We start from the raw sequence: 57,671 nt of genomic DNA, 5'->3' as shown, positions 1-57,671 counted from the left end.
GCGACTGGTGGCGTACGGCACGACGACGAGCCGGCCGCCGTGGAGCAGCGCGCCCCACAGCTCCCAGACGGAGAAGTCGAAGGCGATGGAGTGGAAGAGGGTCCACACGTCGTCCGCGCCGAAGCCGAACCAGTGGTCGGTGGCGGAGAACAGCCGGGTGATGTTGCGGTGGGGCACGAGGGTGCCCTTGGGCCGGCCGGTGGAGCCCGAGGTGTAGATGGTGTACGCGAGGTCGTCCGGGGTGACCCCGCTGTCGGGCTCGGTCTCGGGGAGGCCGGTGAGGACCGCGGCGTCGGCGTCGAGGTCCACGGTGCTCAGGCCGGCGCCGTCCCACAGGCCGCGGGTCTCGGCGGTGCCGACGAGGTGGGCGAGTCCGGCGTCCCCGATGATGCCGCGGATCCGCTCCGGGGGGTTGCCGGGGTCGAGCGGGAGGTAGGCGGCGCCCGCCTTGAGGATGCCGAGGAGGGCGGCGGGAAGGTCGGCGGAACGGGGGACGCAGAGGCCGACGAGGGTGCCGGGGCCGGCGCCGAGGGCCCGCAGGCGGTGGGCGATCCGGTTGGCGGTGCGGTCGAGTTCGGCGTAGGTGACGTGCCGGCCGCCGTCGGTCACGGCCATGGCGTCGGGGGTGCGCCGGGCGTGTCCGGCGAAGATCTCGTGGGCACAGCGGTCCGGGTCGGGGGCGGTGGCGCGGACCTCGGCCGGCGGCGGCGAGGTGAGGGGCCGCTGCTCGGCGGGCGTGAGCATCGGCAGGTCGCCGACGCGCAGGCCGGGCCGTGCCGTGGCGGCGTCGAGGAGGGCGGAGAAGTGGCGGGCGAAGCGTTCGACGGTGGCGTGGTCGTACAGGTCGGCGCGGTACTCCAGCCGGCAGTGCACGGCGCCGCCGGAGCGGACCACGTCGAAGGTGAGGTCGAACTTGGCGGTGGCCGCGGGGGGTTCGACCAGGCGGACGCGGCCGGGCAGGTCCTCGGTGAGGGCGTCCTCGTCGTGGAAGCCGGCGAAGACGGAGAACAGGGGCGAGCCGTCGTCGGAGCGGGCCGGCCGGACGTGTTCCACGATCCGCTCGAAGGGGAGGTCCTGGTGGTCCTGGGCGTCGAGGAGGGTGTCGCGGGTCCGGACGAGGTGGTCGCGGAAGGAGGGGTTGCCGCCGAGGCCGGCACGGACCGGGACGGTGTTGACGAACAGGCCGACGGTGTCCTCGAACTCCTTGCGGTCTCGGTTCGCCACGGCGGTGCCGACGAGCACGTCGTCGGTGCCGGTGTGGCGGGCCAGGGCCACCTGGAGGACGGCGAGGCAGGTGGCGAACAGGGTGCTCGACGTGTCCCGGCCGAGCCGTACGGCGCGCCGGACGACCTCCTCGGACAAGGTGAACCCGTACAGTCCCGCGGTGCGGTGGCCGGGCCCCGGTGCCGGGGCGGGCCTGCGGTCGTACGGCAGCCGGGTGTCGGGCAGTTCCCCCGCCAGCTGCCCGGCCCAGTGGGCGAGCCGCCCGGCGGTGGCGGGGCCGGCGAGGAGTTCCTCCTGCCAGGCGGAGTAGTCCCCGTACTGGAAGGCGGGTTCCGGGAGGGGGCCGCCGGGCCCGTCGGCGTCCCGGTCCGCGAGGAGCTCGCGCACCAGGACGCGGACGGACCAGCCGTCGCCGGCGATGTGGTGCAGGGCGAGGACGAGGAGGGCACCGTCCGGGGTGTGCAGCAGGGCCGCGCGGAAGAGCGGGCCGGTGTGCAGGTCGAAGGGGCGCCGGTACTCGGCGTCCTGCCAGGCCGCGATCTCCTCCGCGGTGTCGGCCTTGTCCTCCGTCCACTCCAGGCGGGCCGTGTCGTCGACGACCTGGAGCAGTACGCCGTCCTCCAGGCGGAAGCTGGTCCGCAGCGCCTCGTGACGGTCCAGCAGGGCCTGGGCGCGGTCGTGCAGCAGTGCCGCGTCCACCCGTTCCCCGAAGGCGAGGAACACCGGCATGTGGTAGGTCGGGCGGCCCTCCTCCGTCTCCTGGAGGAAGTACATGCGCCGCTGGGCGGCCGACGCCGGGAACGCGTTCCCGTCGGCACGGTCGTGACTGGCCAAGACAACTCCCTCGGCGGCCCTGCCATCCCTGGCGCGTGCCGCTCCGACTTCCGATCTCTGTGCGATCACGCTAGGACCGGCAGGGGTGTCCGGATAAGTCACCAATGCCCGGTCCCGGATCCACGTGACACGTGATCGGGGGAACGCACGAGGGCCCGCTCGGGGCGGGCGCGCGGGCCGGCGGGCCCTGCGCGGACCGGGGTGGGGAGGGAGGTGGGGAGGGAGATGGGGAGGGATGTGGGGACGGGGGTGCGGCAGGACGCGGACCCGGGTGCGGACGGGGGTTGAGGGCCCCGCCCGGGTGGAACGTTGGAAGTGATGAGGGTGGGGAGGCCGGCATGGGGGGAACTGCCCGTCGCTGGGCGGTCGGGATCGGGGCCGCGTTCGTCGTGTTCTGGCTGTGCCTGTGGCTGGCCCGGGCCGTGTCCTTCGGCTGGCTGCCCGAGGCGGAAGCGGACCGCTGGGCGGTGGCGGGCGCCTTCGCGGGGGCCATGGCCGCGGCCGTGGGCGGACTGACGGCGTGGTGGGCCGGGCGCGGGGCCCAGGGCGGAGCCGGCGGCCGGGACGAGTCCGTGGTGCGGCAGGCGGCCCGCGCGGACGGGGTTGCCGAGGTGGAGCAGGTCGCGGGCTCGCGGGGCCCGGCGGGCACGCGGAGCCGGCGCCCGGCCCGGAAGAAGGTGTCGCAGAAGGCGAAGGCCACGGGTGAGTCGAAGATCGGACAGGTGGGCGGCGATCGGACTCCGTAGACGCGACGGGGACGCCGAACGGCAGCCGGCCGGCCGGCAGGCCCCCGACCGGCAGGGCGGACCGACGGCCTCGACGCAGAAGGTGCCACCGCAGGTGTTGCCGGAGGTGCCACCACCGGTGCCGCCGCAGGTCTCGCAGAAGATCTCGCAGAAGGCCGAGGCGTCCGGCGGCAGTTCGGTGTACCAGGCGGCGGGCGACCTCTACGTGGTCGGTGAGGCACCCCGGCCCGCTCCGCAGGCCCTGGCCTCCCTGCCGCCCGCGCCGGCCGCGCTGGTGGGACGGGACGGCGAGACCGGGGAGCTGCTGGGCCTCCTGGACCCCCGGGGCGCCGGCCCGTCGGTGGCCGTCATCACCGGCACGGCGGGCGTGGGCAAGACGGCCCTGGCCCTGCACGCCGCACACGAGGCCACCGCCCGGGGCTGGTTCCCGGGCGGGGCGCTGTTCGCTCCGCTGCACGGCTACGACGGCGAGGGCGAGCCGTCCGTCGAACAGGTGCTGGCCGCACTGCTCCGGGCCGTGGGCGTGCCGGGCGAGGACGTGCCGGCCGGGTTCGCGGAACGGCTCGGCCTGTTCCGTTCGGAGCTGAGCCGCCGAGCCGCCGAGCACGGGCCGGTGCTGGTGCTGGCGGACGACGCCGGAAGCTCCGGCCCGGTCGGGGCACTCGTACCGGCACAGCCCGGCCACCGGCTGCTGGTGACCTCCCGCCGGACGCTGGCGGACCTCCCGGCGCGGGCCGTGGCCCTCGGGGAGCTCGACGCCGCGTCGGGCGCCGGGCTGGTCACCGGGACGCTCCGGCTGGTCCGGCCCGGCGATCCCCGGCCGGCCGCCGAACCGGAGGCCGTGGACGCGCTCGTGGCGGCGTGCGGGCGGCTGCCGCTGGCACTGCGGGTGTCCGCGGCGCTGCTCGCCTCCGATCCGGGGCTGCCGGTGGCCGCCCTGGTCGCGGACCTCGCCGACGCCCGCGGCCGGCTGTCTCAGCTCGTCTACGACGACGGCGACGGCGGGGAGGACGGGAGCGACGGGAACGGTCCGGGCGGACCACTGGCCGTACGGGCGGCCTTCGAACTCTCCTACCGGCGGCTGCGTCCCGAACTCGCCCGTACGTTCCGGCTGCTCGCGGTCGACCCCGGCTCCGACCTCTCCACCGCGGCGGCCGCCGCCCTGACCGGTGGCACGCTCCGCGGGGCCCGCCGCTCCCTGGCCGGGCTTGCCGCCCACAGCCTGCTGGCGGAACAGCCCGTGGGCGGCGACCGCTGGCGGATGCACGACCTGATCCGCCTGTACGGCGCGGAGCTCTCGGCGGCCGAGCCGGAGGAGCGTCAAGCGGCCCTCGCCCGGCTGCTGGGGCACTACGGCGCGACAGCGGCCGCCGCCGGCTCCCACATACGCCGCGCCAGGAGCGGCGAGAACCCGGCCGACGACGACGAGGGAAGGTTCCGGGGGCGGGAGGACGCCCTGGCCTGGTTCGACGAGGAGCGGGTCAACCTGGTCGCCTCGGTGCCGCTGGCCCTGTCGGCCGGGCTGCTCCGCGACGCGACGGGGCTGGGCAGCTGCGTCACGGAGTACCTGCACGAGCGGCACCACGACGAGGAGGCGGTCGTCACCGCGCGGGCGGTACTGGAGGCGGCCCGGCTGCTGGAGGACCGGGACGCCGAGGTGTCCGCCCTGTGCAACCTGGCAGTGAGCCTGAGGGCGGTCCACCGCCTAGAGGACGCCGTGCGCACCTACCGGGACGCCCTGGAGATCCACCGGGAACTCCGGAACGGTGTGAAGCAGACGACGGCGTCGAACAACCTCGGGCTGGTCCTGCTGGACCTGCACCGCTTCGACGAGGCCGTCGAGGTACTGACCGGGGCCGTGGAACTCTGCTCGGACGACCCCCGCATGAGGGCCGTGGTGCTGAACAGCCTCGGCCGGGTGCTGGCCGCCGCGGACCGCACCGGCGACGCCATCCTCGCCTACGAAGAGGCCGTCGGTCTGCACCGCGAAGCGGGCAACCGGCCCCGCGAGGCGGACGTCCTGAACAACCTCGGCCGGCTGTGCCGGAACAACCGGTGGTTCGACCAGGCGGTCCAACTGCACACCCGCGCCCTGGAGATCTACCGGGAGGTCGGCGACCAGGTCGGCGAGGGGTACGCGCTGAGCAGCCTCGGTCTGGTGCTCACCCTGACCGAGCGGCACGAGGAAGCCATCGAGGCCCACACCCTGGACGTGGAGCTGTGCCGGGAGCAACACCACCGCCACGGGGAGGCCCAAGCCCTGTCGAATCTGGCGCAGGCCCTGGTGGGAGCCGGGCGCCACTTGGAGGCGGTCGGCCACGCGGAGCGTGCCGTCGCCCTGTTCCGGGCGCTCGGGTACCGGCGGGGGGAGGGGGTGGCGCTGAGCCACCTCGGCACGGCCCTGGTCTTCTCCGGCCGCCTGGCCGAGGGCATCGAGGCGCACGAGACGGATCTGCGGCTCGCCACCGAGGACGACGACCGGAAGGGCCGGGCATCGGCGTGGCAATCCCTGGGCACGGCCTACCGGATCGCGGGCCGCCATGCCGAGTCCATCCGGGCGTACCGGCTGGCCTTTGAGCTGTTCGGGGAGGCCGGCGACATCCATTCGACCGCGGGCGCCCTGGTCAACCTCGGGCATGTGCTGACCAAAGCCGGACGGCCCGCGAGCGCCGTCGAGTTCCACGCCCGGGCCGCGGAGCTGTTCCACGCCCTCGGGGATCCGGAGTCCGCTGCGCGGGCCGAAGCCGGCCGGGCCGCCGCACAGGCCGCCACCGCGGAGCAGGGTGGCACGGACCCGGAGGACGCGGCCGCTCCGGACGGCGCCCCGGACGCGGAGGGCGCCCCGGACGGCTGAGCCCGGCCGCCACACCCGTCCCACGGCGCGGGGGTCAGGCGAGCCCGGGAAGGATCTCGCGCGCGACGCGGTGACCGGATTCGGCGGCCCCGTCGATGTAGCCCGCCCATCCGGCGGCGGTCTCGGTGCCCGCCCAGTGCAGGGGGCCGACGGGCGCGCGCAGGGCGGGACCGAAGCGGGTGAGGGTGCCGGGCGGGGCGAACGCCCCGTAGCACCCGCGGCTGTACTCCTCTTCCGCCCAGTCGCGTTCGATGTAGGCGAGGGGGCGTCGGGCCCGGGGGCCGAAGTAGCCGGCGAGGTCGTCGATCACCCGGGCACGGCGTTCGCCGGGGTCCATGCGCGAGCCGGCGTCGGCGTGCCGCCCTTCGAGGAAACCGACGAGCACACCGGGAGCGCTGCCGTGGGGGGTATCGCCGTCGGGCGTGCCGGCGTAGGGCGTGTTGTCGAAGACGGTGCCCAGGGCGCGGTGGGTGCTGTTCGCCTGGCCGCTCAGGCCCGCGCGGCGCCAGAACGGCTCCTCGTAGGCGACGTTGACCTTGATGACCCGTCCCATCGGCATCCGCTGGACGAGCTGGTCGCGGTCGCCGGGCAGGCCCGGGGTGAAGCGGATGCGCGCGGCGAGCGGCGGCGGCACCGCGACCACGGCCCGCCGGGCGCGCACGGTCGGGCCGCCGCGCGTGGTGACGCGGACGCCAGGGGCCCCCGGAGGCTGCCACTCGATGTCGGTCACCGGCGCGTCGAGGACGACCCGGTCGCCGAGCTGCTCCGCCAGCCGCAGCGCAATGCACTGCGTTCCGCCGATCACCCGGTCCTGCTGCGCCCCGCCGACGACGTCGATGAGCCGGTCGAGACCTCCGGCGGCGCCGACGTAGAAGGCGGCCCAGAGCGCCGACATGTCCTCGGGTCCGGCGGAGAACACCGCCTCGGTCACCAGCCGGAAGAAGGCCCGGCCGGACGCGGTGCGCACGGTCCCGCGCAGCCAGGTGTCGAACGTCCGGGCGTCCAGCGCCTCGGCCCCGGGCGCCCGCCACGGGTCGGTCCCGGCGACCCGGCGGGCGATCCGGTCCAGTCGGTACTGGGCCTGGCCGATGTCGGCCAGCACCAGCGGGTTCAGCCGGGGGATCCGGCCCGTGTACTGCGAGCGGGACGGCCCGAACTCGGCGATGTGCTCACCGTCGGCGTGGGTGGGGTGGGTGCGCAGGCCCAGTTCCCCGATCAGCCGCAGTACGCGGTCCTGGCCGGGTCCGACCCACTGTCCGCCGAGCTCGACGGGCGCGCCGCCGGGCAGCTCGGCGTTCAGGAGCCGGCCGCCGACCCGGTCGCGCGCCTCCAGCACGAGCACGTCCGCCCCGCCCCGCGCCAGGTCGCGGGCGGCCACCAGGCCCGCCACTCCGGCGCCGACGACCACGACGTCCGCGGACCTCTCCGTCACGACCACCATGCAGACAGAGTGCATCCGCGGGGAAGCGCTGCGCGAGGGGCGTGCGGTGAACATCCCTCCAGCCGGTACGACTTCCGAGCCCGTCAGCACACCTTCCGGTAAGGCGTACCGGGGATGTACGTGCGCCATTCCTCGGGGGTGATGTCGCGGCCCACCCGTTTGCAGACGGCGGCGGCCGCGTGTTCGGGCACCAGGTCGAAGGCCGCCGTGTGGTCGCCGCCCAGCGCGCGCAGGACCCCGTCCGGGCCGAAGGCCAGCACGTCCAGGCGGCGGCCGCCGGTCGGCAGCGGGCTGCCCAGGGCGAGCCGTTCGCCGGTGTCCCACATCTGCAGCCGGTCGCCGTCCGCGACGACGGCCAGCAGCGTCCCGTCCTGCGAGAACACCGGCTCGTCCGCGTCGTCGACGGTCCGGCTCCCGGCACGCGGGGCACTGCCCGAGACGTGTGCGATCCGGGTGCGGCCGGCCCCGTCCCACAGCTCGACGGAGCCGGTGTCGCGGACCAGGGCCAGCAGGCGTCCGTCGGGGGAGAAGGCCAGGGCGACGGCGGCGCCGGGCCCCCACGCCCCGTCCCGGACGGCACCGGAGGCGAGGTCGAGCACCTGGCCCGTCGTCGTGGCGAACAGCTTCCCGTCCGGGCTGAACCGCCCGTACCCGGTGGTGTGCGGGAAGCGGCGGATCTCCTTGCGCTGCCCGGCGTCCCAGACCTGGATCGTGCCGCCCGAGCCGTCGCGTATGCCGCCGGGGACCACGTACGCGGAGACGTACCGCCCGTCGGGAGAGAGGGTGAGGCGGCGGACGGTGTCGTCACCGGGGGCGAAGCGGTGGACCTCCCGGTTCCGCACGGTGTCCCACAGGACGATGTGCTGCGCTCCGTCCGGGGTGTAGTCGGTGAAGGCGAGGACCGTGCCGTCGTGACTGAGGGCGTTGTAGACGTGCCGGGTCGGCAGTTCGCGCCACCGCTGGGGGACCGTCAGCAGGGTCTTGCCCGTCCGCAGGTCGACGAGGCGCTGTTGCATGTCGGTGAAGCCTTCGCGGACGACCGCCTTCGTCCCGTCGCCGGACGCGGCGGCCGCCACCGTCTCGCGGCCGGGTGCCGGCAGGTCCAGTACCGCCGAGAGGTCCACCCGGCGGACGAGGCTGTCGGAAGAGGAGAGGAGGACCAGGGTCCTGGTGGTCTCGTCCAGGGCGGCGCGGTCCCACGATCCGCGCTCCTGCCGCTGCGAGAAGGGCGGGAGGGACGCCAGGAGGCGGTTGCCGTCGGTGCGCCATATCTCCAGGTCGCCCCTCGGGGAGTAGCCGAAGAGGAAGTTCCCCTTCGAACTCAGGTGGACGTCGGTGAGGTCGAGGGACATGCTCGCGGCGGTCCGGTTGCCCTTCGTGTCCCAGATGTCCGCGTAGGTGTAGCGGTCCGGCCACGGGACGCCCATGGTGTTGGCGCCCCTGGGGGTGCCGTTGGCCAGGCGGGCGAACCTGCTCCCGTCGGGGCTGAAGACCGTGTCGCGTTCGCATCCGCCGTTGGTCGCGGTGCCGAGGCGGATCACCCCCGATCCGTCGAGCCGCGACAGTGCCGCGCCCGCGGAGTCGCACGTCACCTGGTGGATCCCGTCGGGGGACACGGCTCCCGGAGTGGTGGTGACCGGCCTCCCGGACGGGTCCAGGACGCGCCCCGCGCTGCCGGTGTCGGGATCCCTGTCCACGACCTGCCCGCGGTTGGTGAGGCGGAGGGCCATCGGGTTGTCCGGTTCGAACGGGAAGGACGCGCCCAGTGCCTTTCCGGTCGCGAGCTCGACGACCTCGGCGCGGCCGCTGCCGGCCTTGCGGAGGACGAGGCGGCCGTCAGGGCTCATCGCGGTTCCTCCGGCCTCGCCCCACAGGAGCTCGCCGGACAGGGGCTTGGCTGTCCGTCCGCCGGCGGCCGGGGAGGTGAGGTCGGTGAAGGTGACCGTGACCGGGGTGTAGACGACCACGCCACTGCCCGTCTCGGTCAGTTCCGTCCCCGACTGCTGCCCCCCGTCCAGCCGCGGCAGGGCCACCGTCTCGGACTCCAGCTGGGTCAGCGAGGCGTACAGCGCCGCCCGGGATTCCGGGACGGGTGCGATGCGGTAGGCGGCGAGGCCCAGCAGCCTTGCCGTGTCCGGTTCCTGGCCGCGCAGGCTGTCCGCCGTCTGGGCCACCGTACGGGCCTTGGCCTCGGCCTGGCGGCGGTCCGCCTCGGCGGCGCGCAGACCGGCTTCACGGTTCTGCAGGTAGGCGACCGCGCCCGCGAGGAGGGCGAGCACGGTGGCCGCGGCCAGGCCGGCCCGCAGCCGGCGACGGCGGCGGACACCGCGTACGGCCTCGGCACGGGCGGCCGTCAGGAACTCCAGCTCGGCGGGATTGGGACTGAGGTACGCCGGCGCCGTGGAGAACGACTCCAGCAGGACGCGGAGTTCGGATCCGGTGAGCAGGTCCTCGGGGCGCCTGCCGTGGGCGGCCCACCGGTGGGTGGTGGCGGTGAGGCGCTGCCGGTGCGTGATGAGGGTGCGGTCGGCGGCCGTCCAGGCGCGGAGCCGCTGCCAGGCGGGCAGGAGGGCCGTGCTGACCGGACGCAGCGCACCGTCGGGTTCGACGAGGAGGACCCCGGCGGCGGCCAGGGCGTGGGCGGCGCGGGTGACCGCGCGCTGTTCCGCTTCCGTCCGGCCGGCGAGGAGTTCGGTCCGCGTGGCGGTACGGACGGTGTCCTGTGAGCCGTCGAGCGCACCGCCGGGCACGGTGAGGCGCAACAGGAGCTCGCGGGCCGCGAGTTGCGCGTCGGGGGCGAGGGCGGCCCAGGCGGCTTCGGCCCGGTCGCCGAGCGGCGGCACCACCTCGGAGGTGCGCACGAGGGGAGCCTCTTCGGCCTGGAGGACACCGGCCCGGAGCAGGTCGAGGCCGGCGCTGCGGACGGGGTCGTGGCCGGAGTCGTGGCCGGTGTTGTCGGGGTTGCCCGGGTCTTCCGGGTTGCCGGAGCCGCCGGGGCCGTTAGGGCCGCCGGGGCCGGCAGGGTCGTCGGCGCCCGCGGGGTGGTCCGGGCCTGCGACTTCGGCGGGGCCCGCGGGGTCGGCGGGGCCGGCGGGGCCGGCGGGCGTTCCGTGTCCGTCGCCCGGGGGCCGGGAGCCGGCGGATCCCCCGGCACCGCCCGGAACCGCGGGACGGGCGGGCCCGGGGGTCGCGGCGTCGATGAGCCCCGTCAGGAGCTCCCGGGCGCCGGGCCGGAGCGCCGGTTCCTTGGCGAGTGCGGCGGCCATCAGGGGACGCAGTCGGGGCGGGAGGCGGGAGAGGTCCGGGTCGACCGACGTGGTCCGGTAGACGACCTCCGGGACGGTCTCCCCGCGGAACGGCTCCGACGCGGTGGCGGCGTACAGCACCACCGCACCCCAGGCGAAGACGTCCGAAGCGGCGGAGGCCCCTCGGCCGGAGAGGACCTCGGGAGCCATGTACCCGAAGGTGCCCATGATCGCGCCGCCCACGGTCACCGACATGTCCGGGGCACGCGCGATGCCGAAGTCGATGATGCGCGGACCGTCGGGACCGAGCAGGACGTTGCCCGGCTTCAGATCACGGTGGACCACTCCCGCGGCGTGGATGGCGACGAGGGCCGTCGCCGCACCCGTGGCCAGGCGCAGGACGGCGTCCTCGGCCAGCGGCCCCGACGCGCGCACCTCCGCGGCCAGGGTGGGGCCCGGCACGTACTCGCTGACCAGGTACGGCGTCTCTCCGTCGACGGCCGCGTCGAGCACGCGGGCCGTACAGAAGGCGGCCACCCGCCGGGCCGCCCTCGCCTCCCTGGCGAACCAGGTGCGCACGACCGGATCGGCGTCACGGTGGAGCGCCTTGAGCGCCACCCGTGTCCCCCGGGCGTCGTACGCCTCGTACACCACGCCCTGGGCACCGGCGCCGAGCCGGGCCGCCAGCCAGTAGGCACCGATCCGCTCGGGATCGTCGGGCAGTAACGGCGATCCGCTCACGCGGCGCGCTCCCTCCGGCCTCCGGGCGGCTCCGGCACGGCGGGCCGGAGCGCCGGCGCACCGCCCCGGGCACGGCGCCGACCGGATCATGCTGTCCCATGAATCCGGCGTTCCGCCCCGTGCGGCCGGGCCGGGTTGCTACAGCCTGAGCCCCGGGATGTCGTCGGCGTCCTCGGGTACCTGCCATTCCACGCGGCCGTCCCTGAGGATGACGGCGTCGCCGGAGGGGCGGACGAGGAGACGGGCGCCGCCTGCTCCGGCGGTACGGGAGGACCAGAGCGTCCGGCCGGCCGTGTCGCGCACGGTGAGTTCGCCGTTCGCCGCGAAGAGGGCGTCGGCTCCGGAGCCGGCGGTGCCCGCGCTCCACAGGGTCTCGCCGTCCTCGTCCCGGACCGTCAGGTCTCCGTCGGCCCCGAGGGTCAGGCGTACGGATCCGGCGTCCAGGGTGTCGCCGGGCCGCAGGACGGTGCCGGGGTGGACCTCGACGGAATTGTCGAGGGTTCCGTCGGCCAGGGCGCGGAGGGTGGGGATCGAGGGGGTGAAGGCGTACACGGCGCCCTCGGTGCGGACGAAGCGCCGGAAGTCGAGGGTGGTGGCGCGGTTCCCGCCGGTGGAGGTGGTGGGGGCGGACTCGAAGGCGACCGGGGAGCCGGTGCCGATGACGGTGTCGGCGCCGGGCTGCGGGTGCCGGGCGGGCGGGAAGTCGGTGTTGTTGCTCCACTTGCGCGCGATGAACTCGAACTGCTCGACGATGTCGGCCTGGTAGCTGACGAAGAGCAGTCCGCGGTCGGCGGGTGCGGTGTCGCCCGCGCGGTGCGGCGGGCCGAACGGGATGCCGCGGCGGATGATGCGCCGGGAGTCGTGCGTGGAGGACGGCAGGGGCGGCCGTCCGGGAGCCGTGCTCAGCCCGCCGCGCGGATAAGTCTTGCGGATGTGCGCGAAGAGCGGGGTGGTCAGGCCCTCGACGTCGTCGTGGAAGTCGAAGGCGTTGTCGGGGTCCGAGGCGGGGGAAGGGATCCGCTCGGCGGCCGGGCAGGTGGCGACCGGGGCCCCGCCGGGCCAGCGGCCGACGAAGCGGGCGGCGAGCCAGGTGGTGTCGGCGTCGGCGGGGGCCGCGCCGGACTTCTTCAGCTCCTTCAGGAGGGCTCCGGCCTGCTCCCACCATCCCGGTACGTCCTGGGCCAGCCGCCGGACCACCTGGAACGAGCCCCCGGTGGCCCAGGCGGGCAGCCCGGCGGGCCGCTGCCCCACCCGTTCCTGGCCGACGATGAACTCGCCCGCCGGCACGAGCCGGGTTCCGGGCCTGCCCTGTACGTCCGTTCCCGTCGCGTCCGGGGCGTGGAAGCCGCGTACGCCGGGTTGGCTGATGGCGTCGAGGAACCCGAAGTGCTCGTGGCCGCGCAGCGCCCCGGGCAGTGTCGCGGCGTCCTGCCGGAACACCACCTCGGCACGGGCGCGCCGCAGGGATTCCAGGTGGCGGTCGACGGCTTCCGCGAGCTGCTCCGGCCCGTCGCAGGCGAGGGTGAGTACGGCGTGGACGTCGTCCGCCGAGGTGCCGAACAGCCAGGACGCGGGGGCGCTGGAACCGGTGTCGCCGAGCTGCTCGGCCCGGGCGCCGGGGCCGTCGCGGAAGGCTTCCGCGGTGCCTCCGGGCGGGACGGCCGGGAAGGGGTTCCTCTGGGCAAGGTGTCCCAGCCCCGCGTGGGTGAGGCTGATGCCCGTCCAGAGCGCGGACATGGTGGCGGGGTCCACCCCGTCGCGCAGGCGCCGGGCGCGGCTGAACTGCGCGTTGAACTGTGCGACCCGGTCCGTGGTGGACAGGTCGGGGACCAGCTCGCCGAGCCAGCGGCGGGCCCGGGTGACCTCGCGGAAGCGGATGAGGAACAGGCACGCGTGGTCCTTGCGGAACCCGGCGAGGACGTCGCCCTGCGTGGTGGTGTCCGTGCGCAGGGGCAGGGCCCGGTCCGCCGTGTCGGACGCGGAAGGAGCCGGGGCGGCGGCCGCCGTGTCGGGCGCGGCCACCGCGGGTGCCTGGGCGGCCGCCACACGGGAGGTCCCGACCGCCAGCGCGGCCGCGGCACAGCCTCCGGCTCGTACGACGGTCCGGCGCGTGAACTGCATGGATCCTCCGACAGGCAGGGCGGTGAGGGGAGTCGAGGCTCGACGGCCCCTCACCTTCGGCGATCACCGCGGGGTGCGCGTGACGCCGCACCGATCGGCAGCCGCACGATCACCCGCACGCGAGACCGGATCCGGCGGACGGCTCACGGACCGTCCCGCGGCGGCGGGAAGGCGTCGTCGGCCGGGCGGACCGGGCGGGGCGAGGGCGGGGCGAGGGCGGGCCGGGAAGGGGCAGGGAGCGACTGGGCGGGACGGGGCGGCGGATCCGCCGGCGTCCGGGGCGGGTTCGGGATTCACCGTGCCACGTCGCCCCGGTACGCGGGCGCCGGGGCGGGGTTCGGGATCACCGTGCCACGTCGCCCCGGTACGCGGGCGCCGGGGCGGGGTTCGGGATCACCGTGCCGCGTCGCCCCGGTACGCGGGCGCCGGGCCCACGTGGGCGTCCAGTGCCGCCGCGATGATCCGGTCGAGCAGGTCGGGGTCGCCCTGGAGCACGCCGTGCTGCAGCACGCCGTGCCGGACCGCGCCGTGCGGTTCCCGGTCGCCGAGGGCGAGCTGCAGGCTGCCCCAGGCCCACAGTTGGGCGGTGCCGTGGAGGTTCGCCCACAGGGCCGCCGCCGTCACGGCGGGAGGCGGGGGTGCCTGCGACCCGGCCGGCTGCCCGGCGGACCGCTGTCCGGCGTCCTGCTCCGCCCGGCACTCGGCGACCAGGGCGACCATGCGCGCGAACAGCGGCACCGTCGACTCCCGCAGCCGTCGCTCGCCGGACGCGTGCCGGTCGCTGTCCAGCAGGTCGTGCCGGAACATCAGCTCGAACATGCCGCGGTGCTCCAGCGCGTAGCCGACGTAGACCCGTGCGATGGCATGGAGCCGGTCCCGGGGCGAGGTCGCCCCGGCCATGGCGGCCCCGACCCTGGCCGCGAGGTCCTCGAAGCCACGGCCGGCGATCGCCGACAGCAGGGCGTGGTGCGTGGGGAAGTACCGGCGCGGGGCGCCGTGCGACACCCCCGCCCTGCGTGCGATCTCGCGGAGCCCCAGCGAGGCGGAGCCCTCGGTGAGGACGAGCTCCACACCGGCGTCGATCAGCCGCTCCCGCAGGGAACCCTCGGCCGGTCCTCCGGCCGGGCCCGCGCCGGAACCCCTGCCCGAGCCCCCGCCGGAACCCCCGCTTGAAACCTCACTGTCCATGGACGCTGTCTACCAGAGCAGCCGGCCGGCACCCACCCACAGCTCGACCACCTTGGGTGACACCGGATGGCGCCACCTGACGCCATCTGGCGCCAAACGATGCCAACCGACGTCACCCGACACCGCTCCACGCACTTCGGAGCGGACGACCAGGCACGACATCGAGGCGGAACAGATCGCCATCTTCACGTTTCCGCAGCTCAGAGCCTGCACAACCAGGGCAGCGCCAACCGCGCGCCATTCAGGCTTGCACTTGGCGCCAAAATGGTGCCATCATGACGTCATGAACCTCACGCCGTACATCGGGGGAGTCTCCTCGCCCCGTACGACGGCGAAGCAGAACAGCCACAGCGCAACCACAGCCACAGCCACCAGACCCAAGAGGACGGGACAGCCATGCCTTCTTTCGACACCCCGGAAGCCATCTCGGCCGTGGCGCACGTGGAGGCCGGTTCCATCCGGTTCATCGCGAGCGACCGCCTCGACACCGTCGTCGAGGTGCAGCCCCGCGACCCGGAGAAGGACCAGGACGTACGCGCGGCCGAGCGCGCCGAGGTCACGTACGCGAGCGGCGTACTGACCCTCAAGACGCCGAAGCAGCGCAACTCGCTCCGCCGCCCGGGGACGATCGACGTGACCGTCGAGCTCCCCGCGGGCTCGCACGTCGACACGACCGGCTCCTGGACCCAGGTGCTCGGTGAGGGCCGGCTCGGCGAGGTGCGGGTGAAGACCTCCTCCGGCGACGTCCGCCTGGACGCGACGGGGCCGCTGCGGCTGACGGCGTCGCACGGCTCGATCACCGTGGACCGGGTCGAGGGCCCGGCCGAGATCACCACCAGCTCGGGCAGCCTGCGCGTCGGCCACGTCGACGGACCGGCCGTCCTGAAGAACTCGCACGGCACCACGACGGTCGGCACCGCCACCGGCGAGCTGCGGGTGAGCGGTGCCAACGGGGACATCGAGATCCGGCGCGCCGAGGGTTCCGTCACCGCCACCACCGCCCACGGCACGCTGCGCGTGGGCGAGGCGGCCCGTGGCAGCGTCCGGCTGGAGACCTCCTACGGCGCCATCGAGGTCGGCATCCGCAAGGGCACGGCCGCCTGGCTCGACGTCAGCTCCGTGTCCGGCCAGGTGCGCAACCTGCTCGCCGCCTCCGAGGCCCCCGGGGAGACCGAGGACACGGTCAAGATCCACGCCCGCACCCGGCACGGCAACATCGACGTCCTCCACGCCAAGGCGTGACGGCAGGACCTACACGCCGACCAGCGGCCGGTCCGGGGCCTGCGGCGTGCGCCAGGCGGTGGTGAGGAGCAGGGCACCGGGGGCGATGCCCCCGGCCAGGGCGACGGCCGCGTCGGGCGCGTCGAGCACGGCCAGGACGAGGGCGACGAGACCGCAGGCCGCGATCGCGGCGCCCAGGACGTGGAGCGAGGGCCGGTGCCAGACCACCGCGAGGCCGAAGAAGTGCACGCCGACCACGAACGCGATCCAGCCCACGGCGGCATGCGGCGTGTGCAGCACGCGGCCGATGAGCAGGAGTCCGACGGCCAGGCCCAGGACCTCGGCGGCCACGACGTACCAGTAACGCCGCCCGAAACCGGTACGGGGAGAGGGGCCGGGCACGGGCGCGGGGGTGTGCGCCCGGAAGCCCCGGCGGTTCAGGAAGAGCCCCAGGAAGGCCGCGATCGCGACGAACCGGAGCGGGGCCGCGAAGAGCTGCGGCAGGGCACCCGCGTTCGCCTGTACGAACACGAGGCCGAAGGCACCGCCGATGAGCCGGCCGGTGAGTTGCTTGGTCATGATCACCAGCTTGTCATGACCCCGCCCTGATCGGCCGAGGGGAGGCCGGGTGGAGACCGATCGACCGAGGGGGAGGCCGGGTGGAGACCAGGCGGAGGCGGGAGGGACCGGCCGGGAACCGGAACCGGACGTTTCTCGCCGTCCGCCCGCCTCCGGCGGGGAGCACCGTGCAAGATGGCGTCACGCCGGCCGGAGGGCCGGTCGGCCGGTCTCCGAGGGGCCGTTCGCCGGAGGGCCGGTCAGTGGGCCGGGTCCGGCGCGGTCACCCGGCGGACGGTCCCGGCGACGAACGGATCGGGAAGCAACGGTGCGGAACGACGACTGCATTTTCTGCGGGATCGCACGGGGGGAAGCCGAGGCCAGCGTCGTCCACGAGGACGACCACGTCATCGCCTTCATGGACCTCCGACCGGTCACGCCCGGCCACCTCCTGGTCATCCCCAAGGAGCACGCCGTGGGACTGGAGGACCTCCCCGACGACCTGGGCGCACGCGTCTGGGCCACCGCGCACCGCCTCGGGCGCGCGATGCGGCTGACCGGCCTCCGCTGCGAGGGTGTCAACCTCTTCCTGGCGGACGGCGAGGCGGCCTTCCAGGAGGTCTTCCACTTCCACCTCCACGTCATCCCGCGGTTCAAGGGGGACCCCTTCCGCATCCACACGGACCAGCGGGTGCACGAGCGCGACCGGCTCGACGAGACCGCCGATGCCGTGCGCCGCGGCCTGGTCGCCCTGGACGCGCTCCCCCGCTGACCTCCGGTTCTCGCCGTGCGCGACGTGTCGTCGGGCCGCTCCGGAAGAAATTTCCAGGAATCTTGACCGGAGCTGTCGATCCGGGCGCCTCCCGTTCGACGCAGGGGTGAGAGGCAGGGAAAGCCCCCGCCCTCCCGACCGAGGAGTCACCATGCCGCGCTTCCTGACGATGATCCGCATCAACGAGCAGAACCTGCCCCCCGAGTCGTTCCCGCCGGAGTTCGAGCAGCGCATGGGTGCCCTGTTCGAGGAGATCACGAAGGCCGGGGTCATGCTCGACACCGCCGGGCTGCTCCCCACGGCCGAGGGCACCCGTCTCAGCTGGTCCGGCGGCAAGATCACGTACACCGACGGCCCCTTCACCGAAACGAAGGAGGTCGTCGGCGGCTACTCCCTCACCCAGTGCAAGGACAAGGCCGAAGCGATCGAGTGGACCCGCCGCTTCCTGGAGATCCACCCGGTGGAATGGCAGGTCAGCGCCGAGGTGCGGGAGATCCAGGAGATGTAGCCCAGTCCCGACCGGGTCGCGTTTGCCCTGCTCCGTCACGCCTGCTCTAGTGGGTCGTCGTGACGGCAGGGAACGCGGCGGGGAACACGCCAGGGGACGACGGGGCCGAACCGGACGCAACGGCCCCGGCGGACCCGGCAGTCCCGGAGGCTTGGGCAGACCCGGCAGTCCCGGAGGCTTTGGCGGACTCCGCGGACCCGGCGGACTCGGCGGCCGCCACCGTCGAGGCCGTGTACAGGATCGAGTCGGCGCGCATCATCGCCGGTGTGGCCCGCATCGTCCGCGACGTGGGCATCGCCGAGGAGCTCGCACAGGACGCACTCGTCGCCGCGCTCGAACAATGGCCCCGGGCCGGCATCCCCGACCGCCCGGGTGCCTGGCTCATGACCGCCGCCAGGCACCGGGCGATCGACCTCGTACGCCGCCGGGAGACGTACGCCCGCAAGCTCGCGGAGGTCGGCCGGACCCTGGAGGACGTACCGGCACCCGCCGAACCGGCGGACCCGCAGGACATCGACGACGACCTGCTCCGGCTGATCTTCACCGCCTGCCACCCCGTCCTGTCCACCGAGGCCCGGGTCGCGCTCACCCTGCGGCTGATGGGCGGCCTGACCACGCAGGAGATCGCCCGCGCCTTCCTCGTCGCCGAGCCGACCGTCGCCCAGCGCATCACCCGGGCGAAACGGTCCCTGGCCGCGGCCGACGTGCCCTTCGAAGTCCCCTACGGCGCCGACCGCGAGGCCCGCCTCGCCTCGGTGCTGGAGGTCATCTACCTGATCTTCAACGAGGGCTACGCCGCCACCTCGGGCGAGGACCTGCTCCGGCCCGCCCTGTGCGAGGACGCGCTGCGCCTGGCCCGGGTGCTGGCCGGACTCATGCCCGGGGAACCCGAGGTGCACGGCCTCGCCGCGCTCCTGGAGTTCCAGGCGTCCAGGACGGCCACCCGGACCGGACCCGACGGGGAGCCCGTCCTGCTCGCGGACCAGAACCGGACCCGCTGGAACCGGCTGCTCGTCCACCGGGGCCTGGAGGCGATGCGGCACGCCGGCACCGGCCCGTACTCCGTCCAGGCCGCCATCGCCGCCTGCCACGCGGCGGCCGTCCGCTACGAGGACACCGACTGGGCGACCATCGCCGCCCTCTACGGGCGGCTCGTCCTGCTCGTCCCGTCCCCGGTGGTGGAGCTCAACCGGGCCGTGGCGGTCTCGATGGCCGACGGCCCGGAAGCCGCGCTGCCCCTGGTCGACGCACTGGCGGAGGAACCGGCGCTGCGCACCTACCACTTGCTGCCGAGCGTACGGGGCGACCTCCTGGAACGCCTCGGCCGGCCGGAGGAAGCCCGCGCGGAGTTCGAACGCGCGGCCTCCCTCACCCACAACGCACGCGAACGCACCCTCCTCCGGGACCGCGCGTCCCGCCTGTAGCGGCGGCGCCCGCTAGTCCCACTGCTCGTCCGCGAGGGAGGCGACCGGCTGCGGCTTGCCGATGACGGCCAGGGCGATGAAGAAGCCGATCTGGCCGATCGCGATGGTCAGGGTGGCCATTGCCTTGTCGTCGTAGTGCTCGGCCGCCTCGGCGTACAGCTCGTCCGAGACGCGCTCCTTCCCGGGCGGCGCCGGCTGGAAGGTGGCCTCCACCAGGGCGAGGGCGGCCCGTTCGGCGTCCGTGAAGTACGGGGCGTCCTGCCAGCAGGCGACCGCGGTGATGCGCTCCTCGGACTCCCCCGCCTTGCGCAGGAAGCTGGTGTTCAGGACGGTCAGGTACGTGTTGCCGACGATCTGGCCGGCCCGCAGGTGCACGAGGTTCATCGTGGTGCGCGGCACCGAGCGGTTGCCCGTGGCCTTGAACAGGGCGGCGCTGATCTCGCTCAGCTCGGGCACGAACTCGCCGGGGTTCGGCATCCGGGAGATCGAGGTCTTCGCGGTCGGGTTCGTCATCGTCCTGCTCCTTGTTCGCGTTCCTTCGGCGTCTTCACAGCACTGACGTATGGGCTCGCGGGAATGTGACAGGGAGGACCGTGTGAAGCAGGTCACACCGGTGCGGGCGATGAGTTCGGGGCCCGGAGCCGGTCATGAGTGGGACGGCATCGACGCGAGGAAGGCCCGTTCATGACCCACACTCTCAGCACATCCCGGCACGTCGCTCCCGCCGCGCGCGCGTCGAGCGCCGCCGCGCGGCCCGCTCTCGCCGGGGGCGTGGTGGCGGGGCCGCTGTTCCTCGGTGCCGGTGTCGTCCAGGGCTCCGTACGGGACGGGTTCGACTTCACCCGGAACGCCATCAGCCAGCTCGCGCTCGGCTCGGCGGGGTGGATCCAGACGGTCAACTTCCTGCTGGCGGGCGCCCTGCTGGCGGCAGGAGCCGTCGGATTGCGCCGACTGCTGCGCGGAGGCACGGGCGGCACCTGGGGGCCGGTCCTGGTGGGGGTGTTCGCCGCGTCCTTCTGGGCCGCCGCGGCCTTCCCGGCCGATGCCGGGGCGGGCTTCCCGGCGGGTGCGCCCGACGGCACCACGATGAGCGGGCACGGTGCCGTCCATATGCTCTCCGGGACGGTCGGCTACCTTGCCCTGTGCGCCGCGTTCGTCGTCCTGGCCCGGCCGCTCGCCGCCCGCGGGCACCGCGGCTGGGCCGTGGCCTCGCGCCTGGCGCCCGTGGCCGTCCTCGCCGGGTTCATCGGCTCGGCCGGTTCCGTACTGGCCTTCACCACCGGCGCGGGCCTCGGTCTGGTGTGGCTGGCCGCGGTGACGGCCCGACTCGCCGGCGCCGCCACCACCACACACACGGCCCGCTAGGCCGGAGGCCACGGTCTAGGACGCGGCCTCGCCCGCGGCAACCGTGTCCGCGGCGACCGTGTCCGCGCGCTGCCCGCCCCCGGAGCGCCTGCGGCCGGCGGCGCCGTAGCCGCGGATCACCGCCGCCGAGGCGAGGATCAGCACGGCCGCCACCGTGCGCAGCGCCACGCCCATGGCGTCGGTGAAGGCGGCCGTCTGCGCGGGGTCCGCCGGGTTCCCGTGGAAGCGGGAGGCGAGCACCGTGCCGACCACGGCCACCCCGAGGGCCGCACCGATCTCCCGGGCGGCGGTGTTCAGCCCGGAGCCCAGCCCCGCCTGGTGCGGCGGCAGTTCCGTGACCACCGTCAGGGTCAGCGAGGGCGCGCACAGCCCGGTGCCCACCGACAGCACCAGCAGGTAGACGGCGTACACGGCGTACGGGGTGTCCGCGCCGACGGTGGACACCAGCAGGAGCCCGGCACCGATCAGCAGCAGGCCGGTCCCCACCGGCAGCCGGGGCCCGGTCCGTTCCGCGAGCCGCGCGCCCAGCCGGGGCACCAGCGCCATGCCGACGGTCAGCGGGACGATCGCCAGGCCCGCCAGGGCCGGCGAGAAGCCCTTGGCGTACTGCAGGTACTGGGCGTTGACGAAGAACAGGGAGAAGAGCCCGAAGAAGGCGGCACCGATGCCGAGCGTCCCCGCGCGCAGCCGGCGCGAGGCGAAGATCCGCGGATCCAGCAGGGGCCGGGAGGTGCGCAGCGCGTGCGCGGTGAAGGCGGCCAGCAGCACCGCTCCGGCCCCGAAGGAGCCCAGGACGCGGCCCGAGGACCAGCCGTACGAGGGCCCCTCGATGATGCCGTGGACCACGGCGAACAGCGCCCCGGCCAGGACCAGCGCCCCGAGCGGGTCGACGGCCGCGTCCGGGCGCGCGGGCGTACGGGGCACCGTGCGGGCCACGGCGAGGGCGAGCAGGGCGGCCAGCGGGACGACCGTCCAGAACAGGGCGCGCCAGGTCAGGAACTCCCCTGCCAGGCCGCCGCCCACGTTGCCCGCCAGGCCCCCGAGGCCGGCGGACAGCGTCCAGGTGGCGAGGGCCTGCCCGCGCCGCTCGGGCGGGGTGAGGTGGACGAGTACGGACATGGTGGCGGGCATGATCAGCGCCGCTCCGGCCCCGCACAGTCCGCGTCCGGCGATCAGCGTGGCCGGGTCGGCGGCGAGCGCGCTGAGCGCCCCGCCGGCGGCGAACAGGCCGAGCCCGGCCAGCAGGGCGCCCTTGCGGCCGTAGCGGTCGCCCAGTGCGCCGGCGGGGATCAGCAGCGCGGCGAACACGAGCACGTACGCGTCGACGGTCCACAACAGCTGGGCCGGGCCCGGGTGCAGGCCGGAGGCGGCGAGCTGCGGTATCAGCAGGTTGACGGCGGCGACCATGCCCTGGGCGACGAGCACGCAGGCGCACAGGACGTACAGGGCGGGTCGGGACAGTCCGGGTGGTGCGGTGTCGGCGGGCCGGACCGGCGCCGGGGTGCGGGCATGACGGAGCACTGCAACTCCTCGTGATCAATGGATGGTTGACGGGGCGGAAGGCCGGCCGGACTCGATCACCCCGGAACCACCGTAGGGTTGGCACGACCTGCTTTCCAGTGCAAGTTCCGCAAGGGATGAATGCGTGTGACGCAATCCGGCTTGGACCTCAACCTGCTGGTGGCCCTCGACGTCCTCCTTGAGGAGTCGAGCGTGTCCCGGGCCGCCGCCCGCCTGCACCTGTCCGAACCCGCCATGAGCCGGACCCTGGGCCGGATCCGCAAGGCCCTCGGCGACCCCGTGCTGGTCCGGGCGGGGCGGACCATGGTCCCCACCCCGCACGCGCTCTCCGTGCAGGGCGAGGTCCGGGCGGTGGTGGAGCGGGCCCGCGGGCTGTTCCTGGCGGGCGGTCAGGTCGACCTGGCCACCCTGACCCGCACCTTCACCGTCCTGGCCCACGACTCCTTCGCGGCCGCGTTCGGGGCGGCGCTCTTCCGGCGGACGGGCACCGAGGCGCCCGGTGTCCGGCTGCGCTTCCTGTCCGAGAGCCACGTCGACCTGCCGGTGCTGCGCGAAGGCGTCGCGGACCTGGAGATCGGCGTCATCGACACCCGTTCACCCGAGGTGCGGACCGAGCACCTCTTCGACGACCGGATGCTGGGCGTCGTACGACCCGGTCATCCGCTGCTGCGCGGCACCGTCACCGCCCGCCGGTTCGCCGCCGGGGAGCACCTGACCGTCTCCCGGCGCGGCCGGCTGGAGGGGCCGGTGGACACCGCGCTCGCCGAACTGGGCCTGTCCCGGCAGGTGGTGGGCGGCGTGGCCTCCTCCCCCGCCTCCTTCTTCATCCTCCGGGAGACCGACCTGATCGGACTGATCTCCTCCCGCACCGCCCGACAGGCCGAGGCGCTCGGCCTCGTCACCTTCGACATCCCGCTGGACCTCCCGCCGCTGCCGGTCGGCATGGCCTGGCACCCCCGCCACGACGCCGACCCGGCACACGTCTGGCTGCGCGCCTGCGCCCGCGAGCTGCTGCCGTCCTGACGCCGCCTTCGATGAGCGGCCCGCTCCGGCGGGACGGTACTGTGGCGCGGCCACCCGCCCATCAGTCCCCCGGCCGACGGCGTCCCCGCGGCACCGTCGGCCATGTCCCACCCGCTCGCAAGGAGCACCACGCACATGTCGATACCGCCTCAGCCGCCGTCCCAGCCGTACCCGCCGTCGGGACCGCAGCCGTACCCTCAGGCGGGACCGCAGCCGTACCCGCAGGCGGGACCGTACGGTCAGCCGGCGCCGTACGGCGTCCCCGGCCCGCAGGGCTACTTCCCCCAGCCGCAGAAGACCAACGTCCTCGCCGTCATCGCGTTCGTGATGTCGATCGTCTGCGCGATCCCGCTGGTCCCGATCGTCCTCGGCCTCATCGCCCTCTCCCAGATCCGCAAGGGCGGCGAGAAGGGCAAGGGCCTGGCCATCGCGGCCCTCGTCATCCACGGCCTGACGATCGCCTTCTACGCCGTCTTCCTGACGCTCGGCCTGTCCGGCGCGCTGGACGACGACCCGAAGCGCGACACCAGCGGCCAGATCACCGCCCCGGGCGCCAGCGACGTACAGGACATCCGCAAGGGCGACTGCTTCAACACCAAGGACGACCTGACGAAGGTCGAGGAGGGCGACGGCACCCAGGCCCGCCTCTCGGTGCAGACCGTGCCCTGCGACCAGCCCCACGAGGGTGAGGCGTACGCCGTGTTCAACCTGGACAACGGCATCTACCCCGGCGAGAGCAAGGTCGTCAAGATCGCCGAGGAGAAGTGCGGCGGACAGGCGCTCGCCGACTACGTCGGCGACGCCGCGAAGCTCCCGAACAACCTGGAGGTCTTCTACTACTACCCCCAGGCCGCCAGCTGGACCCTCGGCGACCGCGAGGTCACCTGCTTCCTGAGCAACACCGGCGGCACGAGCACCGGCTCCGCCCGCACCACCACCACTTCCTGACACCGCACTTTCCCCCACCACGGGCCCGTCGGCGCACCCCGCACCGCCGGGCCCGCGGCGTCCCCACACCCTCCATCCGTCCTTGTCGTTCCGTGACGGTCGTCGGGGTCAAGGGTGGCCCAAAGGGCCATCGCCCTCCGGGCGACGCGACGAAGGAGCGCCCTTGACGCCGACGGCCGGCACGGAAGGACAATCAGGACTGACGGGCAGCCCCCGGGCACCTGCTCGCTCCCGTCCAGGCGGAGCCCTGCCGCTATTCGCTTGCGTGCCCTGACCACTTGAGCGAAGGTCGACCGACACCCCCGAACGCAGAGAACGAGCAGATGACCGCGACCACGCCCACATCCGCGCCCACGCCCGCCACCACACCCGGCGCAGACGTCGACCACGAGCTCATCCAGGCCGCGGCCGAAGTCGCCCGTACCCACTGCCGGGGCGACAACCACACCATGGCGGCCGCCGCCCGCGCCGAGAACGGGCGGATCGTCACCGCCGTGAACGCCTACCACTTCACCGGCGGACCGTGCGCCGAACTGGTCGTGATCGGCGCGGCTGCCGGCCAGGGCCTCCACGCACTGGACACGATCGTCGCCGTCGGTGATCGCGACCGGGGTGTCGTTCCCCCCTGCGGCCGGTGCCGCCAGGTCCTCCTCGACTACTTCCCCAACCTCAACGTCATCGTCGGCGAGGGCGACCGCATCCGTACGGTCCGCATCACGGACCTGCTGCCCGAGACCTACGTCTGGGCCGACCACCAGCTCGACGCCGGGTAGGCAGCAGGCAGGCAGCCAGGCCGGCCGGCAGGCCGACAGCGCCTCACGATCCGCTCGGACCGAGCAGGTCAGGTGGCGGGCAGGCGCATGCCGAGCCTGCCGCTCAGGATGCGTGCGGTGGTGCGTACTTCCTCGCCCGTCGCCCCTTCGGCCACGGCGCCGAAGACGGCGAGGGCGAGCTTGGCCTCGCGGTAGGTGAGCATGGGCAGGCGTTCAGGCTCTGCCTCGGTGTCCAGTTCCTCGGACACGATGTCGGTGTAGAGATCGTCGAGCGTCACGCCGAACCCAACGCCCGGCCGTGCCGCTGGTTACTCGGTCGGACCGGCGTGCGATCCCCTCCACTCCTGGACGAGCAGGCCGAGCAGCACCTCGTCCAGGAACTCGCCCATCACCCAGGCCGAGGAGCGCAGCACGCCCTCGCGGACGAAGCCGTTGCGCTCGGCGGAACGCAGCATCGCGGTGTTGTCCGACAGCGTCTCGATCTGCAGCCGCTGCAGGCTGCGTACGACGAACCCGTACCGGCACAGCACCGCGACCACATCCGTGCCGTAGCCCTTGCCCCGGGCGGAAGGCAGCAGCCCCAACCCGATGTGCGCGGAGCGGTTGTGGTTGTCGATGCCCCACAGCACCGCGCTGCCGATCAGCGTGCCGCCCTCCAGTTCCACCACGGAGAACTGGACGGACCTCTCCTGGTCCTCGTCCACCACGAGCCGCGGATCCTTCGATCCGGGCGTGATCGGTCGCCACGGCCCGCTCTCGGACCGCGCGGAGTTGACCACGTCGTCGTAGAGCTCCGTCCGCAGGATCGGGATGTCTTCCTCGTACCGGGCCCTGAGCCCGACCGCGCTGCCTCTTAGCATGCGGACTTCATAACCGGCCGGGCTCGTCGGCGGCAATCCAATATGCCCCTGGGGCTGCCCGGCGACCTGGGCAGCCCCAGCGACAGCCGGTCGGTCAGACGGACGAGGCGACCACCTCGCCCGAGATGACCTGGGGCGGGTTGGGAAGGAGGGACGCCAGGTTGTCTCGGACGAAATCCGCGGCCGTGGCGATGGACTGCTCGGCTCCGGCGCGGTCCTGGAAGACGCTGGTCGAGGCCATCACCCCGTTCCCGGCGTCGATCCAGTAGTAGGCGACGAAGCCGGGGACCTTGCGCATGAGCGGCACGAAGCCCTCCTGCACGATGCGGGCCGCCTCGGCCGCATCGGTCACTCCTTCGTACCGCCGGACTGCTGCGTACATGGCCGGTCTCCTCCATGGCTACTGCTTCGGTGTCGGGTTCGTCGTCTGCCTGGACGGCGTACCCCGGAGGCGGCCGGCCCGCTCACCGACGGTGCCGCATTCACCGGAAGGACCCGTACGCGTGATCCGAACGGCGGCCTCTCGACCTGTCAGAGGAGTACGCCGCCTCTCGACCTGTCAGAAGAGTTCGTCCAGAAGCTGATAGAACGTCATCTTGTCCTTCTCCACGCGCTGGGCTCCATAGCGGGTGAGGAAGTGTTCGGCGTAGGCCGGGCCGAACCACGGGTCCTCGTCGATCTCAAGTTCACGCGCGGCCAGCGCGAGGTCGGCGTGGCGGTCGGCGCGGCCGAGGCGGCCGACGTCGATGACGCCGGTGACCTCGCAGGTGTCGGGGTCGAGGAGGATGTTGTTGGGGCAGAGGTCGCCGTGGCAGACGACCAGGTCCTCGTCGTCCGGTCGGGTGCGGTCCAGCTCGGCGAGGAGTTGCTCGCCGCTCCAGCCCTCGTGCTCCTCCTGGAGGTCTTCGAGGTCGACCAGGCCGGCGCTGACGTTGTGGCGGGCCTCGGCGACCGTCACCGCCAGGGTGCGGTCGAACGGGCAGTCGTCCACGGGCAGCTCGTGCAGCGCCCGGGCCAGGCCGGCGATCGCCTCGACCACGGCGAAGCGCTGGTGCTCGGGCCACTCCTCGGAGGCGGGGACGCCCGGCAGGGCCTCGGTGACCAGCCAGCCGGAGGTGTCGTCGGCGCCGCGCTCGACGATACGGGGGGCCGGGATGCCGTGCCGGGCCAGCCATTCGAGCCGGTCCGCTTCGCCGGCCAGGTCGAAGGCCCAATTCTCCGGGGCGTCCTGATCGGCGCGCGGGGCGATTTTGGCGTAGAGCTCGGGTTCGTGTCCGGTGAGGTGGTAAACGAAGGCTCCCGAATCGCCTTCGTTCACGGAAGTCCATTCGTGGTGCGGGTATTTCCGGCGTAACGTGCTGTCCATGGACGGCATCATGGCAGAACACGAAGAGCCGTCCCGGCGGTTTTGACGGGGCCTGAATGGTTTCGGACACCGTTTATCCCGGGCCACTTCCCGTTCCGGCGGGAGCCGCTTCCTCCGTTCCCTCCTCTCCCTGCGCCTCCTCCGCCTCCGCCGCCTCCTCCGCCTGCTCCGCGTCCACCCCCGCCTCCTCCCCCGCCCCGTCGAACTGTTCCGCACACGGCGAGAAGTACGCCTCGGCGAGCAACCGCAGGTAGGCCGTCTCCGCAGCCAGGTCGCCGGTGTCCTGGCTGAGGGCGAGGGCGTCGGCGGCCGGGTACGGGGCGGCGCCCGCGAGCTTGGCGGCACGGGCGCGGCGCAGCTCGCACGCCGTGACGAGGATCAGGGCCCGGTCGGGCGGGCCCCCGTGCCGGGCCATGTGGCGGGCGACGTGGGCGCGGGCGCTGCCGGAAATGGCCGGATCCGCGTACTGGGCGAGGGCGAGGAGGGCGTCGCGGATCTCGATGGACTTCCGGTAGGCGACCAGCCGCCACGACAGGTGCGGCTGGAGGAGGGTCAGCACGCGGCTGCTGCTCTCGCCGAGTTCGACCTGCGGTACGGCGTCCACCAGGTCCTTCCACAAGGGCCAGATGCGCCAGACGGTCCGGGCGTGGGCGAGGGCGCGGCGCAGTTCGAGGAAGCTGGGGACCAGCAGTGCGGCCGCCCGCAGTACGGCGTGCAGGCTGAGCAGGAAGCAGTGCAGGGCGCCGGGGGTGGAGTCGGCGGCGAGCAGGACCAGGTGGCCCAGCCAGAACGCGCCGACGAGGGCGGTGCCCCAGCCGAACAGGCCGAGGCTGAGGTTGAGGGAGCGGTTGGTGCCGCGCCGCCCGTACGTCCAGCAGACCCGGACACAGGCGGCGCAGGCCACCGTGTGGGCGGCGATGACCAGCAGCCAGTACGCGGTGGCGGGGTCGCGCGCCAGGGTGAAGGGCGGTCCGTGGTGCTGTTCCGGTCCGCGGGCGAGGGCGGCGAGCGCCAGCAGGACGGCCATGACGGCGACGGTGGCCAGGAGGACGGTGCCACTGCGACGGCGGCCGGTGGTGTGGACGGCGAAGTGCAGTACGGCGCCCGCGGAGACGATGCCGGCCTGGTTCTTGGTGACGGCGATCCAGCGGGCGGAGCCGGTGAGGGAGGCGAGGTGGTCACCGACGGGCTGCAGGTTGATGGTCATCGCGGCGGCCGCGGCGACCACGGCGAGCCAGAGGGCGCGCTGGTGCGGGTGGCGGATCGCGGGGCGGAAGCGCAGCAGGGCCGCCGTCCACAGGAGGCAGACGCCGAGGACGTCCAGGGTGGGAGCCCAGCCGCCGGATAAGTCACAGCTCATCGTCGGTGCTCACCCCGAGAGCGGCGTGCAGTTTGCCGTAGGCGTCCATGGGGCGGCGGTGTCGGCCGGTGCCGGTCTCGCCGGTGCGGATCAGGCTGGCCAGCATCTCGGCCTCCTGTTCCTGCCGGGTGGAGTAGTTGGCGCGGGCCAGCATCCGGCGGACCAGGCGCGGGCTGAGGTCGCCGAACAGTTCGGCGAACGGTCCGCCGGGCAGGGCCGGACCGGTGGTGGCGTGGTGGTCGAGGAGCATGTGGCCGATCTCGTGCAGGACGATGTGTTCGCGGTGGGAGCGGGCGGTGCGCTGCTCGTAGAAGATGTGGTCGTCGGTGTCGGTGGCGATCCACAGACCGCAGGCACCGGCCACCGCGGCCTGGTCGGGCAGCGGGTGGAGGTGGAGGGGGCGCCCGCGGTATGCGGAGAGGTGGGCGCACAGCGTCTCGATGGCGAAGGGGTGGGGGAGGTCGAGCTGACCCAGCAGCGGCCGACAGCGTCGGCGCAGCCTGGCGATCCTGTACGACATGCGGGTGTACCGTTCGGCCTTCCTCGGCGATGCGGGCGTCGGTGCACGGACCCGCTGCGTCGGCCGTACCCGTACCCGTGCCCCTTCCCGTTCTCGCCGGGCCGCACGGCCGGTCCGGCACACGGCCGCTCCGGCACACGGCCGCTCCGGCACGCAGCCGGTCCGGCGCACGGCCGGTCCGGCGCACGGCCGGTCGCAACCGAGGATGCGACCGAGGCCACGGCTCCCGGCGCGGGCGTGGCTTCCCGGCACGGGCGGGCCGGCAGCCCGCCCGTGTGGCGGCACGGCCGGTCCACGGGGGTCGGGGTGGGCCCGGCGCGGGTGTGGCGGTGCCGCGGTACGGGCGCCCCGGGGTGGGGATCGCGGTGAAGTCAGGAGGGGCGGGCGGGCGGCCGGCAGCGACCGTGGTCTAGGTCCTGCGGTGCGGCCTGTGGTGCGTCACCACTCCGCTGCGAAGAAATCGAAGAGAAAAGGGAATACGTTTCTTCGGCGCCCGGATCGTCTACGGGAATGAGGTACGGCCGGCCCTGCGGGCGCATTCGCTCCGCGGCCCCGCCCATCGATACGAGAAAGAATGACAGCCTCCCCATGCACGGCGCGTTGCCCCACGACGCCTGCGGCCATTGGTCAGTGACCCCCGTTGATGCTGCCCCCGTTGTGCTTCGCGCTTCGCGCTTCGTTCTTTACTCTTCACTCGGCATTACTCGGCATTACTCGGCACTTCCCGGCCTTTCCTGCACCCCCGGCCGGGTCGTACCGTGTGGATGCACGCAGACGTACCCAGACATGCCCAGATGTACTCGGACACACACAGACGGACGTACGCGGCGTGCTCAGCCCCCGTCCGGTGTGCCCGCCGGCCGCTCCTCGTCGTCGACCGACCCGAGGTTCTGCACCTTGCGGGCCGCGTCGACCATGATCAGCAACGCGTCGAGGCTCTCTGCGGACAGCCCCTCCGCCCGCAGGGCGAGATTGCGCACCCGGGCGTCGCGGAGCGCCGCGGCCAGCTTCAGCTGGGCGTTGACCCGCTCGGCCGTCTCCTCGTTGAGGAAGTACTCGGGCGGCACCCCGAAGAACTCGGCCAGGACGTCCAGCTGTTCCAGCGTGACGTTCCGCTTCTTGCCCTTGGCGAGCTCCCAGAGGTAGGTGCCGGAGATGGTCCCGCCGGTGGTCTCGCGGATCTCCTTCGCCAGCCGGGCGTATCCCGGGCGCTTGCGCTCGTCCGGGTACAGGGCGGCGATCAGCTCGTTGAGCCGCTGGTCGAACCTCCGCAGCAGTGGTCGCTCCGCAGGCTCGGGACCTGGCCCGCCGTCGGTCATACGCGTTCCCCCTCGACTCGCCCGACCCCGTCCCGCCCGGCTTCATCGCGCCGCCGGTCGGGGGCCCGTCGCGCTCCCGCGCCACCGGACATTCCCACCCGCTGTAGCGGACAACACTCGATCAGTCATTAAACAACCATCAGCTGGCATTGACAACTTGATGTCAGGTCAGCTTACGATCACCCCCAGCTTCATCCGCTAAAGCGAACAACACCCGCCCGGGGGTCCTCCGGGCGCTCCTGATCCGGAGGTTCGGCTCGATGAAGGCCCTGGTGTTCGAAGCCCCCGGGCGGGCGGTGCTCACCCACCGGGACGTCCCCTCCCCGGCACCCGGCGAGGCCCTCGTCCGCATCGCCTACAACTCGGTGTGCGGCAGCGACCTGTCGTTCTACAAGGGGGTCTGGCACGGCTCCACGTATCCCGTCGTCCCCGGCCACGAGTGGAGCGGAACGGTCGCCGAGGTCAACGGCCCCGACACGTCCCACCTGGTCGGCGCCAACGTGGTCGGCGACCTCACCTGCTCCTGCGGGGTCTGCGCGCACTGCTCCGCCGGTACGCCCACCCTCTGCGAGGACCTCCAGGAACTCGGCTTCACCCGCGACGGCGCCTGCGCCGAGTACATGACCATCCCGGTCGCCAACCTCAAGCGGCTCCCGGACGCCCTCCCGCTGCGCGCCGCCTGCCAGGCGGAGGCCCTCGCGGTCGCGCTCAACGCGGTCGACCGCCTCGGCGTGTCGCCCGGCGAGAAGGTGGCGGTCACCGGAGCCGGCGGCATCGGCCTGCTGCTCGTCCAGGCGGCCCGCCTGCGCGGCGGCATCGTCACCGCGGTCGCCGAGCCGGTGCCCGAACGCCGCGACGCCGCACGGGCGATGGGCGTGCCGCTCGCGGTGCCCGGGGAGCCGGGCGCCCTGGTCGAGCTGGTGCGGAAGAACCCGGAGGCGGTGCCCGACGTGGTCCTGGAGGCCTCCGGCTACCCCTCCGCGGTGCAGGAGGCCATGGAGGCCGTCCGCCCGGGCGGACGCGTCGGCCTGGTCGGCTACCGCCTGGAGGAGACCGGGCCGATGGCCCCGCACCACATCGTGCTGAAGGTCCTGACCGTGCGGGCCTCGATGGGTCCCGGCACCCGGTTCGACGAGGCCATCGACGTGCTGGCGGCCGGCACGGTCGACGTGGACTCCCTCCTCAGCCACGAGTTCGCGCTCGACGACCACGACAAGGCACTGGACCTGGCACTGCGCCGCGCGGACGGCAACACCCGCTCCTACTTCAACCTCCGCGCCTGAACGGGCCCGGCCGCGCACCCACACCCGAACGTGCCCGGCCGCGCACCACGCCCGAACACTGCCGAGACCCCCGAACACAACAGAAGGCACAGCACACGCCCGAACGCACCCGACAAGGAAGGACCCCATGGTTTCCCGGTTAGCCGTCAAGGGCGGCGACGCGGTACGCACGCGTCCCTGGCCCGTCTGGCCCCAGCCCGCCCCGGGCGTTCCCGGCGCGGTGGCGGACGTACTCGCCTCGGGCCGCTGGTCGATCAGCGGCCCGTACCGCGGTACGGACTCCTACGAGCGGCGCTTCGCCCGCGCCTTCGCCGCGTACAACGGGGTGGCGCACTGCGTGCCCGCCGCCAGCGGCACCGCCAGCCTGATGCTGGCCCTGGAGGCGTGCGGGGTGGGCGCCGGCGACGAGGTGATCGTCCCCGGCCTGTCCTGGGTCGCCTCCGGCTCCACGATCCTCGGCGTCAACGCCGTCCCGGTCTTCTGCGACGTGGACCCCGAGACCCTCTGCCTCGACCCGGCGGCCGTGGAGGCGCAGATCACCGAGCGCACCCGGGCGATCGTCGTGGTCCACCTCTACTCGGCGCTGGCCGACATGGACGCCCTGACCGGGATCGCCGAGCGGTACGGGCTGCCGCTGATCGAGGACTGCGCGCAGGCCCACGGCGCCACCTACCGGGGTGTCCGTGTGGGTGCCCTGGCCACCGCCGGCACCTTCAGCATGCAGCACAGCAAGGTGCTCACCAGCGGCGAGGGCGGCGCGGTGATCACCCGGGACGCGGACTTCGCACGCCGAGTGGAGCACCTGCGGGCCGACGGCCGCTGCCTGACCGACGCCCCGCCCGCGCCCGGCGCGATGGAGCTCGTCGAGACGGGCGAGCTGATGGGCAACAACCGCTGCATCTCGGAGTTCCAGGCCGCCATCCTCACCGAGCAGCTGACCGCCCTCGACGCGCAGAACGAGCGCCGCCGCGCGAACGCCGCACTGCTCGACGAGCGCCTGGCCGGGCTCGGCCTGCGCCCGCAGTCCACCTCCGCGGGCACCACCTCGCGCACGTACTACACGTACGCGGTACGGCTGCCCGACGGGCAGTTCGAGGACACGCCGATCAGCGCCGTGACCGAGGCGCTCAGCGCGGAGCTCGGCTTCCCCGCCCTCCCCTGCTACGCCCCGATCCCGGCCAACCGGCTGTACGCCCCGCACACCCGCAGGCGTTACACGCTGGGCCTGGACCACGAGGAGCGGATCGACCCCAAGCGGTTCGCGCTGCCGGTGTGCGAGGAAGCGGCCCGCCGGACCGTGACCCTGCACCACACCGCCCTGCTCGGCGACGCCGAGGACATGGAAGACATCGCCGCGGCCTTCGGCAAGGTCCTGCGGCACGGCGCCGAACTGGCGCCCGGCGCCGGACCGGCGCACGGAGCCGGACCGGCGCACCTCGCCGACCCGGCGCACGTCGCCGACCCGGCGCTTTGACGGCGACCGGCCGGCGCTCCGACGGCGGCACCCAGCCGCGTCCAGGCCCGCGAACCCCCGGAGGATCGGGATATCCCATGCAGGTCACACCCATAGCGATGGAAGACGCGTCATTCCCCTACCGGCTCGGCACCGACTGCTCCGAGGACGTCGTCGGACGCCTCGCCGCGTACGGGGCCAGCAGGTACCTGGTGGTGGCGGACACCACGGTGGCCGAGCTGTACGGCATCGGCCTGACCGCCCGCATCGAGCAGGAGGCCGGCCCGGCCCGGCTGCTCGTCCACGAGGTGGGCGAGGTGAACAAGGGGCTCGCCACCGTCGGCGCCCTCGCCGAGCAGGCCCTGGAACACGGGGCCGACCGCCGCTCCGTGGTCGTCGCCCTCGGCGGCGGAGTCACCGGAAACATCGCCGGCCTGCTGGCCGCGCTCCTGTTCCGAGGCATCCGCCTGGTCCACGTGCCCACCACGGTGGTGGCCATGCTGGACTCGGTGCTGTCGCTGAAGCAGGCGGTGAACGCCACGTTCGGCAAGAACCTGGTCGGCACCTTCCACCAGCCGATCGAGGTGCTCGCCGACACCGCGATGCTGCGCACCCTGCCGGAGCGGGAGATCCGCTCGGGCATGGGCGAGGTCGTCAAGAACGCCCTCGCGATCCGGCCGTCGATGCTTCCCCGGCTCGGCGCCTCGCTGCGCCCCGACGCCCGCTACGACGACGAGACGATGCGCTGGATCATCGCCGAGAGCCTCGCCGCCAAGGCGGACGTCACCCGGGACGACAAGCACGAGCGGCGGGCCGGCCTGGTGCTGGAGTACGGGCACACCGTCGGGCACGCCATCGAGCACGCCTCGCACGGGCAGGTCGCGCACGGGTCCGGGGTGGCGGTGGGCATGACCGTGGCGGCGGAGGTGTCCCGGCTGATGGGCCACACCGACGGCGATCTGGTGTCGCTGCACCGCGAGCTGGTCACGGCGGCCGGGGTGGAGCCCGCGATCCCCGCGTCCGTCGATCCCGCCCGGGTGAAGAACTGGCTGACCTACGACAACAAGCGCGGCTATCTGGAACACCGGGCCGGGCACACGCCGATGGTGCTGCTGTCGGCGCCGGGGCAGGTGCTGCACACCGGGGCGATGCCGCTGGTGCCGGTGCCGCTGGCGCTGCTGGACGAGGTCGTGGACGGAGCGGTGGCCCGGGGTGCGGGCGCGGGTGCGGGTGCGGGTGCGGACCGCGGGCCCGCCGGGGACGGTGCCGCCTACGCGGCTGCCGGGCCGGTGCGGTAGCGGCTCGCGCCGACGGCGGTCCCCTGCCGGTGTGGCTCCCGCCCCTTCCCCTGAGGGCGGGTGCGCCGCACCGGCAGTGGTCCGCGTCGGCGGCGGGTCTCCTTCGCCTGCCCACACCTCGGTGGAGCCTCGGTCTGGCCCCCTCCTCCTGTTCGTCCTTTGCCCATCGCCGTTTTCTTTCGTGGAGATGCCGTGCGCGTGCTGAGGCTCACCCCGTTCTTCCACCACGACTGCGTCACCGAATGGCCCGCCGAGTTCGACGCCGTCGGGGGCATGCAGGTGCAGATCCTCCGGCTGTCCCGGGAGCTGGCCGACCGCGGTGTGGAGCAGCAGGTCATGACCGTGGGCTTCCCCGGCCTGCCGCGCACCCGGACGGACCGTCCCGGGCTCGTCGTACGGGTCACGCGCGCCCCGCTCCCCCGCCTCCGTTCCGAGCTCACGGGCCTGGTGGGGCTGAACCAGGCGTGGCTTGCGGCCGTCCTCGCCGCCGGGTTCCCGCTCCGCCGCCGGTGGCGGCCGGACCTGATCCACGTACACGCCGACGGCCAGTTGTGGGCGCTGCTCGCCGGGCCGCTGATGTCCCGGATCACCGGTGCCCCGTACTGCCTGACGCTGCACTGCTCGCGGCTGGCGGTCTACGAGCCGATGTCCCGCTTCGACCGGGTGCAGCACCGGCTGGTGGACGCGGCGGAGCGGTACGCGCTGAGGCACGCCCGCAGGGTGTCGACGCTGACCTCGCGGACCGCCGACACCGTGGCGCGGGCGCTGCCGATGGACCGTGCGCGGATCGACGTGCTGCCGGACTCGGTCGGTGCGGTGCGCCGGGTGCCGGCCCTGGCGGCCGAGGAGTCCCTGCGGGAGCTGGGTGTGCCGGACGGGGTGCCGGTGGTGGGCTGGGTCGGCCGGGTCGCCCACGAGAAGGGGTGGCGGGACTTCGTGGCGATGGCCGGGCGGTGGGACGAGGTGTCGGGCGCTCCCGGGGCGGTGTTCCTGGTGGTGGGCGACGGGCCGCAGAGCGGGCGGATGCGGGAGGCCGTGGCGGCGGCGGGGCTGGCGGACCGGTTCGTGTTCACGGGCTTCGTGCCGCACGCCGCGGTGCCGCCGGTGATGACCGCGCTCGACGTGCTGGTCATGCCGTCGGCGCACGAGGAGCTCGGCGGCAGTGCGCTGGAGGCGATGGTGTGCGGAACGCCGGTGGCCGGCTACGCGGTCGGCGGGCTGCGGGACACGGTCGGGTCGGTCACGCCCGCGCTGCTCGTGGAGCGCGGGGACGTGGACGCGCTGACCCGCGCGGCGGGCGAGGCGGTGGCCGGGGCGGCGGTGTACCGGGAGGCGGTCGCCGGGGCGCTGTCCGGCCTGCTGGCCTCGTACGGGGACGACATCGCCGACCTGGCCCTGGAGCACTACCGGCGGGCGCTGGGCGAAGCGGCCGGTACCGCCGGCGGCACGGGCGGCGGCGTCGGCGGCACGGGCGGCGGCGTCGGCAGCACGGGCGGCGCCGGCCGGGTCCACGGGGGTGCCGGGTGACCGGCCTGACCTCGCTGCGGCGGTGCGCCGCCTACCTGCGGCCGAACCGGTGGCTGATGGCCGGGGCGTGCGGCGCGGCCTTCGGGTCGATGCTCGCCGGCCTGCTGATGCCGCTGGTGCTGCAGCGGGTGGTGGACGGGCCCGTGGCCCGGGGCGACTTCGACGCGCTGCCCTGGTACATCGGCGGGTTCGCGCTGCTCGGGGTGGTCGAGGCGGTGCTGCTGGCGGCCCGCCGGCTGCTGGTCGTACGGCCCGCGACCGGGCTGGAGACCGCGATGCGGGCGGACGTGTCGGCGCACGTCCAGCGCCTTCCGCTGTCCTTCCACGGGCGCTGGCAGTCGGGGCAGTTGCTGTCCCGGACGGTGTCGGACGTGACCGAGATCGGGCGGTTCACGGCGTTCTCCGCGGTCTACCTGATGGTGAACGTGGCGGCGCTGGTGGTCGGCCTCGGGGTGCTGGCCTGGCTGGCGCCGGCGCTGTCGCTGATCGTGCTGCTGGCGTACGCGCCGATGGTGCTGGCGACCACGGTGTTCGAGCAGCGGTTCCGGGTGGTCGCTCGGTCCGCGCAGGAAGTGAGCGGCGACCTGTCCACCACGGTGGAGGAGTCGGTGCTCGGCGTGCGGGTGCTGAAGGTGTTCGGGCGGGGCCCGGAGACGGTGATCCGGTTCACCGAGCAGGCCGGCCGGCTGCGCGGCCTGGAGCTGCGCAAGCTGTCGTACACGGCCGCCCTGTGGTGGCTGATCACGGCGCTGCCCGACCTGGCGATCGTGGCGATGATCGGGTACGGCGGGCACGGCGTCGCCACGGGTTCGCTGACCCTGGGCACGCTGATGGCCGCGGTGACCGTGGCGACGTACCTGCGCTGGCCGGCGGACACGCTGGGCTGGCTGACCGCCGACGCCTCCACGGCCGCCGCCGCGGCGGACCGGTACTGGCAGCTGCGGGACGAGCCGGTGACGGTGGAGGACCCGGAGCACCCGCGGCCGCTGGCGCGGCCGGTACGCGGTGAGATCCGGCTGGAGGACGTGCACTACGCGCACCCGGGCGGGGCGGCCTCGCTGCGCGGCGTCGACCTGACGATCCGGGCCGGCACGACGGTGGCCGTGGTCGGGGCCACCGGCTCCGGCAAGAGCACGCTGCTGTCGCTGCTGTCCCGACTGGACGACCCGACGTCCGGGCGGGTCACGCTGGACGGCACGGACCTGCGCGAACTGGCCCTGGCGGAGTTGCGGTCGGCGGTGTGCTGCGCGTTCGACGACCCGGCGCTGTTCTCCGGGACGGTGCGGGACAACGTCCTGCTGGGCGTGGCCCGCGAGGACCACGACGGGCAGGGCGGGCGGGACGAGCCCGATAGGCACGACAGGCGCGACGCACGCGACGAGCGGGACGAGCGCGGCGAGCAGAACGAGCGCGACGCGCGGGACGAGCGCGACGAGCTGGTCTGGGAGGCCCTGCGCACGGTGCGGGCCGACGGCTTCGTCTCGGCCCTGCCGGAAGGGCTGTCCACGGTGATCGGCGAGGAGGGCCTCGGCCTGTCCGGCGGCCAGCGGCAGCGCCTCGCGCTGGCCCGGGCGGTCCTGCCCCGGCCGGCGGTGCTGGTGCTGGACGACGCGCTGTCCGCGCTGGACGTGCGTACGGAACGGGAGGTGCAGGAGGCGATGGCCGACGTACGGGGCCGCGGCACGACGGTGATGGCCGCCCACCGCCCGGCCGCGCTCCGGCAGGCCGACCAGGTGGTGTTCCTGTCGGGCGGCCGGGTCGCGGCGACCGGCACGCACGACGAGTTGATGGCGCGCGAGCCGGAGTACCGGCTGCTGGTCCGCACACCGCCGGGCGGCGCGGTGGGCGGCGCGGTCGGCAGCGCGGTCGGCAGCGCGCCGGGCGATCCGGCCGGGAAGGGGGAGGGACGGCGATGAGCGACGCCGAGCACACGGGTGCGGGGGCCCGCAACGCCCTGCTGCGCATGCTGCTGCGGCCGAAGCGGCGGCGGCTGGCCGCCGCCACGGCGCTCGCACTCGTCGAGAACGCCTGCGGGCTGGTCCCGCCGCTGCTGATCGCCGCGGCCATCGACCGCGGCCTCCCGGCGGCGGCGGACGGCCGGTGGTCGCCCCTGGTCTGGTTCACGGCCGCGGCCCTCGCGGCCGGCCTGACCACCGCGACGGTGAAGTACTGCTTCCTTCGCTACTCCGGGAGCATCGCCCAGGACCTGCTGTTCGAGCTGCGGCACCGGGCCTTCGCCCATGTCACCGGCCAGCCGCTGGCGTTCCACGAGTCGTACCCGTCCGGCCGGGTCATCGCCCGGCTGTCCAGCGACGTGGAGTCGGTGGAGGAGATGCTGGAGATGGGCCTGGACGGCCTGTTCTCGGCACTGTTCTCCATGCTCGGCGTCCTGGCGGTGATGGTGTGGCTGGACGGGCCGATGGCCGCCGTGGTCATCGTGCTCTTCCTGCCCCTGTTCCTCCTCACGCGGTGGTTCCGGCGCCGCTCGAAGGTCGCCTACCGGCACACCCGGACCGCCGTCGAAGGCGTCGTCGGGCACACGGTGGAGGCGTACAACGGGATCCGGGCGGTGCAGGCGTTCCGCCGCGAGGACGCCAACGCCCGCCGCCTGTCCGGCCTCGACGCCCGGTACGCGGTGGCGCGCGCGGAGTCGGGCTGGGTGAGCGCCGTGTTCAGCGGCGGCGTGAAGCTCATCGGGAACCTGTCCCTGGTCGGCCTGCTGACCCTGGGCGTGTTCCGCATCGACCAGGGGCACCTGCAGGTCGGGGCGCTCACCGCCTTCCTGCTGTACGTGCACCGCCTGTACGACCCGATCGACGAGCTGGCGAGCTTCGCGAACGCCTTCGCGTCGGCCTCGGCCGGCCTGGAGAAGATCGGCGCGCTGTTCGTGCGCCACCCGGCGGTGGCCGAGCCGGGGCGGCCGGTGCCGCTGCCGTCCGCGCGCGACCTCGGCGGCGGGCGCGCCCCGGGCGCCGTACGGTTCGAGGACGTGCACTTCCGGTACGGCGGGGAGCAGGAACAGCAGGGACAGCAGGGACAGCAGGGGCAGCAGGGCAGGCCGGTGCTGTCGGCCATGAACCTGACCCTGGAGGCGGGCCGGACGGTGGCGCTGGTCGGCACCACCGGCGCCGGGAAGTCCACCATCGCCAAACTGCTGGCGCGCCTGTACGACCCGACGGCCGGGCGGATCACCCTGGACGGGGTCGATCTGCGGGACCTGGCGGACGGGGAACTGCGCGGCGCCGTCTCGATGATCACCCAGGAGGCGTTCCTGTTCTCCGGCTCGGTGGCGCAGAACATCGCGCTCGGCCGGCCGGACGCCACCCCGGAGGAGATCCGGGCGGCGGCGGAGGCGGTGGGCGCGCACCGGTTCGTCAGCGCGCTGCCCGAGGGCTACGACACCGACGTGCGCAAGCGCGGCTCGGGGCTGTCGGCCGGGCAGCGGCAGCTGATCGCCATGGCGCGGGTCATGCTCACGTCGCCGCGGGTGCTGATCCTGGACGAGGCCACGTCCAGCATGGACGCCCCGTCGGAGCGGGCCGTCCAGGAGGCGCTGGCACGGGTCCTGGCCGGGCGTACCGCGGTGATCATCGCGCACCGGCTGTCCACGGTCACCATCGCGGACCGGGTCCTGGTCATCGAGGACGGGGCGGTGGTGGAGGACGGCTCGCCGGCCGAACTGGCCGGTTCGGGCGGCCGGTTCGCCGGGATGCAGCGGGGGTGGCTGGCCGCCACGTCCGCATGAGGCATTGCACTGCGCCCGCACCCCTTCACCTCTACGAAAGGCAGACGATGAAGCGTCTTCGGGGCACCTTGCCCACGGACACCCCGCACGCGTGGCACCCCGACCCGCTGGGGCCGGCCCACCGTGACGGGTGGGACGCCCGGGACGACGGCCGGGTCTGGGACGTCGTGGTCATCGGCAGCGGTGCCAGCGGTTCGGTGGCCGCGGACCGGCTGGTCCGGCAGGGCCTGGACGTGCTGATGCTGGAGGAGGGCTTCCGGCTCTCCCCCGCACTCGGCAACCCCGAGCTGGACGACATGTGCCGGACGGCCCTGGTCCCGGACGGCAAGGGCGGCTGGACCGACGAGGGCTGGCCGTGGACCACCTCCAACCTCGGGGGCGGCACCGTGTTCTACGGCGGGGCCTCCTGGCGGTACCGGCCCTTCGACTTCGACCCGAGCGCCCTGATCGACGCCGGCGACCTCGACGTGCGGTGGCCGTACGGCCCGGCCGAACTCGCCCCGTACTACGAAGTGCTGGAGCGGCGTCTGGGCATCTGCGGCGGCGAGGAGGGCGAGGGCAGCCGGGGCCCCGCACACCCGCCCACGGCAGCCGCGGAACTGCTGTACGAGGCCGGTACCGCGCTGGGCTACGACCCCTTCCCCACCCCGCTGGCCATCAACCGGCAGCCCCACGAAGGGCGTTCGGCCTGCGGCCGGGACTCGCTGTGCGTGAGCCACCAGTGCCCGACGGGCGCCAAGGCCGATGCCGTCTCGGTGTTCCTCGCCCCGCTGGCCGGACACGCCGGCTTCACCCTGCGGACGGGAGTGCGTGCGCTGCGGCTGGAGCAGGACCGGCGGGACGCGGTCACGGCCGTGACCTGCCTGGACCGGCTGTCCCGCACCACCCACCGGATCCGGGCCCGGTCCTTCGTCGTCGCGTGCAACGCCATCCAGACCGCGGCCCTGCTGCTGCGCTCGCGCGGCGGGCACGCGCCGGAGGGCGTCGGCAACCACTCGGGCCTGGTGGGGCGGGGGCTGACGATGAAGCTGAGCGAGTACGTCAGCGGGGTCGTCGACGCCCCGGACGGCATCACGCTGGCCGACTGGCGGACCCACGGCGGCCCGTTCTCGACCATCGCCTTCCTCGACCACTACCTGGACGCCGACTGCCCGACCGGGGTGGGCGGCATGATCTACGAGTCGAAGAACGACGACCCCCGGCTCATCCGCCACGACGCGCTGGAGCTGAGGATCGAGACGATCCTGGCCGACCACCCGAACCTGGACAACCGCGTGCGGCTGTCCGATCACCTCGACGAGGACGGCCTGCCCTCCGTCGTCATCGACTACACGCCCGACCCCCGTGACCTGCGGCGGCTGACGTACATGACCGACCGGTGCGAGGACCTGCTGAGGCAGGCCGGGGCGCGGGCCGTCAAGCACGAGGAGAGCGACTTCGCGCACGGCAGCTGCCACCTGCACGGCACCTGCCGGGCCGGGGCCGACCCGGCCACCTCGGTGGTGGACGGCTGGGGCCGGGTCCACTCGGCACCCAACGTGTACGTCGTCGACGGCAGCTTCATGCCGTACCCGGGCGGGCTGAACCCCACGCTGACCATCCAGGCGCACGCGCTGCGCAGTGCGAAGGCGGTGGTGGGCGACCTCGTGGCCCGGCACGCCGTCCACGTCTGAGCCCCGACCGCTCCTCCCATCTCCTTCCCCTTCCCCTTCCCTGCTCCGTTCTCCCTTCCCCACTCTCCCGAGGAGTCACGACCATGGCATCCGACATCGTCTGGCCGCCGCCCGTCCGGCGGATCCGCGCCTACCGCAACATCGTCGTGGACGGCGCCTGCAACATCCGGTGCACCTACTGCGAGGTCAAGAAGGCGAAGGTGGACCAGGCGGCCACCATCCGCTCCCTGGACCGGATCTTCGCCGACTACGAGCCGGACGGGGTGCTGTTCCGGGTCGAGTCCGACGGTGAGATCACGCTCTACCGGAAGATCGTCGACCACCTGCAGAAACGTGCCGCCGAGGGGTACCGGATCGAGGTGCTGAGCAACGGCACCAAGGTGCCGACCGCCCTGGAGGGCCGGCCGGACCTGCTGTGGGTGTTCTCCGTCGACGGACACACCGAGGAGATGAACGCCAAGCGCGGCCTCAAGCAGGCGCAGATCGACCGGATCATCGACGCCGCCGTGGAGGTGGAGGCGGAGCTCCAGGCCGTGTACTGGGGCCAGCCGGTGGAGCAGGTCAACGACTGGATCGACCTCCTCCAGTCGCGCGGCTACCGGGGCCGGCTGCACTTCATGCCGCTGCTCGCGTTCAAGGGGCAGCCGCTCACGGTGAACCTGCGCTACGCCGACCTGCACCCGGCGGACTTCCTCGCGCCGCCGGAGTACTACCGCCGGTGGAACCACATCTTCGACACCGGCAAGCGGGACGCCGTCTGCGACCAGATCACCAACGGCTACAACTACCAGGTCTCCGGGGACGAGATCCGGATGGTCAAGTGCGACTGCTACTCGGTGCCCAAGCACCTGGTGCACGGCTTCGGCCCGATCCGGGAGTTCGACAACTGGCCGTGCGGGACCTGCATCGCCAACCAGGAGTTCAACAACTCGCGGGACCGGATGCTGGCACCCCAGCCGGGCCGGATCCCCCTGCCGATCGTATGACCGGCGGGCTCCAGCGGTTCGTGCTCGTACGGCACGCGGAGGCGAGCCTGAACGTGCTGGGGGACGACGACCTGCTGCCGGGTTTCGACCCGGGGGCGGGGCTGACGCCCCTGGGCGAGCGGCAGGCCAGGGCGCTCGCCGCCCATCTGCCGCGGGACCCGGCGGTCCGCCCGCCGGGTCCCGCTCCCGGCCCGTCCGTGCGGCTCTACTGCAGTCCGCAGACGAGGGCCGCGCGCACGGCGGAGGCGCTGGCCACCGCCCTCGGCGTGCCGGCGGTCGCGGACGGGCGGCTGGCGGAACTGCGGGCGCCGGAGGTGTTCCCGCAGCCGGTCACGGTGCGCGAGTGGGACGCCGTACTGGAGGACCGGCTGCGCCGGCCCGACGCGGAGGTGTTCGGCGTGGAGAGCTGGGCCCACCAGCGGCGGCGGGTGCGGGAGTTCCTGGACTCCCGCTGCCCGCCGGCGCGCGGTCCGGGGACAGGTACCGGTCCCGGGACCGGGACGCGTACCGGTCCCGGCACGCGCTGGGTGCTCGTGTCGCACTCGGAGACGATCCAGGCCCTGCTCTTCGAGCTGCTGGGGCTGGACGACGTCCTGCTGCACCGCACCCGTTTCAAGATCAGCAATACCGGTGTGTTCATCGTGGACCGAACGGAGGACGGATGCGCTTCCCTGGTGGTGGCGAACAGCAAGACGCACCTGGCCAGGACGGCCTGACCAGGATGCTCGTCCTGAAGTGCCTCGCCGACGAGAGCGGCGACGACCCCGGTGCGATCGTGGCGCGCGGCTTCCTGGACGTGGACGAGCGGGAGTTCGGGAACGTCATCAACCGGCTGGAGGGCTACTTCGACTGCACGCTGTGGCTGCGGTCGCGGCCGGAGCGGCGGTTCGTGGTGGACGAGCTGGTGGCTCTGGTGTCGGCGGCCACCGGCGCGGCCACCGCAACCACGGCCACCGCCGGCTCGGCCCCCACCACGTCGGGTGCCACCACCACGGAGGCCGGACGTGGCTGAGGGTTCCGGCCCGCGGGCCCTGTTCGAGATCTACGACGAGGGCTTCGCGTCCCCGTCGTGGGGCGGCGTGGAGACGGCCCTGTGGCACCTGGTGCGGTCCCTGCGCGAGGCAGGGGTCGACGCCGACTTCTACCGCGAGTCCGAGGGCGCCGACCTGGACGCCCTGGCCGCGCGGGTGGAACGGGACCGGGTGGACGCGGTGTTCCCGCTGGTCGAGAGCACCCTGTTCGGCGGCGGCGCACGGCAGCGGCTGCCCGGCCTGCACCGGCGTACGGTGCGGATCTGGCACGACGTCAGCCTGCTGTCCGCCGACCTGTCCGACCCTCCGGCCTGCCCCGTGCACATGGACGCGCCGGCCGTGCCCGGGGAGGCCGTGCCGGCCGGCTGTCCGGCGCGGGGTGCGCATCCCGACGGGCCGATGCGGGAGGTGTTCCTGCGGGACCTGCCGTGGACGCGGTGCTTCCCCGACCGGTCGGTGATCGGCTGGGCGGCCGACCACGTGCCGGACAAGGACCTCCACGACCCGTCCGGCCCGGTCGTCCTCCAGCTCGGCAAGATCGACACGGCGGACGCGGAACGGTGCCTGCACCGGCTGCTCGGCGCCGGACTGCGGCTGCGGGTCATCTTCGCCACCTGGTCGCGCCGGGGCCGCGAGGCCCGGGAGCTGGTGCGTTCGCTGCCCGACCCCGGCGGGCGGATCGAGGTGCTCGACGCCTACGACATCCGTACCGACTGGGAACGGGTCTTCGGCGGCGCGGCGCTGTTCCTGCTGCCGTCGGTGTTCCACGAGACGTTCAACTTCGCGGCGGCCGAGGCGGTCCAGCTGGGCGTGCCCGTCGCCACCCTCGGCGAGGGCGGCAACCTGCCGGGCTTCGCCTCGCTGCGGGCGCCGACGGTGGACGCCCTGGCGGACCGGGTGGTGGCGGCCTGTGCACCCGGGGGCGGAAGCGGGACCGCAAGCAGCCGCGTCCCGGCGCCGCTGCCGCGGCCGGACACCGGATGGACGGACGTCGCCGCCCGCTACGCGGACCTCATCGGTCCGGGAGGGGGTCAGCGGTGAGCGGCGGGGCGGGGACGGCCCTGGCCGAGCGGCTGCGGGAGGGGCGGACGCTGCTGGTCTCGCCGCACCCGGACGACGTGGCGTACTCCTGCGGCGGGCTGCTGGCCGCGGTGGGGCAGCCGGCGCACGCCACGCTGCTGACGGTCTTCACCCGGTCGGCGTGGGCACTGCCGCGGCGGCTGCGACGGGCCGGGACACAGGTCATCAGCGCCCGGCGGCGCGAGGAGGAGCTGCGCTACTGCCGGTTGCGCGGCCTCGCGGAGTACCGCCCGCTGGGCTTCGCGGACGCGAGTCTGCGCGGCTACGACGACGTGGCCGAGGTCTCGTCCCCGGTGGAGGCGGACGGCATGCGCGAGGTGGTGGCCGAGGCGGTGGCGGAGGCGGTGGACCGGTCGGGTGCCGACACGGTGCTCGCCCCGGCGGGCATCGGGAACCACATCGACCACCTGCTCGTGCACGCGGCGGTGCGCGGCGCCGCTCGCGGGGACGCGCTCACTCTCTTCTACGAGGACCTGCCGTACGCCGGACAGCGCGGGGCGTCGGCGGTGCTGCGGACGCTGCGGGACGGGCGGGGGCTGGTGCCGTACGCCGGGGTCGACATATCCGGTGTGGTGGAGCAGAAGGTGCGCGGCATGTACGTGTACGGCAGCCAGACCGACGACGAGTGCGTGCGCGAGGCACTCGGGCACGCCCGCCGCGCGGCCACGGCGGAGCCGGGTGGGGCGCCTGAGCCGGGCGCGTCACCGGAGCCGGGCCGGGCGGCGTCCCATGTGGAACGGCTGTGGGTCGCCGCCGCCCCCGTGCCGTCCGCGCGCCCCGCGCCCGGCCCGGCGGAGCCCCGGTGAGCGCGCCGGTCGGCGGCACCGCGGGGCCGGTCGCCGGAACGGCGGCGCCGGTCCGCCGTGCCGCTGCCGCTGCCGGCCCGGGCGTGGCTGCCCGCCCGGACCCGGCGGACCGTCCGGACCCGGCCGCGCCGTCAGGCGAGGTCGGCCACGTACGCCGCCTGTGCCTCCAGTTCGGCCGCGATGAGGTCGGCGGTCCGGGCGGTGGGCTCCGGGTGGCGGCGGAGCCAGGTCTTGGCGTTCCAGTGGAGGGCCTCACCGGCCAGGCCCTGCGCGGCGTCGAAGGCGCGGGTGTCGCCGGTGGTTCCGGCCACCGCCTCGCGCAGCAGGTCGCGGGCGGGCCCGTCGAGCCGGTTCTCGACGAGGAACGAGGCGATCTCGCTCTCCAGGCAGCCGCCCCCGCCCCAGATCCAGTCCAGCCCGAACCTCCGCAGCTCCGTTCCGGCCAGCTGCCAGTGCCAGTGGGCGTGCCCGTAGGGCAGCGGGGTGCGGAACAGTACGCCGCCGGTGCCGCCGACCGGCGCGCGGTCGGGTACCCGGCGGGCGAGCCAGTTCGCGTCCACCGGCAGCGGGCGGCCGGTGCGGTCGCGCAGCCGGCGCAGGGCGGTGGCGAGGCGCTCCCTCGGGTCGTAGACGGCCTGCGGGCCCGGTCGGCCCAGCTCGCCGAGTTCGCCCAGCCGTTGCCAGGAGCGGGCCACCTCGTCGAGGACCCGGCGCCGCTCGGCCCCGGTGAGTGCGGGCAGCGCCTCGCGCAGCGGGCGCAGGTCGGGCTCGTGCGGGGTCACCAGGTATCCGTCGGCGAAGACGGTGCCGGCGGGGAGGAGCCCGCCCATGGCCCGGAGGGTGCGGGCGCAGTGCAGGCCGTGCGTGCCGGTGCCGATGAACCGGAAGTGGTACGCGGGCCCGCCGTGTCCTGCGGTTCCGACCGGCATCAGGGTGAAGGGTCGGCGGCGCGGGTCGATCCGGCGGGGCGCGCCCTCCTCCGCACCGGTGGCGGGCGTGGCGGCGGGCGGGGTGCCGTACACGGTGGTGAAGGTTCCGCGGAACGGCTCCGCCCGGTAGGCGGTGCCGTCCCGCAGGGGCACTCCGGTCCTGCGGGCGCGCTCGACGAGCCGGTCGGTGCTGCCGGTACCGGGGCCGTCCCCGGTACCGGCGGGCCCGGTGAGCTGCCACAGCCGGGGCTCTCCGGTGCGTACGGGCGGTCGTTCGACGGTCAGGCGCACCGCGGGGCCGGCGAGGTCGTAGATCCGGCCCGGTGCGGCGAGGACGAAGCCGGGCGCCCCGGGCAGGAGGGCGGCGAGGCGGTCGCGTACGGCCAGGGCGGTGGCGCCGGTGTCCGGCTGGTCGTCCACGAGGACGACGGTCGTGCCGGGCGGCAGCACCTGCGGGAGCGCGGCGAGTTCGGCCGCGGGCAGGGTGATGCCGTCCGTGCCGCGGACCGGCCGGAGGCTGTGCCAGGGGCCGGCGGCGCGGCCGGCGTCCTCGGCGGCGGCCTGCCAGAAGGGCGCGAGGTAGGACCCGCCGGTACGGACGGCCACCACGAGGACGGGCCGGGCCGGGTCCGTCCCGGTCAGCCACTCGGCGGCCCGGTCGAGGCAGAGTTCGGGGTCGGCGAGGTCGTAGCCGTGGCACTCCGGGGTCTTCCAGTCGGTGGCGTGCCGCAGCAGGGCGGCGGTGACCGGGTCGCGGTGCGCGTCGGCGGAACGCCACAGGTCGTGCACCGCCCCGGTGGCCAGGTGCAGGGCCCGCTCCACGGTGCGGAGGCGGGTGTCGGCATCGCGGGCCGGTGCCCCGGGGGCGGCCGCGGTCTCACGGGCGAGCTCGGTGCACAGCGCGCGCAGCTCCCACGGGTCCGGCAGGTTCGGCGGGCCGGGGAGGTTCGGCGGGCCCGGCACCCGAGCCCGTGCCGCGGCGGCGTCGGAGAACGACTGCTCGGCGAAACAGGCGCAGGCGTGCAGGGCCGCCGCGCTCCCGTCCCGCCGGGCCGTGTCCACGAAGGCCCGGTGCAGGGCGGGCAGCGCCACGTCGGATGTGATCACGTGCATTCCTTCCGAGGAACGGGAACCGCGGATTTCCGGCGGCCGGCACTTCGACGGCCGGCACGTCCGCGGCCGGCGCTTCGGCGGCCGACCCCCGTTTCGCCACTCTGCGCCCGCCCCAATTCCCTTTCAACACAACTCTTTCCCACGAGGTGAACAATGACGGAAAATTCCTCACTGCTGGCCGAATTCCCCACCTGCCCGCGTGACGCGGACCGCCGTCCGAGGGTTTTCACTTCGGCTTCCGGTGCCCGCCTCGTCGATGAATCCGGATTCCAGTGGATCGATTTCGACAATGCGCGCGGTTCGGTTCTGCTGGGGCACGGCGACCCGGACATCGCGGAGGCCGTGGCGCGGGCGGCGACCGGCGCCTTCGGCTCGGCCACCGGCTGGAGCCCGCGCGTGGACTCCGTACTGGAACGGCTGCACGCGCTGTGCGGCGGCGAGGTGGTCGGCCTCTTCCGGTCCGGGACGGCGGCGGTGCGGGCTGCCGTGCTGGCGGTGCGCGAGTCGACCGGCCGGCCCCTGCTGCTGAGCTGCGGCTACCACGGCTACGACCCGATGTGGTACCCGTCGCCGGCGCTGCTGGAGCCCAACGCGGACGGGGTGGTGGACTTCTTCTACGACCTCGGGCTGCTCGCGGAGCTGCTGGCGAAGCCGGAGCGGGTCGCGGCGGTCGTGGTGTCCCCCGACCACATGCACCTGTCGCCCGAGTGGTACCGGGAGGTGCGCCGGCTGTGCACGGCGGCCGGGGTCGTCGTCATCGCGGACGAGGTCAAGGTGGGGCTGCGGTACGGGCCCGGGCTGTCGACGGCGGAGCTGCTGGCGCCGGACGTGTGGACGGTGGCCAAGGGCATGGCGAACGGGCACGCCGTCTCCGCGGTCGGCGGTTCGCGCAGGCTGCTGCGGCCGCTGAAGGAGGTGTCGTTCACCTCCTTCTTCGAACCGACGATCCTGGCGGCGGCGGACGCGGCGCTGGCCCGGGTCGCCACCGGGGAGCCGCAGCGCATCGCGCGCGAGGTGGGTGACCGCTTCCTGCGGCACGCCCGCAAGGCCCTCGCGGACGCCTCGCTGCCCGTCGAGATCGCCGGAGACGGCACGTTCTTCCAGTTCGTGCCGGCCACGGAGGAGCTGGAGGACGACTTCCACCGGGCGTCGGACGCCGAGGGCCTGCTCTTCTACGCGGGCGACAACCAGGCGGTCTCCGCGGCCTTCGACGACGAGGTGCTGGCGGACGCCGAGGAACGGTTCACCCGGGTGTGCGGGCGGCTCGCCCGGCACGCCGGTACGGCGCCGGTCGACGAGGCGGGCCGGTACCGCGTCGCCTGGAACGTGCTGGACGGCCTGCGGGACACCGGACGGGACCGGGCCACGACCGAGGAGCTGCTGGCGCGGCTGCTCGACGACTGAATTCCCGGCCCTCCGGGCCCGTCCGGCCCGGAGGGCCGTACCCACAGCGAAATCCGCGGCACACACGGAACAGAACAGGCGACGGTAATGGGTGAAGCTCAGGAACGACAGCGGGAAGCCTTATGGGAAACGGAGAAGTACGGGGCCAAATGCGCCCGCCTCCTCTCCCTGTACCGGGATCCCGAATTCACGGCGGTGGCCCTTCCCGTGCATCCGCTCGATCCGGCCGACGCACACGAATTCCTCGCCAAGGAAGGCACGAAGGAAGGCACGAAGAAAGGCGAGGAGGAAGGCGAGGAGGAAGGCGAGGAGGAGACCGCGGGCGAACCGGCACAGGAGGAACTCGTCGCCGGCTACGCGGCGTTCCTCCGGGACCGGCTCCCCGCGCTCGCCGGGGAGCTGCGCGAGGTCTGCGGTGACGCGCCGTGGATCGTCCGCAGTTCGGGGGAGGAGGACCAGGACGAGAACGTCAACGCGGGCGGCTACGAGAGCCTGGTCTGCGTGCGCCCCGAGGACCTGTACGCCACGGTCGCCGCGGTCGTGTTCAGCGGGTACGGCGAGCACGCGGTCGCCCAGCAGCGGCTGACCGACCCGGCCTACCGTCCGTCGCCCATCGCCGCCTTCGTACAGCCGCTCGTCGACACGACGGCCTCCGGTGACGGGCCTCCCGTGGCGGCCGTGGAGACCCCGCTGCCCGCCCCGGCGGACGTGGACGCGCTGGCCGGGCTGCTGGTCCGGCTGCACGAGCGGTTCGGCATGCCCCGGCTGGACTCGGAGTGGGTCCTGGAGACCGATGCGGGCACGGTGTCCGTCACCGGTCTGACCGAACTCACCGCGGACGGGCGGCTGGTGGGCCAGCTGTCCCTCGGCTTCGGCTTCGCGTCGGCGCAGAAGACCGCCGACGGCGACAACAGCCTCGCCTGGCTGACCGGCGTCCCCGGCACCGTCCTGTGGCGGGGGTCCGTACTGCGCCGGGTGGAGACCGTACGGTCCACGCTGGTCCAGGTCAGGCCGGCCGCCGCGTACGAGCCGGAGCCCACGGTGGACGTGCTCACCGAGGAGTGCCGGGAGGCCTGGCGGGCGGCCTGTGTGACCGCGCCCGTCGACATCCTCGTGCCGCCGCGCCGGGTGCGGGCCACGTCGTTCCTGACGTCGGTGCGGCTGGAGGACGCCTGGAGCCGCTACCTGCTGATGGAGCCGGAGCAGCGGGAACGGCTCGGGCACGTGCTGGTGGAGCGGGGCAGCCCGGCGGAGCACGCGGCGGTGATGTTCCGCCAGCACGGGGTCGCGGTGCTGCGCGGCCGTCCCGAGGACGTCCCGGAGACCGCGTCGTACGCCCTGGCCGACCCGTGGACGCAGGAGTGCCACTTCGGCACCGGCCGGCCGCCGGCGGTGGTGGTCGGGACGCGGCGGATGTCGGCGGTGCCGCGGGGCTGCCGGCTGCTGTTCACCCGGGAGGACTGCGCGGGGGCGGCCGCCGCGGTACTCGCGGACGGCGTGCCGCCCGGCCCGGCGCTGATGCCGGGGGTCACGGGGCTGTACGGGCTGCCGCACCTGCCGTCGCGGGTCCGGGACCGGATCGTGCTGGACAGCTTCCGCCCGGCGGAGGACGTGTTCGTCCGGGACGGGGCCGAGGTGGCCTCGCCCGCCTTCACCGCCCGTACGGCCGAGGCCCTCCTGGCGGGCGGGGTGCCCGCCGCACGGGTGGCGGAGCTCGTGCCGGACGCGGCCGGCGGCTATGTACGGGGGCTCGTCGCCGCCCGGTCCGCCGACGCCGACGCCGTCGCGGCCGTGCTGCCCCGCTGTGCCCGGACGGCCCCGCCCGGCGCGCTCGGCACGGCCGTCGCGGGCGCCGCCGACCTGCGGCTGCCGGTGGCACTGGCCCGGCTGGAGGACACGGCGACGCTGTCGGACCGGGCACTGGCGGCGGCACTCCCCCGCGTGCTCGCCCTGGCGGGCACGGCCGGAGGGACGTACGACGGGGACGACACTCAGGGCACGCACGGCACGCACGGCACGCACGGCACGCACGACGGCTCGGGGGCGGAGGCGGCACTCGCACTGCTCGGGGCGGTGGAGTCGCTCGCGGCGTCCCTACACGCGCTGGACGTGTACGACGCGGCCGAGCGGGACGAGGTGATCGCCCGTACGGTGGCCGCCCTGCCGACCGGCGACCCGGCGAGGACGGAGGAACTGTGCCGCTTCGCCGCCCGCTCCTCCGCTCCTCCCGCCGAGATCCACCGGCTGCTCGCCATGGCCGCCGCCGACCCCGCCTTCGCCGCGCTGTACCTGGCCGTCGAGCGGTGCCGGGTCGACCTCTCGGCGGCCGACGCGGGCGACGCGGCCCGGCGCGGACACGCCCTGAACGATGCCTACCGGGCGTACGCGGGCGCTCCGGCGTGGCAGGAGGGCGGGACCGGTTCCGACGGGAACGCGGTCCTGCTGGACCTGACCCGCAGCGATCTGATCGAGGCGTACGACAGCACCCTCAAGCGGCTGCTGCTGGACCTGGTGGACCGCCCGGAACCGGCCGCCTACCGGGCCTATCTGGACGTCCTCGACGCCTGGCTGGCGCTGGCCGACGAGTACGGCCTGTCGCCCGAGGAGGAGCAGTCGGTCGCCGGCTTCGGCGCCTGGGTCCGCGCCTGGCGCGCCCTGCCGGTACCGGAGGACTTCGTGCTGGAGGAGGAGCTCACCTGGGGCCGGCTGCTGGAACTGGCCGCCGCGGGCGAGCCGGTCGCCGGCAGCGGCGAAGACGATGCCGAAGGCGATGGAGAAGACGAAGGCGAAGGCGAAGGCGGTGAGGATGGCGGAGGTGAAGGCGAAGGACCGGGCAATCCGCACCAGCTGCACAACGCGCTGCACCAGTGGCTGCTGTCCCGCACCGCCCGCTACCCCGCCGAGCGGGCGCCGTCGGGCGTCCGCGAACTCCAGCGGCTGTCGGACCGGTTCGGGCCCGGCGGCAACAAGCTGCTGCGCTTCACCCGGGACGCGGTCGAGCTGGACGTCCCGCTCGGCATCCACAAGGCGAGCCTGATGTTCCGCCCCGACCGGGTGGAGGGCGAGTGGACGGAGCCGCCGGACGTCACCGAGGCCGACGCGGGCCGGCTGACGGGCCTGACGGTGCTGCTGGAACGCTGCGGCGACTGGTTCCCGGAGCTGGAGTTCCGCTGCGAGCGGGTGCGGATGGCCGGCACCTGGACGCTGCGGGTGGAGGCCCGCCCGGCGGGCGGGGAGCGGTTCGCGGCGGAGGGGATGCGGCTGGCGCTCGGCGTGTTCCGCACCCTGTTCGACGGCTCGTACGACTTCTCGTACGTGCCGGCCGGGGACGTCGCCGGCCTCGGCGGGGAGTTCCTGGAGCCGGAGTGGGCGGAGGTCTTCCGCGCGCTGGTGGGCTACCGGCTGGCGTACGAGGACGCCGACCTGTTCGAGACGCTGGAGACGCTGCCGCTGGGCACCGCGATCGGCATGCTCTGCACCGACGGGCGGATCCGTGCCGAGGTGGTGGCGGCCTCGGCCGCGGGCCCGGACGGCCCGGAGGGCGCGGTGGCGCGGCTGGACGCGGCGTGGCGGCGGCTGGCCGGCACGGCGGATCCTGCGGACTGGATCGGCGCGCACAACGCCGTGCAGCAGCTCGCCCTGCTGGTGGCCGCACGGTTCCCGGAGGCTGCGGTGGCGGCCCTGAGCGGGCCGGAACTGCCGGGCTGGGCCGACGTACTGGCGGCGGCGCTGCTGCCGCGGGGGGACGTCCGGGACGCGGCCGTGCGGGCCTTCGCGGACGGGCCGGCCGGGGACGTGCTGCTGCCGGTGCGCGCGCCCTGGCTGGTGGTCACGGCGGACAACGCGGCGGAGACCGCCCGCCGTGTGCTCGACGGACCGGCGGTGCACCGCCGGTGCCGGCAGTTCCTCGCGCACCGGTACGCCGATGTCCTGGCGGACGCCGGCCTGCTGGCGGACCTGGTGGCGGGCCTGGAGGTGGTGCCGTACGGCGCCGGACCCGCGCAGGAGGAACCGCTGGCGGCCGCGGTGGCCTCGGCGGGCGGCCGGCTGCGCCGGGACATCCGTACGAAGCCGGGCGTGGGCGGCGCGACGGCGGCCTGAGCAGGCGCGCCCCGAGACGTCGGCGCCGGGTACCCGAGGGGGTACCCGGCGCTCACCCCGTCCCCTTCCCGCAGTCCGGGGAAGGGGACGGGACGGGACGGGACGGAACAGGGGGGAGGGAACAGGACCGGTTCAGTCGGTGACCACTGCCGGCGACCCGAGGCGGCTCTCGATCCAGTCGACCCCGAACCGGACCACGTCCGGCGCCTCGAAGAGGTGGCTGGGGGCGGCGCCCACCGTGCCGGTACGGCCGAAACCGGCGGCGAGCATGTCCCCCGCGATGACGGTGAACGGCCACACGCCCGCGGGGACGGCCCGCCCGTAGTCGAACGCCTCGGTCTCGGTGTCGACGTCCCGGAAGCGCCGCCACACCCGCTTCCCGTCGACCGTGATCGGCTGCTCGTACGTGACGTACCGCTTGCCGGGTGCTTCGGCGAGGGCCTCGGCGTGGTGCAGCAGGGTCAGGGTGTCGAGGGGGGCGCCGAGCAGCAGGACCCGGCCGCCGGCCTCGGTGAGCCGGGCGAGCGGGCTGCCGGGGCCGTGCGGGTCGTCCCACGGGTGGTCGTCGGTCAGCCGGTGTGCGGCCGGCCCCACGGCGACGCAGCCGGCGTCGGGGTGGCGGCTGCGTACGGCGCCCGGCCACTGCCGCAGTGCCTCGGGCAGCCGGCCGACGCCGTGGTCCGCCTCGCTGAGCAGCGGGTCGTACGCGGGCCATTCGGCGCGGGCCGGCTCCTGCCACTCCTCGGGCCAGTCGGCGAGGTCGTAGGGCGGGGCGTCGTTCCAGCCGCAGTAGGCCATCAGCGTGCCGGTGTCGCCGACGGCGTCCGCGAGGGCCTCGATGACGGTCCGGGTACCGCCCGGGACGAAGCCGATGGCCGACATCCGGGTGTGGACCATGACGGTGTCACCGTGGCGGACGCCCAGCACCTGCAGGTCCCGTACGAGGCGGCTGCGGGTCACCGGTCCGTCGGCCCGTTTGAGGAGTTCCTTCTCGTCCACGCCGCACAACATAGCGCCGGACCGGACCGGCACCGGCCGCCTACGTCGGGTTTCGGCCGTCCGCGGCGGCGCGCCGGACCGGGCCCGTGTCCCCGGTCCGGCAGGCCGCGTCCGGATCAGCGGCTGTCCCCGAGTTCCTGGTGCATCTGGGGCTGGTCGTCCTGGTCGTGGGTCAGGGCGAACTTCTGGACCTCGTTGAAGCCCTTGGAGGCGATGCCGATGATCTCCTTGTACGGGTTGACGCCCGTGGCCTTCTGCGCGGTGCCTCCGAGCATGCCCCCGCCGACGCCGCTGACCAGGCCGCTGCCCGCCGAGAGGGGGCCGGCGGCGGCGCCGAGGACGCTCTTGGGCAGGCCGGCCATGTCGGCGTACTTGTCGCTCAGTGCGTGGCGGACCATCGCGATGAACGCGTCGTGGGCGCCCGGCGGGTAGAACTTCCGGTAGAAGTCGACGGCCTGCTTGGTCATGAAGACGCCGTCGTCGGTCTTGGACCACTCCTTGTCGCGCTCCTGGTTCCACACGGCCTTGACCAGCTCGGGGTCCTTGGGCAGCAGCCACTTGTCGGGGGTGCCCAGGTAGTGGTTGACGTAGTGCCAGGCACACATGAAGCCCTTGGCGTCGTCCTTGGAGACGTCGATCCCGAGGCGGTCCATGGCCTGCAGGATCTGGGTGGAGAAGACGCAGGCGGCACCGGTCGTGTACTTCTGGGAGACCGGCTCGCCCCACTTGGCGTAGTCCCACTCACCGCTCTTCTTGTGGAGCTGGCGTACGGAGGCGTGCACGAGGCGGACCTTGGTGACGTTGGCCGCGAGCGTGCCGTCGCGCATGACGTTCTTGTTGCCCATGTCGAGGAAGAGGCGCGAGGACTGCGACAGGCGGCGGCCGGGGCCGTCGACACCGCCGAGGCGGCCGGTGGAGCGGAGGGTGAAGGCCCCGGTCGGGGAGAGGTAGGTGCCGATCAGGCCGACGGTGCCCTGGAGCATGGACACCTCGCCGTGGTGGTGCGCGAAGAAGGACTCCGCGGCCTTGACGTCGGCGTCCGACCAGTCCGGCGGCGGGGCGGCCGCCTCCTGGAGGAAGGCGGCGAGCCGCTGGGGCAGCCCGGAGGTGTCCATCCCGGGCTTGATGGTGCCGATGGTGCGGAACAGGGCGTTGACCCCGTCGATCTCCTTGTGGTCGATCAGGTCCGACACGAGCTCGTCGGCCTTGGGGTCGCCGACCTTGCTCGCCGCTTCCAGCTCTGCGGCGATCGTCGCCGTCGTGATGGCCATGGCTGTACCTCCTCTTGGGGTGCCCGGCGTTCCCGCCGGTCAGCGGCATGCTTCCGCTGCCGGAGACACGGCCAGAACCCCCTGTGGATGAGGGATCGTTACCTCCTCACCCCAACAGTGGAAGCCGGTCGCCCCGGCGCTTCGGGCCCCGCCCGACCTGCTCAGACCGGGAGGACTTCGGCCGCGAGGTCGTGGCGGCCCTCGCGGGCGAGGGTGAGGGCGAGGCGGCGGCGGAAGGCGTGGGTGAGGCGGGGGACGTCGTCGTGGCCGATGCTGCCGCGGCGCAGGGCGATGGACATGGCCTGCCGGAAGCCGTCGCTGTCGACCTCGGCCTTCCGGCGGTAGTAGTCGGCACCGATCCGGTCACGGTCGGAGGAACCGCGGGCCTGCTGGGGGATGCGATAACGGGCCGGGACGTCCGGGAGGTACGCGAAGCCGGTGCCGCCGGCGGACATCCGCAGCCAGGTGTGGGCGTCCTCGGAACCGCGGACCTCGGGGAAGGGGTGCCGCACGGCCAGGGCCGTACGTACGGAGACGGTGGAGGTCAGCGTGGTGTAACCGGTCTCGGTGCCGATGCGGATCCAGGCGTCGGCCCCCTCGACCGGGGCGTGCCGGTGGGAGTGGAGGATCTCGCGTACGGAGGGGGTCAGGGTGTCCTCGGGGACCTCGTGGCCGTGTTCGTCGACGACGGAGAACGGGGAGTACACGAAGTCCGCTCCGGGGCGGTCGGCGAAGGCGCGGCGGGTGAGTTCGAGCCGGCGCGGGTGGGCGAGGTCGTCGGCGTCCTGGAACAGCACGATCTCGGCGCCCTGGTCGGCGGCCCAGCGGACGCCGGTGTTGCGGCACGCCCCCTGACCGCGGTTGGTCTCCCGCCGGATGACGTGTATCCGGTCCGGGGCGGCGTCGCGCAGGTCCCACAGCCGCTGCCGGTCCCGGGGGCGGGGGCTCGCGTCGTCGACGACGACCAGGCGCCAGCCGGGGTCGGTCTGGGCGTGGAGACTGGCGACGGACTCCGCCAGATACTCCGCGGAGGCGTTCCCGTCGCCGTGGTACGGCATGACGAAGACGGCGGATCCGTTCACTGGGCACTCCACATGGGCGCGCGGTCGACGCCCTGACAGGTGTCCGGAAGGGGACGGACGGCGGTGGCCGGCTCCTGCCCGGGCTGCCGCTCGCGCGGCCGGTCATGACCGATAGATGATCACAGACCGACGGGTGATCACATCATCAGGGGAATTCCGGGCCCTGTGCGGGCCCTGCCGCCCGGAGGGCCGCCTCCAGGCGGTCGCGGGCCTCGGTCTGGGCGGCGATGCGCTCGTCGATGACCGCGAGGCGGTCCCGGGCGACCTGGAGACCCTTCTCGGAGGGCGGCGCCGCGGCCACGTCGCCGTCCAGGCACGGGAGGAACACCCGTACGTCGTCCAGGGTGAGGCCGGCGGTGAGGAAGCGGCGGATGTTGCGGACCCGTACGACCGCGCGCTCGTCGTAGACGCGGTAGCCGTTCGCGGCCCGGTCGGAGGAGATCAGGCCGGCCTGCTCGTAGTGGCGCAGCGCGCGGGCGCTGGTGTCCGTCGCCCTGGCGAGTTCACCGATCCGCATCTCGTCCCGTTCCCTTCCGTTCCGCCTGTTCCACCCGTTCCATCCGTTCCGCTCACTTCGTGCGTTCCGTTGCGCCCCGCCTTCCGGCCCGCTCACGCCACGACCGCTCCGCCGTCGACGGGGAGCACCACTCCGGTGACGAACGACGCTGCCGGCGCGGCGAGTTGGGTGATCGCCCACGCTACCTCCTCCGGTCGGCCGATGCGGCCCAGCGGGGTGTGCGCCAGCTGCCACTCCCGCACCGCCGCCATCCGCTCGGGGGTCAGGCCCTGGTGGACGCCGATGGGGGTGTCGATCGCGCCGGGGGCGACGGCCACGACCCGGATCCCGCGGGGTGCCAGTTCGACGGCCCAGCTGCGGGTCAGCAGGTCCAGGGCGGCCTTGGTGGCGGCGTAGACCGAGCTGCCGGGCCATGCGCGCTGCCCGACCGACGTACTGACGTTGACGATCACCCCGCCCGCGGTCTCCAGGAGCGGCAGTGCGGCCTGGGCGAGCAGGGTGGGTGCGACGAGGTTGGTGGCCAGCTGGGCCGTGATCCGTTCCGGTGTCAGCGTGCCGAGGGCGCCGCCGTGCACGATGCCCGCGTTGTTGACCAGCACGTCCAGCCGGCCGCCGTGCAGGTCCCGGACGGCCCGCATGATCTCTTCCGGCCCGTCCTCGGCGGTGATGTCGGCGACCAGGGGTGTGATGAGCCCCCGGCCCGAAGCGGTCTCTTCGAGCGGTCCGGGCCGTCGTCCGATCGCGACGACGTGCGCGCCTTCGGCGGCGAAGGCACGGGCGGTGGCGCGGCCGATCCCGGTACCGGCCCCGGTGACGGCGATGACCCTGGAGTTGGCGATGACCCTGGAGTTGGCGTTCATGCGGCCATCGTCGAACCCTGCCACCGGTGGCAAGGTCAAGCGCCCACCCTTTCCTGCGGAGGCTCCCCGCCGGTCAGCAGGCCAGTGAGGAGGCCAGGGCGAGGTACAAGGAACTGACAGGGAACGAGCTTCCTGACGGTTACACCGTGGTTCGCCGGTCGCTCTACGAAACCGCAGCGTGAGCACATGGGCGAAGGTCGCCGCAGCCTCCCATTCCTGTGCAGTGCCGACGGATCCTCTGCAGATCGTCCCTCCCGCTGCTGAACTGCGGAAACTTGCAGCACCGTGGGGTGCGTGCTACTGAGCTTCGGTGTGTCTACCCACGGCCGCCGACCGGGCTCGCTAAGCCCGGACAGCCGCGGTTCGCAGCAGCCGACATGCCGCTGGGCAACCAGGGTTGAACACCCTTCCGGCATCCGGCTGTTGAGGTCGAGCTGCCCTGGGGCGGCCCCGAAGCCGATCGGGAGAAGCGCTCCTTCCTCTGGTTTTCAGTACGTCCCGGAAGACCTTGCCCTTGCCTGAGAACGGGTGGCACAGCTCATGCTGTGCCACCCGTTCTCGTTGGCGGGTCACGCGCTGAG

General features: G+C 74.0%; 45 protein-coding genes (1 of these 45 running past the window's edge). 24 read left to right on the top strand and 21 right to left on the bottom strand.

All coding sequences use genetic code 11. The annotated features are described in order from the left end of the window. Positions 1-2,058, bottom strand: the 5' end (the start) of a protein-coding gene (locus AB0O36_RS21530; RefSeq protein WP_365112780.1) for an amino acid adenylation domain-containing protein. The gene continues 5,562 nt to the left of window position 1, outside the view; 2,058 of the gene's 7,620 nt are visible here — the first part of the coding sequence; its start codon is at positions 2,056-2,058; the stop codon falls past the left edge of the window. Positions 2,059-2,396: 338 nt separating this feature from the next. On the opposite strand from AB0O36_RS21530, the gene AB0O36_RS21525 reads away from it, so the two are divergent. Both AB0O36_RS21525 and AB0O36_RS21520 read left to right on the top strand, forming a co-directional pair. Further along, positions 2,397-2,804 (top strand): hypothetical protein, encoded by a 408-nt coding sequence (locus tag AB0O36_RS21525; RefSeq protein WP_365112778.1) that lies wholly within the window; start codon positions 2,397-2,399, stop codon positions 2,802-2,804. Positions 2,805-2,898: 94 nt separating this feature from the next. Next, complete coding sequence (locus AB0O36_RS21520; protein WP_365112776.1) at positions 2,899-5,658, top strand: tetratricopeptide repeat protein; 2,760 nt, start codon at positions 2,899-2,901, stop codon at positions 5,656-5,658. A gap of 34 nt (positions 5,659-5,692) precedes the next feature. Here the strand turns inward: AB0O36_RS21520 and AB0O36_RS21515 are convergent, their stop codons facing one another. From AB0O36_RS21515 to AB0O36_RS21500, 4 genes are all read right to left on the bottom strand, one after another. Continuing rightward, entirely contained in the window at positions 5,693-7,099 is a 1,407-nt protein-coding gene (locus AB0O36_RS21515) for an FAD-dependent oxidoreductase (RefSeq protein ID WP_365112774.1), read from the bottom strand. Between the two features lie 83 nt (positions 7,100-7,182). After that, positions 7,183-11,085 carry a WD40 repeat domain-containing serine/threonine-protein kinase gene (locus AB0O36_RS21510; protein WP_365112772.1) on the bottom strand — a complete coding sequence of 1,301 codons (3,903 nt, stop codon included), beginning with the start codon at positions 11,083-11,085 and terminating at the stop codon, positions 7,183-7,185. 138 nt (positions 11,086-11,223) lie between these two features. Further along, on the bottom strand, positions 11,224-13,206 hold the full coding sequence (locus AB0O36_RS21505; protein ID WP_365112770.1) for a Dyp-type peroxidase: 1,983 nt from the start codon (positions 13,204-13,206) through the stop codon (positions 11,224-11,226). Between the two features lie 393 nt (positions 13,207-13,599). Beyond that, the gene (locus tag AB0O36_RS21500) at positions 13,600-14,304 is read right to left on the bottom strand and encodes a TetR/AcrR family transcriptional regulator (protein ID WP_365112958.1); all 705 of its coding nucleotides are present in this window, start codon (positions 14,302-14,304) and stop codon (positions 13,600-13,602) included. A gap of 486 nt (positions 14,305-14,790) precedes the next feature. Between AB0O36_RS21500 and AB0O36_RS21495 the strand changes: the two genes are divergently transcribed. Beyond that, positions 14,791-15,636 (top strand): DUF4097 family beta strand repeat-containing protein, encoded by an 846-nt coding sequence (locus AB0O36_RS21495; protein WP_365112767.1) that lies wholly within the window; start codon positions 14,791-14,793, stop codon positions 15,634-15,636. Positions 15,637-15,645: 9 nt separating this feature from the next. On the opposite strand, the gene AB0O36_RS21490 is transcribed toward AB0O36_RS21495, so the two are convergent. Beyond that, the gene (locus tag AB0O36_RS21490) at positions 15,646-16,194 is read right to left on the bottom strand and encodes a hypothetical protein (protein ID WP_365112765.1); all 549 of its coding nucleotides are present in this window, start codon (positions 16,192-16,194) and stop codon (positions 15,646-15,648) included. Positions 16,195-16,501: 307 nt separating this feature from the next. Here AB0O36_RS21490 and AB0O36_RS21485 point away from each other — a divergent pair, with 307 nt between their 5' ends. The 3 genes from AB0O36_RS21485 to AB0O36_RS21475 all read left to right on the top strand — a co-directional run bounded on the left by AB0O36_RS21485 (position 16,502) and on the right by AB0O36_RS21475 (position 18,877). After that, positions 16,502-16,945: an HIT family protein gene (locus AB0O36_RS21485; RefSeq protein ID WP_365112762.1), complete on the top strand. Its 444-nt coding sequence runs from the start codon at positions 16,502-16,504 to the stop codon at positions 16,943-16,945. A 151-nt stretch (positions 16,946-17,096) separates the two neighbouring features. Then, positions 17,097-17,453, top strand: coding sequence for a YciI family protein (locus AB0O36_RS21480; protein WP_365112759.1), 357 nt, complete (start codon positions 17,097-17,099; stop codon positions 17,451-17,453). Positions 17,454-17,632: 179 nt separating this feature from the next. Then, complete coding sequence (locus tag AB0O36_RS21475; protein WP_365112756.1) at positions 17,633-18,877, top strand: RNA polymerase sigma factor; 1,245 nt, start codon at positions 17,633-17,635, stop codon at positions 18,875-18,877. 12 nt (positions 18,878-18,889) lie between these two features. Here the strand turns inward: AB0O36_RS21475 and AB0O36_RS21470 are convergent, their stop codons facing one another. Further along, positions 18,890-19,390, bottom strand: coding sequence for a carboxymuconolactone decarboxylase family protein (locus tag AB0O36_RS21470; protein ID WP_365112753.1), 501 nt, complete (start codon positions 19,388-19,390; stop codon positions 18,890-18,892). Positions 19,391-19,561: 171 nt separating this feature from the next. Between AB0O36_RS21470 and AB0O36_RS21465 the strand changes: the two genes are divergently transcribed. Continuing rightward, entirely contained in the window at positions 19,562-20,242 is a 681-nt protein-coding gene (locus AB0O36_RS21465) for a DUF998 domain-containing protein (protein WP_365112750.1), read from the top strand. A 15-nt stretch (positions 20,243-20,257) separates the two neighbouring features. Here AB0O36_RS21465 and AB0O36_RS21460 read toward each other — a convergent pair whose 3' ends face one another. Beyond that, the gene (locus AB0O36_RS21460; protein WP_365112956.1) at positions 20,258-21,703 is read right to left on the bottom strand and encodes an MFS transporter; all 1,446 of its coding nucleotides are present in this window, start codon (positions 21,701-21,703) and stop codon (positions 20,258-20,260) included. Positions 21,704-21,883: 180 nt separating this feature from the next. Here AB0O36_RS21460 and AB0O36_RS21455 point away from each other — a divergent pair, with 180 nt between their 5' ends. The 3 genes from AB0O36_RS21455 (at position 21,884) to AB0O36_RS21445 (ending at position 24,507) form a co-directional block, all read left to right on the top strand. Continuing rightward, positions 21,884-22,786, top strand: coding sequence for a LysR family transcriptional regulator (locus AB0O36_RS21455; RefSeq protein WP_365112747.1), 903 nt, complete (start codon positions 21,884-21,886; stop codon positions 22,784-22,786). Between the two features lie 135 nt (positions 22,787-22,921). Beyond that, positions 22,922-23,734, top strand: a complete 813-nt coding sequence (locus AB0O36_RS21450; protein ID WP_365112745.1) for a DUF4190 domain-containing protein — start codon at positions 22,922-22,924, stop codon at positions 23,732-23,734. 323 nt (positions 23,735-24,057) lie between these two features. Next, positions 24,058-24,507, top strand: coding sequence for a cytidine deaminase (locus AB0O36_RS21445; RefSeq protein WP_365112743.1), 450 nt, complete (start codon positions 24,058-24,060; stop codon positions 24,505-24,507). Between the two features lie 68 nt (positions 24,508-24,575). On the opposite strand, the gene AB0O36_RS21440 is transcribed toward AB0O36_RS21445, so the two are convergent. The 7 genes from AB0O36_RS21440 to AB0O36_RS21410 all read right to left on the bottom strand — a co-directional run bounded on the left by AB0O36_RS21440 (position 24,576) and on the right by AB0O36_RS21410 (position 29,932). Further along, complete coding sequence (locus AB0O36_RS21440; protein WP_365112740.1) at positions 24,576-24,785, bottom strand: hypothetical protein; 210 nt, start codon at positions 24,783-24,785, stop codon at positions 24,576-24,578. A gap of 30 nt (positions 24,786-24,815) precedes the next feature. Beyond that, the gene (locus AB0O36_RS21435; protein WP_365112737.1) at positions 24,816-25,367 is read right to left on the bottom strand and encodes a GNAT family protein; all 552 of its coding nucleotides are present in this window, start codon (positions 25,365-25,367) and stop codon (positions 24,816-24,818) included. Between the two features lie 94 nt (positions 25,368-25,461). Further along, positions 25,462-25,749 (bottom strand): hypothetical protein, encoded by a 288-nt coding sequence (locus AB0O36_RS21430; RefSeq protein ID WP_365112734.1) that lies wholly within the window; start codon positions 25,747-25,749, stop codon positions 25,462-25,464. Positions 25,750-25,926: 177 nt separating this feature from the next. After that, a complete protein-coding gene (locus AB0O36_RS21425; RefSeq protein WP_365112732.1) occupies positions 25,927-26,733 on the bottom strand; it encodes an APH(3')-V family aminoglycoside O-phosphotransferase in 807 nt (268 codons plus the stop codon). Between the two features lie 73 nt (positions 26,734-26,806). Beyond that, positions 26,807-28,093 (bottom strand): MAB_1171c family putative transporter, encoded by a 1,287-nt coding sequence (locus AB0O36_RS21420; protein ID WP_365112729.1) that lies wholly within the window; start codon positions 28,091-28,093, stop codon positions 26,807-26,809. After that, positions 28,083-28,613, bottom strand: a complete 531-nt coding sequence (locus AB0O36_RS21415) for a hypothetical protein (protein ID WP_365112727.1) — start codon at positions 28,611-28,613, stop codon at positions 28,083-28,085. Before AB0O36_RS21415 ends, AB0O36_RS21420 begins: the two co-directional genes overlap by 11 nt. 833 nt (positions 28,614-29,446) lie before the next feature. Then, entirely contained in the window at positions 29,447-29,932 is a 486-nt protein-coding gene (locus AB0O36_RS21410) for a hypothetical protein (protein WP_365112724.1), read from the bottom strand. Between the two features lie 260 nt (positions 29,933-30,192). On the opposite strand from AB0O36_RS21410, the gene AB0O36_RS21405 reads away from it, so the two are divergent. The 12 genes from AB0O36_RS21405 (at position 30,193) to AB0O36_RS21350 (ending at position 44,814) form a co-directional block, all read left to right on the top strand. Continuing rightward, entirely contained in the window at positions 30,193-31,215 is a 1,023-nt protein-coding gene (locus AB0O36_RS21405) for an alcohol dehydrogenase catalytic domain-containing protein (RefSeq protein WP_365112721.1), read from the top strand. 127 nt (positions 31,216-31,342) lie between these two features. Then, on the top strand, positions 31,343-32,689 hold the full coding sequence (locus AB0O36_RS21400; protein ID WP_365112719.1) for a DegT/DnrJ/EryC1/StrS family aminotransferase: 1,347 nt from the start codon (positions 31,343-31,345) through the stop codon (positions 32,687-32,689). A gap of 98 nt (positions 32,690-32,787) precedes the next feature. Next, complete coding sequence (locus AB0O36_RS21395; protein WP_365112716.1) at positions 32,788-33,966, top strand: 2-deoxy-scyllo-inosose synthase; 1,179 nt, start codon at positions 32,788-32,790, stop codon at positions 33,964-33,966. A gap of 192 nt (positions 33,967-34,158) precedes the next feature. After that, the gene (locus tag AB0O36_RS21390; RefSeq protein WP_365112713.1) at positions 34,159-35,493 is read left to right on the top strand and encodes a glycosyltransferase family 4 protein; all 1,335 of its coding nucleotides are present in this window, start codon (positions 34,159-34,161) and stop codon (positions 35,491-35,493) included. After that, the gene (locus AB0O36_RS21385; RefSeq protein ID WP_365112711.1) at positions 35,490-37,409 is read left to right on the top strand and encodes an ABC transporter ATP-binding protein; all 1,920 of its coding nucleotides are present in this window, start codon (positions 35,490-35,492) and stop codon (positions 37,407-37,409) included. The genes AB0O36_RS21390 and AB0O36_RS21385 overlap by 4 nt, the downstream gene beginning before the upstream one ends. Continuing rightward, the gene (locus AB0O36_RS21380; RefSeq protein ID WP_365112709.1) at positions 37,406-39,238 is read left to right on the top strand and encodes an ABC transporter ATP-binding protein; all 1,833 of its coding nucleotides are present in this window, start codon (positions 37,406-37,408) and stop codon (positions 39,236-39,238) included. Before AB0O36_RS21385 ends, AB0O36_RS21380 begins: the two co-directional genes overlap by 4 nt. A gap of 47 nt (positions 39,239-39,285) precedes the next feature. Further along, complete coding sequence (locus AB0O36_RS21375) at positions 39,286-40,911, top strand: GMC family oxidoreductase (protein ID WP_365112706.1); 1,626 nt, start codon at positions 39,286-39,288, stop codon at positions 40,909-40,911. An 83-nt stretch (positions 40,912-40,994) separates the two neighbouring features. After that, on the top strand, positions 40,995-41,897 hold the full coding sequence (locus AB0O36_RS21370) for a radical SAM protein (protein WP_365112704.1): 903 nt from the start codon (positions 40,995-40,997) through the stop codon (positions 41,895-41,897). After that, positions 41,894-42,613 (top strand): histidine phosphatase family protein, encoded by a 720-nt coding sequence (locus AB0O36_RS21365; protein ID WP_365112701.1) that lies wholly within the window; start codon positions 41,894-41,896, stop codon positions 42,611-42,613. Before AB0O36_RS21370 ends, AB0O36_RS21365 begins: the two co-directional genes overlap by 4 nt. Before the next feature lie 5 nt (positions 42,614-42,618). Next, positions 42,619-42,909 carry a DUF6137 domain-containing protein gene (locus AB0O36_RS21360; RefSeq protein WP_365112698.1) on the top strand — a complete coding sequence of 97 codons (291 nt, stop codon included), beginning with the start codon at positions 42,619-42,621 and terminating at the stop codon, positions 42,907-42,909. Further along, complete coding sequence (locus AB0O36_RS21355) at positions 42,902-43,969, top strand: hypothetical protein (RefSeq protein ID WP_365112695.1); 1,068 nt, start codon at positions 42,902-42,904, stop codon at positions 43,967-43,969. The genes AB0O36_RS21360 and AB0O36_RS21355 overlap by 8 nt, the downstream gene beginning before the upstream one ends. Further along, a complete protein-coding gene (locus tag AB0O36_RS21350; protein ID WP_365112692.1) occupies positions 43,966-44,814 on the top strand; it encodes a PIG-L family deacetylase in 849 nt (282 codons plus the stop codon). Before AB0O36_RS21355 ends, AB0O36_RS21350 begins: the two co-directional genes overlap by 4 nt. A 131-nt stretch (positions 44,815-44,945) precedes the next feature. Here the strand turns inward: AB0O36_RS21350 and AB0O36_RS21345 are convergent, their stop codons facing one another. Beyond that, complete coding sequence (locus AB0O36_RS21345; RefSeq protein ID WP_365112689.1) at positions 44,946-46,850, bottom strand: hypothetical protein; 1,905 nt, start codon at positions 46,848-46,850, stop codon at positions 44,946-44,948. A 159-nt stretch (positions 46,851-47,009) separates the two neighbouring features. Between AB0O36_RS21345 and AB0O36_RS21340 the strand changes: the two genes are divergently transcribed. Together AB0O36_RS21340 and AB0O36_RS21335 are read left to right on the top strand one after the other, a co-directional pair. Further along, the gene (locus tag AB0O36_RS21340) at positions 47,010-48,260 is read left to right on the top strand and encodes an aminotransferase class III-fold pyridoxal phosphate-dependent enzyme (RefSeq protein ID WP_365112687.1); all 1,251 of its coding nucleotides are present in this window, start codon (positions 47,010-47,012) and stop codon (positions 48,258-48,260) included. Positions 48,261-48,347: 87 nt separating this feature from the next. Continuing rightward, complete coding sequence (locus tag AB0O36_RS21335) at positions 48,348-52,361, top strand: hypothetical protein (RefSeq protein ID WP_365112685.1); 4,014 nt, start codon at positions 48,348-48,350, stop codon at positions 52,359-52,361. Positions 52,362-52,493: 132 nt separating this feature from the next. Here the strand turns inward: AB0O36_RS21335 and aac(3)-VIII are convergent, their stop codons facing one another. The 5 genes from aac(3)-VIII to AB0O36_RS21310 form a co-directional block, all read right to left on the bottom strand. Then, positions 52,494-53,360 carry an aminoglycoside N-acetyltransferase AAC(3)-VIII gene (aac(3)-VIII, locus tag AB0O36_RS21330; RefSeq protein WP_365112682.1) on the bottom strand — a complete coding sequence of 289 codons (867 nt, stop codon included), beginning with the start codon at positions 53,358-53,360 and terminating at the stop codon, positions 52,494-52,496. Positions 53,361-53,476: 116 nt separating this feature from the next. After that, the gene (locus AB0O36_RS21325) at positions 53,477-54,631 is read right to left on the bottom strand and encodes an oxygenase MpaB family protein (protein ID WP_365112679.1); all 1,155 of its coding nucleotides are present in this window, start codon (positions 54,629-54,631) and stop codon (positions 53,477-53,479) included. Between the two features lie 161 nt (positions 54,632-54,792). After that, positions 54,793-55,713 carry a glycosyltransferase family A protein gene (locus AB0O36_RS21320; RefSeq protein WP_365112677.1) on the bottom strand — a complete coding sequence of 307 codons (921 nt, stop codon included), beginning with the start codon at positions 55,711-55,713 and terminating at the stop codon, positions 54,793-54,795. 145 nt (positions 55,714-55,858) lie between these two features. Continuing rightward, positions 55,859-56,230 (bottom strand): MerR family transcriptional regulator, encoded by a 372-nt coding sequence (locus AB0O36_RS21315; protein WP_365112674.1) that lies wholly within the window; start codon positions 56,228-56,230, stop codon positions 55,859-55,861. A 92-nt stretch (positions 56,231-56,322) separates the two neighbouring features. Continuing rightward, entirely contained in the window at positions 56,323-57,090 is a 768-nt protein-coding gene (locus tag AB0O36_RS21310; RefSeq protein ID WP_365112671.1) for an SDR family oxidoreductase, read from the bottom strand. Positions 57,091-57,671 lie beyond the last annotated feature (581 nt).

Origin of the sequence: Streptomyces sp. NPDC089799 (assembly GCF_040684755.1) — a bacterium.
Classification (GTDB): Bacteria; Actinomycetota; Actinomycetes; order Streptomycetales; family Streptomycetaceae; genus Streptomyces.
This window is presented reverse-complemented; position numbering and strand designations above follow the sequence as displayed.

What these genes read in the sequence shown, in the direction of transcription:
- AB0O36_RS21525 (WP_365112778.1), top strand. Translation starts at nt 2,397, where the DNA reads ATGGGGGGAACTGCCCGTCGCTGGGCGGTCGGGATCGGGGCCGCGTTC.
- AB0O36_RS21515 (WP_365112774.1), bottom strand. Translation starts at nt 7,099, where the DNA reads ATGGTGGTCGTGACGGAGAGGTCCGCGGACGTCGTGGTCGTCGGCGCC.
- AB0O36_RS21505 (WP_365112770.1), bottom strand. Translation starts at nt 13,206, where the DNA reads ATGCAGTTCACGCGCCGGACCGTCGTACGAGCCGGAGGCTGTGCCGCG.
- AB0O36_RS21495 (WP_365112767.1), top strand. Translation starts at nt 14,791, where the DNA reads ATGCCTTCTTTCGACACCCCGGAAGCCATCTCGGCCGTGGCGCACGTG.
- AB0O36_RS21490 (WP_365112765.1), bottom strand. Translation starts at nt 16,194, where the DNA reads ATGACCAAGCAACTCACCGGCCGGCTCATCGGCGGTGCCTTCGGCCTC.
- AB0O36_RS21480 (WP_365112759.1), top strand. Translation starts at nt 17,097, where the DNA reads ATGCCGCGCTTCCTGACGATGATCCGCATCAACGAGCAGAACCTGCCC.
- AB0O36_RS21470 (WP_365112753.1), bottom strand. Translation starts at nt 19,390, where the DNA reads ATGACGAACCCGACCGCGAAGACCTCGATCTCCCGGATGCCGAACCCC.
- AB0O36_RS21465 (WP_365112750.1), top strand. Translation starts at nt 19,562, where the DNA reads ATGACCCACACTCTCAGCACATCCCGGCACGTCGCTCCCGCCGCGCGC.
- AB0O36_RS21455 (WP_365112747.1), top strand. Translation starts at nt 21,884, where the DNA reads ATGCGTGTGACGCAATCCGGCTTGGACCTCAACCTGCTGGTGGCCCTC.
- AB0O36_RS21450 (WP_365112745.1), top strand. Translation starts at nt 22,922, where the DNA reads ATGTCGATACCGCCTCAGCCGCCGTCCCAGCCGTACCCGCCGTCGGGA.
- AB0O36_RS21445 (WP_365112743.1), top strand. Translation starts at nt 24,058, where the DNA reads ATGACCGCGACCACGCCCACATCCGCGCCCACGCCCGCCACCACACCC.
- AB0O36_RS21435 (WP_365112737.1), bottom strand. Translation starts at nt 25,367, where the DNA reads ATGCTAAGAGGCAGCGCGGTCGGGCTCAGGGCCCGGTACGAGGAAGAC.
- AB0O36_RS21430 (WP_365112734.1), bottom strand. Translation starts at nt 25,749, where the DNA reads ATGTACGCAGCAGTCCGGCGGTACGAAGGAGTGACCGATGCGGCCGAG.
- AB0O36_RS21425 (WP_365112732.1), bottom strand. Translation starts at nt 26,733, where the DNA reads ATGGACAGCACGTTACGCCGGAAATACCCGCACCACGAATGGACTTCC.
- AB0O36_RS21420 (WP_365112729.1), bottom strand. Translation starts at nt 28,093, where the DNA reads ATGAGCTGTGACTTATCCGGCGGCTGGGCTCCCACCCTGGACGTCCTC.
- AB0O36_RS21415 (WP_365112727.1), bottom strand. Translation starts at nt 28,613, where the DNA reads ATGTCGTACAGGATCGCCAGGCTGCGCCGACGCTGTCGGCCGCTGCTG.
- AB0O36_RS21410 (WP_365112724.1), bottom strand. Translation starts at nt 29,932, where the DNA reads ATGACCGACGGCGGGCCAGGTCCCGAGCCTGCGGAGCGACCACTGCTG.
- AB0O36_RS21405 (WP_365112721.1), top strand. Translation starts at nt 30,193, where the DNA reads ATGAAGGCCCTGGTGTTCGAAGCCCCCGGGCGGGCGGTGCTCACCCAC.
- AB0O36_RS21400 (WP_365112719.1), top strand. Translation starts at nt 31,343, where the DNA reads ATGGTTTCCCGGTTAGCCGTCAAGGGCGGCGACGCGGTACGCACGCGT.
- AB0O36_RS21395 (WP_365112716.1), top strand. Translation starts at nt 32,788, where the DNA reads ATGGAAGACGCGTCATTCCCCTACCGGCTCGGCACCGACTGCTCCGAG.
- AB0O36_RS21380 (WP_365112709.1), top strand. Translation starts at nt 37,406, where the DNA reads ATGAGCGACGCCGAGCACACGGGTGCGGGGGCCCGCAACGCCCTGCTG.
- AB0O36_RS21375 (WP_365112706.1), top strand. Translation starts at nt 39,286, where the DNA reads ATGAAGCGTCTTCGGGGCACCTTGCCCACGGACACCCCGCACGCGTGG.
- AB0O36_RS21370 (WP_365112704.1), top strand. Translation starts at nt 40,995, where the DNA reads ATGGCATCCGACATCGTCTGGCCGCCGCCCGTCCGGCGGATCCGCGCC.
- AB0O36_RS21365 (WP_365112701.1), top strand. Translation starts at nt 41,894, where the DNA reads ATGACCGGCGGGCTCCAGCGGTTCGTGCTCGTACGGCACGCGGAGGCG.
- AB0O36_RS21360 (WP_365112698.1), top strand. Translation starts at nt 42,619, where the DNA reads ATGCTCGTCCTGAAGTGCCTCGCCGACGAGAGCGGCGACGACCCCGGT.
- AB0O36_RS21340 (WP_365112687.1), top strand. Translation starts at nt 47,010, where the DNA reads ATGACGGAAAATTCCTCACTGCTGGCCGAATTCCCCACCTGCCCGCGT.
- AB0O36_RS21335 (WP_365112685.1), top strand. Translation starts at nt 48,348, where the DNA reads ATGGGTGAAGCTCAGGAACGACAGCGGGAAGCCTTATGGGAAACGGAG.
- AB0O36_RS21325 (WP_365112679.1), bottom strand. Translation starts at nt 54,631, where the DNA reads ATGGCCATCACGACGGCGACGATCGCCGCAGAGCTGGAAGCGGCGAGC.
- AB0O36_RS21315 (WP_365112674.1), bottom strand. Translation starts at nt 56,230, where the DNA reads ATGCGGATCGGTGAACTCGCCAGGGCGACGGACACCAGCGCCCGCGCG.
- AB0O36_RS21310 (WP_365112671.1), bottom strand. Translation starts at nt 57,090, where the DNA reads ATGAACGCCAACTCCAGGGTCATCGCCAACTCCAGGGTCATCGCCGTC.